The sequence below is a fragment of the Streptomyces sp. NPDC022910 genome, from assembly GCF_055561075.1.
Genome location: NZ_JBVHHL010000034.1, coordinates 1 through 56,758, shown reverse-complemented (window position 1 = coordinate 56,758; position 56,758 = coordinate 1). Strand labels below are relative to the sequence as shown.

Annotated in this window: 47 protein-coding genes, 1 tRNA gene and 3 pseudogenes (1 of these 51 cut by a window edge); 25 read left to right on the top strand and 26 right to left on the bottom strand. The window is 70.6% G+C overall.

What is annotated here, in order from left to right; genetic code table 11:
• On the bottom strand, positions 1-96 hold the start of the coding sequence (locus tag ACZ3TS_RS27765; RefSeq protein ID WP_467623062.1) for an FMN-dependent NADH-azoreductase. Its footprint begins 555 nt before the window's first position; the window shows 96 of its 651 coding nt (coding positions 1-96); the start codon lies at positions 94-96; the stop codon falls past the left edge of the window.
• A gap of 125 nt (positions 97-221) precedes the next feature.
• On the opposite strand from ACZ3TS_RS27765, the gene ACZ3TS_RS27760 reads away from it, so the two are divergent.
• Positions 222-593: a winged helix-turn-helix transcriptional regulator gene (locus ACZ3TS_RS27760; protein ID WP_467623061.1), complete on the top strand. Its 372-nt coding sequence runs from the start codon at positions 222-224 to the stop codon at positions 591-593.
• 601 nt (positions 594-1,194) lie between these two features.
• Here the strand turns inward: ACZ3TS_RS27760 and ACZ3TS_RS27755 are convergent.
• Both ACZ3TS_RS27755 and ACZ3TS_RS27750 read right to left on the bottom strand, forming a co-directional pair.
• Positions 1,195-2,073 (bottom strand): YegS/Rv2252/BmrU family lipid kinase, encoded by an 879-nt coding sequence (locus ACZ3TS_RS27755; RefSeq protein ID WP_467623058.1) that lies wholly within the window; start codon positions 2,071-2,073, stop codon positions 1,195-1,197.
• A 65-nt stretch (positions 2,074-2,138) separates the two neighbouring features.
• A complete protein-coding gene (locus ACZ3TS_RS27750; RefSeq protein ID WP_467623055.1) occupies positions 2,139-3,734 on the bottom strand; it encodes an FAD-binding oxidoreductase in 1,596 nt (531 codons plus the stop codon).
• 74 nt (positions 3,735-3,808) lie between these two features.
• Here ACZ3TS_RS27750 and ACZ3TS_RS27745 point away from each other — a divergent pair, with 74 nt between their 5' ends.
• From ACZ3TS_RS27745 to ACZ3TS_RS27735, 3 genes are all read left to right on the top strand, one after another.
• Positions 3,809-4,408 carry a TetR/AcrR family transcriptional regulator gene (locus tag ACZ3TS_RS27745; RefSeq protein WP_467623052.1) on the top strand — a complete coding sequence of 200 codons (600 nt, stop codon included), beginning with the start codon at positions 3,809-3,811 and terminating at the stop codon, positions 4,406-4,408.
• The gene (locus tag ACZ3TS_RS27740; protein ID WP_467623049.1) at positions 4,405-6,003 is read left to right on the top strand and encodes a glycerol-3-phosphate dehydrogenase/oxidase; all 1,599 of its coding nucleotides are present in this window, start codon (positions 4,405-4,407) and stop codon (positions 6,001-6,003) included. Before ACZ3TS_RS27745 ends, ACZ3TS_RS27740 begins: the two co-directional genes overlap by 4 nt.
• Positions 6,004-6,168: 165 nt before the next feature.
• The gene (locus tag ACZ3TS_RS27735; protein ID WP_467623046.1) at positions 6,169-6,693 is read left to right on the top strand and encodes a hypothetical protein; all 525 of its coding nucleotides are present in this window, start codon (positions 6,169-6,171) and stop codon (positions 6,691-6,693) included.
• 100 nt (positions 6,694-6,793) lie between these two features.
• Here ACZ3TS_RS27735 and ACZ3TS_RS27730 read toward each other — a convergent pair whose 3' ends face one another.
• On the bottom strand, positions 6,794-7,570 hold the full coding sequence (locus ACZ3TS_RS27730) for an alpha/beta fold hydrolase (protein WP_467623119.1): 777 nt from the start codon (positions 7,568-7,570) through the stop codon (positions 6,794-6,796).
• A gap of 480 nt (positions 7,571-8,050) precedes the next feature.
• Between ACZ3TS_RS27730 and ACZ3TS_RS27725 the strand changes: the two genes are divergently transcribed.
• Positions 8,051-10,300 (top strand): FUSC family protein, encoded by a 2,250-nt coding sequence (locus tag ACZ3TS_RS27725; protein ID WP_467623043.1) that lies wholly within the window; start codon positions 8,051-8,053, stop codon positions 10,298-10,300.
• Positions 10,301-10,412: 112 nt separating this feature from the next.
• Positions 10,413-11,570 (top strand): IS30 family transposase, encoded by a 1,158-nt coding sequence (locus ACZ3TS_RS27720; RefSeq protein WP_467623040.1) that lies wholly within the window; start codon positions 10,413-10,415, stop codon positions 11,568-11,570.
• A gap of 114 nt (positions 11,571-11,684) precedes the next feature.
• Here the strand turns inward: ACZ3TS_RS27720 and ACZ3TS_RS27715 are convergent, their stop codons facing one another.
• Positions 11,685-13,322, bottom strand: a complete 1,638-nt coding sequence (locus ACZ3TS_RS27715; protein ID WP_467623037.1) for an APC family permease — start codon at positions 13,320-13,322, stop codon at positions 11,685-11,687.
• Positions 13,323-13,738: 416 nt separating this feature from the next.
• Here ACZ3TS_RS27715 and ACZ3TS_RS27710 point away from each other — a divergent pair, with 416 nt between their 5' ends.
• The 3 genes from ACZ3TS_RS27710 (at position 13,739) to mgrA (ending at position 15,781) form a co-directional block, all read left to right on the top strand.
• Complete coding sequence (locus ACZ3TS_RS27710; protein ID WP_467623034.1) at positions 13,739-14,293, top strand: DoxX family protein; 555 nt, start codon at positions 13,739-13,741, stop codon at positions 14,291-14,293.
• Between the two features lie 175 nt (positions 14,294-14,468).
• The gene (locus ACZ3TS_RS27705; RefSeq protein WP_467623032.1) at positions 14,469-14,741 is read left to right on the top strand and encodes a hypothetical protein; all 273 of its coding nucleotides are present in this window, start codon (positions 14,469-14,471) and stop codon (positions 14,739-14,741) included.
• The gene (gene mgrA / locus ACZ3TS_RS27700) at positions 14,738-15,781 is read left to right on the top strand and encodes an L-glyceraldehyde 3-phosphate reductase (protein WP_467623030.1); all 1,044 of its coding nucleotides are present in this window, start codon (positions 14,738-14,740) and stop codon (positions 15,779-15,781) included. Before ACZ3TS_RS27705 ends, mgrA begins: the two co-directional genes overlap by 4 nt.
• A gap of 317 nt (positions 15,782-16,098) precedes the next feature.
• Here the strand turns inward: mgrA and ACZ3TS_RS27695 are convergent, their stop codons facing one another.
• From ACZ3TS_RS27695 to ACZ3TS_RS27685, 3 genes are all read right to left on the bottom strand, one after another.
• A complete protein-coding gene (locus ACZ3TS_RS27695; protein ID WP_467623028.1) occupies positions 16,099-17,787 on the bottom strand; it encodes a PP2C family protein-serine/threonine phosphatase in 1,689 nt (562 codons plus the stop codon).
• On the bottom strand, positions 17,784-18,329 hold the full coding sequence (locus tag ACZ3TS_RS27690) for an SDR family NAD(P)-dependent oxidoreductase (protein ID WP_467623025.1): 546 nt from the start codon (positions 18,327-18,329) through the stop codon (positions 17,784-17,786). The genes ACZ3TS_RS27695 and ACZ3TS_RS27690 overlap by 4 nt, the downstream gene beginning before the upstream one ends.
• Before the next feature lie 414 nt (positions 18,330-18,743).
• Entirely contained in the window at positions 18,744-18,869 is a 126-nt protein-coding gene (locus ACZ3TS_RS27685) for a hypothetical protein (RefSeq protein WP_467623023.1), read from the bottom strand.
• A 220-nt stretch (positions 18,870-19,089) separates the two neighbouring features.
• Here ACZ3TS_RS27685 and ACZ3TS_RS27680 point away from each other — a divergent pair, with 220 nt between their 5' ends.
• Positions 19,090-19,959 carry a helix-turn-helix domain-containing protein gene (locus tag ACZ3TS_RS27680; protein ID WP_467623020.1) on the top strand — a complete coding sequence of 290 codons (870 nt, stop codon included), beginning with the start codon at positions 19,090-19,092 and terminating at the stop codon, positions 19,957-19,959.
• A 28-nt stretch (positions 19,960-19,987) separates the two neighbouring features.
• Here the strand turns inward: ACZ3TS_RS27680 and ACZ3TS_RS27675 are convergent, their stop codons facing one another.
• The 5 genes from ACZ3TS_RS27675 to ACZ3TS_RS27655 are packed head-to-tail and all read right to left on the bottom strand — an operon-like array spanning position 19,988 to position 26,349.
• Entirely contained in the window at positions 19,988-21,178 is a 1,191-nt protein-coding gene (locus ACZ3TS_RS27675; protein WP_467623017.1) for a thiolase family protein, read from the bottom strand.
• A gap of 18 nt (positions 21,179-21,196) precedes the next feature.
• Positions 21,197-21,826: a CoA transferase subunit B gene (locus ACZ3TS_RS27670; RefSeq protein ID WP_467623016.1), complete on the bottom strand. Its 630-nt coding sequence runs from the start codon at positions 21,824-21,826 to the stop codon at positions 21,197-21,199.
• Between the two features lie 43 nt (positions 21,827-21,869).
• Complete coding sequence (locus ACZ3TS_RS27665; protein WP_467623013.1) at positions 21,870-22,628, bottom strand: CoA transferase subunit A; 759 nt, start codon at positions 22,626-22,628, stop codon at positions 21,870-21,872.
• A gap of 9 nt (positions 22,629-22,637) precedes the next feature.
• The gene (locus ACZ3TS_RS27660) at positions 22,638-24,401 is read right to left on the bottom strand and encodes an FAD-dependent oxidoreductase (protein ID WP_467623010.1); all 1,764 of its coding nucleotides are present in this window, start codon (positions 24,399-24,401) and stop codon (positions 22,638-22,640) included.
• A gap of 16 nt (positions 24,402-24,417) precedes the next feature.
• Positions 24,418-26,349 (bottom strand): maleylacetate reductase and hydroxyquinol 1,2-dioxygenase domain-containing protein, encoded by a 1,932-nt coding sequence (locus tag ACZ3TS_RS27655; protein ID WP_467623009.1) that lies wholly within the window; start codon positions 26,347-26,349, stop codon positions 24,418-24,420.
• Positions 26,350-26,936: 587 nt separating this feature from the next.
• Between ACZ3TS_RS27655 and ACZ3TS_RS27650 the strand changes: the two genes are divergently transcribed.
• Positions 26,937-27,140: an aldo/keto reductase gene (locus ACZ3TS_RS27650; RefSeq protein ID WP_467623006.1), complete on the top strand. Its 204-nt coding sequence runs from the start codon at positions 26,937-26,939 to the stop codon at positions 27,138-27,140.
• Between the two features lie 71 nt (positions 27,141-27,211).
• Positions 27,212-27,925 carry an aldo/keto reductase gene (locus ACZ3TS_RS27645; protein ID WP_467623005.1) on the top strand — a complete coding sequence of 238 codons (714 nt, stop codon included), beginning with the start codon at positions 27,212-27,214 and terminating at the stop codon, positions 27,923-27,925.
• Positions 27,926-28,013: 88 nt separating this feature from the next.
• On the opposite strand, the gene ACZ3TS_RS27640 is transcribed toward ACZ3TS_RS27645, so the two are convergent.
• Both ACZ3TS_RS27640 and ACZ3TS_RS27635 read right to left on the bottom strand, forming a co-directional pair.
• A complete protein-coding gene (locus ACZ3TS_RS27640; RefSeq protein WP_467623116.1) occupies positions 28,014-29,165 on the bottom strand; it encodes a glutathione-independent formaldehyde dehydrogenase in 1,152 nt (383 codons plus the stop codon).
• A 200-nt stretch (positions 29,166-29,365) separates the two neighbouring features.
• Complete coding sequence (locus ACZ3TS_RS27635; protein ID WP_467623003.1) at positions 29,366-30,460, bottom strand: carboxylate-amine ligase; 1,095 nt, start codon at positions 30,458-30,460, stop codon at positions 29,366-29,368.
• A gap of 449 nt (positions 30,461-30,909) precedes the next feature.
• Here ACZ3TS_RS27635 and ACZ3TS_RS27630 point away from each other — a divergent pair, with 449 nt between their 5' ends.
• From ACZ3TS_RS27630 to ACZ3TS_RS27620, 3 genes and pseudogenes are all read left to right on the top strand, one after another.
• Positions 30,910-31,719 (top strand): SDR family oxidoreductase, encoded by an 810-nt coding sequence (locus ACZ3TS_RS27630; RefSeq protein ID WP_467623000.1) that lies wholly within the window; start codon positions 30,910-30,912, stop codon positions 31,717-31,719.
• A 185-nt stretch (positions 31,720-31,904) separates the two neighbouring features.
• Positions 31,905-32,546, top strand: a pseudogene (locus tag ACZ3TS_RS27625) (alpha/beta hydrolase); the annotation flags it as partial.
• Between the two features lie 124 nt (positions 32,547-32,670).
• Complete coding sequence (locus ACZ3TS_RS27620; protein WP_467622997.1) at positions 32,671-33,099, top strand: ATP-binding protein; 429 nt, start codon at positions 32,671-32,673, stop codon at positions 33,097-33,099.
• 95 nt (positions 33,100-33,194) lie between these two features.
• Here ACZ3TS_RS27620 and ACZ3TS_RS27615 read toward each other — a convergent pair.
• Positions 33,195-33,452, bottom strand: a pseudogene (locus ACZ3TS_RS27615) (cysteine hydrolase family protein); the annotation flags it as partial.
• Positions 33,453-33,721: 269 nt separating this feature from the next.
• Here ACZ3TS_RS27615 and ACZ3TS_RS27610 point away from each other — a divergent pair.
• The gene (locus tag ACZ3TS_RS27610) at positions 33,722-34,666 is read left to right on the top strand and encodes a serine hydrolase (protein WP_467622994.1); all 945 of its coding nucleotides are present in this window, start codon (positions 33,722-33,724) and stop codon (positions 34,664-34,666) included.
• Positions 34,667-34,895: 229 nt separating this feature from the next.
• Here ACZ3TS_RS27610 and ACZ3TS_RS27605 read toward each other — a convergent pair whose 3' ends face one another.
• Together ACZ3TS_RS27605 and ACZ3TS_RS27600 are read right to left on the bottom strand one after the other, a co-directional pair.
• Positions 34,896-35,987 (bottom strand): alpha/beta hydrolase, encoded by a 1,092-nt coding sequence (locus ACZ3TS_RS27605; protein ID WP_467622991.1) that lies wholly within the window; start codon positions 35,985-35,987, stop codon positions 34,896-34,898.
• Positions 35,988-36,430: 443 nt separating this feature from the next.
• Positions 36,431-37,315, bottom strand: coding sequence for a helix-turn-helix domain-containing protein (locus ACZ3TS_RS27600; RefSeq protein WP_467622988.1), 885 nt, complete (start codon positions 37,313-37,315; stop codon positions 36,431-36,433).
• A gap of 143 nt (positions 37,316-37,458) precedes the next feature.
• Between ACZ3TS_RS27600 and ACZ3TS_RS27595 the strand changes: the two genes are divergently transcribed.
• Entirely contained in the window at positions 37,459-38,475 is a 1,017-nt protein-coding gene (locus tag ACZ3TS_RS27595) for an aldo/keto reductase (protein WP_467622985.1), read from the top strand.
• A gap of 214 nt (positions 38,476-38,689) precedes the next feature.
• Here ACZ3TS_RS27595 and ACZ3TS_RS27590 read toward each other — a convergent pair whose 3' ends face one another.
• The gene (locus tag ACZ3TS_RS27590; RefSeq protein ID WP_467622983.1) at positions 38,690-39,709 is read right to left on the bottom strand and encodes a cytochrome c oxidase assembly protein; all 1,020 of its coding nucleotides are present in this window, start codon (positions 39,707-39,709) and stop codon (positions 38,690-38,692) included.
• 894 nt (positions 39,710-40,603) lie between these two features.
• Here ACZ3TS_RS27590 and ACZ3TS_RS27585 point away from each other — a divergent pair.
• The 4 genes from ACZ3TS_RS27585 to fdh all read left to right on the top strand — a co-directional run bounded on the left by ACZ3TS_RS27585 (position 40,604) and on the right by fdh (position 46,877).
• Positions 40,604-40,999 (top strand): hypothetical protein, encoded by a 396-nt coding sequence (locus tag ACZ3TS_RS27585; protein ID WP_467622981.1) that lies wholly within the window; start codon positions 40,604-40,606, stop codon positions 40,997-40,999.
• A gap of 138 nt (positions 41,000-41,137) precedes the next feature.
• A complete protein-coding gene (locus ACZ3TS_RS27580; protein WP_467623113.1) occupies positions 41,138-42,160 on the top strand; it encodes a 4Fe-4S dicluster domain-containing protein in 1,023 nt (340 codons plus the stop codon).
• Positions 42,157-43,182, top strand: a complete 1,026-nt coding sequence (gene nrfD / locus ACZ3TS_RS27575; protein WP_467622978.1) for an NrfD/PsrC family molybdoenzyme membrane anchor subunit — start codon at positions 42,157-42,159, stop codon at positions 43,180-43,182. The genes ACZ3TS_RS27580 and nrfD overlap by 4 nt, the downstream gene beginning before the upstream one ends.
• A gap of 434 nt (positions 43,183-43,616) precedes the next feature.
• Complete coding sequence (gene fdh, locus ACZ3TS_RS27570) at positions 43,617-46,877, top strand: formate dehydrogenase (protein ID WP_467622975.1); 3,261 nt, start codon at positions 43,617-43,619, stop codon at positions 46,875-46,877.
• A 24-nt stretch (positions 46,878-46,901) separates the two neighbouring features.
• Here fdh and selD read toward each other — a convergent pair whose 3' ends face one another.
• Positions 46,902-47,924: a selenide, water dikinase SelD gene (gene selD, locus ACZ3TS_RS27565; RefSeq protein ID WP_467622973.1), complete on the bottom strand. Its 1,023-nt coding sequence runs from the start codon at positions 47,922-47,924 to the stop codon at positions 46,902-46,904.
• A 77-nt stretch (positions 47,925-48,001) separates the two neighbouring features.
• Here selD and ACZ3TS_RS27560 point away from each other — a divergent pair.
• Positions 48,002-48,095 (top strand) — tRNA-Sec (locus ACZ3TS_RS27560).
• Positions 48,096-48,129: 34 nt separating this feature from the next.
• Here the strand turns inward: ACZ3TS_RS27560 and ACZ3TS_RS27555 are convergent.
• The 6 genes and pseudogenes from ACZ3TS_RS27555 to ACZ3TS_RS27530 form a co-directional block, all read right to left on the bottom strand.
• Positions 48,130-49,878, bottom strand: a pseudogene (locus tag ACZ3TS_RS27555) (SelB domain-containing protein); the annotation flags it as partial.
• A gap of 5 nt (positions 49,879-49,883) precedes the next feature.
• Positions 49,884-51,266 (bottom strand): L-seryl-tRNA(Sec) selenium transferase, encoded by a 1,383-nt coding sequence (gene selA / locus ACZ3TS_RS27550; RefSeq protein WP_467622970.1) that lies wholly within the window; start codon positions 51,264-51,266, stop codon positions 49,884-49,886.
• Between the two features lie 286 nt (positions 51,267-51,552).
• Positions 51,553-51,714 (bottom strand): ANTAR domain-containing protein, encoded by a 162-nt coding sequence (locus ACZ3TS_RS27545; protein WP_467622967.1) that lies wholly within the window; start codon positions 51,712-51,714, stop codon positions 51,553-51,555.
• Between the two features lie 193 nt (positions 51,715-51,907).
• The gene (locus tag ACZ3TS_RS27540) at positions 51,908-52,531 is read right to left on the bottom strand and encodes a hypothetical protein (RefSeq protein WP_467622965.1); all 624 of its coding nucleotides are present in this window, start codon (positions 52,529-52,531) and stop codon (positions 51,908-51,910) included.
• A 447-nt stretch (positions 52,532-52,978) separates the two neighbouring features.
• Positions 52,979-53,374 (bottom strand): (2Fe-2S) ferredoxin domain-containing protein, encoded by a 396-nt coding sequence (locus ACZ3TS_RS27535; RefSeq protein WP_467622962.1) that lies wholly within the window; start codon positions 53,372-53,374, stop codon positions 52,979-52,981.
• Positions 53,371-55,350 carry a heavy metal translocating P-type ATPase gene (locus tag ACZ3TS_RS27530; RefSeq protein WP_467622960.1) on the bottom strand — a complete coding sequence of 660 codons (1,980 nt, stop codon included), beginning with the start codon at positions 55,348-55,350 and terminating at the stop codon, positions 53,371-53,373. Before ACZ3TS_RS27530 ends, ACZ3TS_RS27535 begins: the two co-directional genes overlap by 4 nt.
• Before the next feature lie 133 nt (positions 55,351-55,483).
• Between ACZ3TS_RS27530 and ACZ3TS_RS27525 the strand changes: the two genes are divergently transcribed.
• The 3 genes from ACZ3TS_RS27525 (at position 55,484) to ACZ3TS_RS27515 (ending at position 56,668) form a co-directional block, all read left to right on the top strand.
• Positions 55,484-55,867: an ArsR/SmtB family transcription factor gene (locus tag ACZ3TS_RS27525; protein ID WP_467622957.1), complete on the top strand. Its 384-nt coding sequence runs from the start codon at positions 55,484-55,486 to the stop codon at positions 55,865-55,867.
• A gap of 336 nt (positions 55,868-56,203) precedes the next feature.
• On the top strand, positions 56,204-56,362 hold the full coding sequence (locus tag ACZ3TS_RS27520; RefSeq protein ID WP_467622955.1) for a hypothetical protein: 159 nt from the start codon (positions 56,204-56,206) through the stop codon (positions 56,360-56,362).
• A 9-nt stretch (positions 56,363-56,371) separates the two neighbouring features.
• Positions 56,372-56,668, top strand: a complete 297-nt coding sequence (locus tag ACZ3TS_RS27515) for a hypothetical protein (protein WP_467622953.1) — start codon at positions 56,372-56,374, stop codon at positions 56,666-56,668.
• Positions 56,669-56,758 lie beyond the last annotated feature (90 nt).

Sequence of the window (56,758 nt, the reverse complement as noted above, 5' to 3'; positions counted from 1 at the left end):
CTCCTGCCAGGTCCTGCGGAAGGTGTCAGCCACGGTGCGGGAGGCGGACACCTCGCTCGGGAAGACGGACGAGTCGATGTGAAGCAGGGTGGCCATGCGTGCCTCCAGAAGAGCGTGCCCAGGAACGGGTGACCCGGGCTGCGATTTCGTACGCAGCTATATCTAACACAGGTACTTACTTTTTTTCACCCCCCTCCTACGCGGGGTAGTACCCTGTGCGCATGGCGACGGAGCAGAGCCACGACGCGGCGGCGTGCAAGCGGGTGGACGATGGCATCACCCGTGTCTTCCAGTTGCTCGGAAAGCGCTGGAGCGGTCCGATCGTGGCTGTGCTGGTGGCGCAGCCCGCACACTTCGCCGACCTGCGCCGGGCCATCCCCGGCATCAGCGAGCGGATGCTCTCCGACCGGCTCGTCGAGCTCGGCGCCGCGGGACTCGTGGTCCGCGAGGTCGACGAAGGGCCGCCGCTACGCGTCTCCTACCGGCTGACGGAGTCGGGAGCCGCGCTGGAGCCCGCGCTCCTGGCGCTCGGCGAGTGGGCGAAGACGCATCTGCCGGAGACCCAGCCCTGCGTGGAGACGGCCGGGAAGTGACGGTCCCGCCGAGCGGGACACGACGATCAGCCCGCAGGCCGGGGCCGTCGTCGCCGGGGCCGCCGACACCGCGGAATCGACTGTCGCCATCGCCGACCTGACCCGTCGTACACATCGAGATCGCGAGCGGTATCGGCTCGGGCCTCATCACCGCGAGCGTTGACGTCGGCGGCAACGTCGGCTGCGCGGAGCGTCAGCCTCCCAGCGGACGGGTCCTGCGCAGCCTCGGCATCCCCGAGACGACCGACGACGACCCGCTGCACGGCACCCGCGAACCGGCCGACGGATCGCCGACAGCGAACCGACCTCCCTGCACGCCGTGCGCCCGGCTGCCACGGAGATCGGCGACGTCGCTGGCCATGCTGGTCCACACGTTCAACCCGCGCACGGCGGTGCTCGCCGGTCCTTCGAGCGAACTCCTCGGCCGGCCGAAGAGCCGGCGGCGGACGATCAGATCGAAGCCGGGCCTCCCGAGCAACAGGGCCCTGCGTCTCGGCCTTGAAGTAGTGACCTTCTTCGAGGCCCGCGAGCGGAGTGGGGTGCTCCGGCCGTCGTCCCAGGAGTTCCTGGGGCGCTCCCGTCCGCGTGGCGCCGTGGAGCGTCAGCACAGCACGGCGAGTGCTCCAGGCAGGACCCTGGCCGTGACGGGGAGGACGGCCTCCACCTCGCCGTCGGCGCCGTAGGGCACGTCCCGGTCGGCCTCGATACGGATCTCTCTGCCCCGGGCGACCCGCACTTCGCGCCGGTGGACGTGCGCGCCCGTCTTGAGCTCGTTCATCAGGGTGAAGAAGAGCCGGCGTGGCGCATGGCGGATCATCACCACCTCGAGGAGGCCGTCGTCTACGCGTGCGTCGGGGGCGATGATGCGGCCGGAGCCGTAGTAGGCGGAGTTGGCCGCCACGACGGTGTAACCGTGGTGCGTGAGTTCTTCGCCGTCGATGGTGACCCGGTAGGTGGCCGGGCGCCAGGTGGCGACGGCGCGCAGTCCGCCCGCGTAGTACGAGGCCGCTCCGCTCAGGAGTTTGGCGTGGTTGGCGTGGCGGTTGGCGAGTGCGTCGACGCCCGCGTACACGCTGCCGAGGACGACGGCGCGGCCGTGGGCGGACTCCACTTCGATGGTGTCGACGTGGCGGGGGCTGTGGTGGATCAGCAGTTGGGCCAGCGCGGCCGGATCGGTGGGCAGGTCCAGTGCCCGGGCGAAATCGTTGCCGCGGCCTGCCGGGATGATGCCGAACAATATATCGGTGCCGCTGAGCGCCCCGCCGACGCCGCCGACGATGCCGTCGCCGCCGACGGCGAGGACGACCCGCTCCCGCTCTCCGGCGTGCCGCGCGAGGTCCTGGGCGTGGGCGAGGCTGTGGCTGTACTCGGTCTCCACCTCGGCCCCGGCGTCCCGCAGCAGCCGGGCCACCTGCAGGAGGGTCGCGACCCCGGTGGATCCGCCGGCGGTGGGGTTGACGATGGCGGTGAACTGTCGCATCGGTGTGCCTCCGAAGGCGCCTGACGGGTCGTGACGGACGGTGGGGGTGAGGGTGACGGATCGGATCAGTCGGCGGGCAGCAAGACGCCTGGGTTGAGCAGCCCGGTGGGGTCGAGGCGTCGTTTGACCGCCTGGAGGGCTTCGACGCCGAGCGGTCCGGCCTCCTGGACGTACCAGTCTCGGTGGTCGGTGCCCACACCGTGGTGGTGGCTGATCGTGCCGCCGGCGGCCATGATCGCCTCGTTGGCGGCGTGCTTGGCGGGCGCCCAGTGGGCCACGGGGTCGTCCCCCTGTGCGGAGACCACGGTGAAGTACAGCGAGGCGCCGTTTTCGTAGACGTGGGAGATGTGGCACATCACCAGCGGTGGAGTGCCGGACCGGGTGAGCGTGGTGGTGAGCGCTTCGCGAACGGAGGCATACAGCTCGGGGAGGCGTGACCAGAAGGCCGCGGTCTCCAGTGTCTCGGCGAACGCGCCCGCGTCCAGCAGCGCGTCCCGCAGATAAGGCGCCGAATAACGGCCGTCGGCCCAGCGCTCTCCCGGTCCCCGACCCACGTATGTGCCGCCGCACTCGCGCAGCACGGCCGCGGCCCGCTCCCGACGGTACGAGGTGTCCTCCTCGGTTCCTTCGTAACCGGCGATCGCCAGGCATCCAGCGGCCTGCTGCGCGTCGAAGGAGCCGATGGCGTCGGGCTGGGCGAGGCCGATCAGCGTCTCGGTCTCGTCCGACAGGCGCAGTACGGTCGGCCGCGGACCGTCCTGGGCCAGGCGCCGCAGCCCCGTCGCGCCGGCCTCGAAGGAGTCGAAGCGCCATCCTTCGTAGAGGCGTGTGCGCGGGACGGGGCGGACCCGTACGGTCACCGAGGTGATGACGCCGAACGCCCCTTCGGAGCCGAGGACGAGCTGACGCAGGTCGGGTCCGGCGGCGGAGCGCGGGGCGCGGCCGACGTCGAGGGTGCCGACGGGGGTGGCGAGGGTGAGGCCGAGCACCATCTCGTCGAACCGGCCGTAGCCGGCGGACGCCTGTCCGCTGGAGCGTGCGGCGGCGAATCCGCCGATGGTGGCCCACTCGTAGGACTGGGGGAAGTGGCCGAGGGTGAAGCCGTGCTCGGCCAGGAGCGATTCGGCCTGCGGGGCCCGCAGCCCCGGTTGCAGGGTGGCGGTGCGGGAGACGGGGTCGAGGGCGAGCAAGCCGTCCATGCGGCGCAGGTCCAGCGCGACGAAGGGTCGCCGCCGCTCGGGGGCGAGGCCGCCGACGACGGAAGTGCCGCCGCCGAACGGGACGAGTGCCAGGTCGTGTTCGGCGCAGACCTTCAGCACCGCCAGGACCTCGTCGTGACTCGCCGGGAGGGCCACGGCCGCGGGCGTGTCACCGACGTCGCCCTCGCGGATGCGCAGCAGATCCGGAGTGGACTTTCCGCGGGTATGCCGGATGCGGGACTCGGCCCCGGTGAGCAGATGGTCCTCACCGCCGACGGTGGCGAGCAGAGCCCGGAGCGCGGCGGCGACCAACGGCGGCTCGGGCAGGGAGATCTCGTCCATGGCGACCGGCTCGGCGCTGCGGGGCTTGACCCCGAGCATGTCGCGCAGCAGCCCGATCACCGTGTCGGGCAGCGGCGTCGCCCTGGTCGGGTCTCCCCAGCCGCTCCACAGCATGTCCATGGCGCTTGTCCTCACCGGTCGTTCCGAAAGAGTGCCGTCTCCTGCGCCCCCACCGGGGCGTTACACTGTGACACATGGCGCCTATTCGTCACAACGCCTCGGACAGTGATCCGGTGCTCGACGCTGTACGCGACTGCGTCCTGGCCGTCGGAGTCCGGCGCACCACCCTCACCGACGTGGCCCGCCGCGCGGGCGTCTCCCGGATGACGCTGTACCGCCGCTGGCCGGATGTACGGTCCCTGGTCGGCGACTTGATGACCCGAGAGTGGATCGAGGCGGCCACCCGCGCGATGCCCGAGCCCGAGCCGGGATCGGACGCACGCACCCTGATCGTGGACGGTCTCGTCAAAGGGGTCGCCGCCTTCCGCAGTCACCTCCTCTTCCGCAAGATCGTCGAAGTCGATCCCGAACTGCTCCTCCCCTACGTACTGGACCGGCGCGGAGCAAGTCAGGAAGCCCTTCTCGAACTGCTCGCCGACGCCCTCGAGGAAGGCCACGCGGACGGGTCCGTACGCCCCGGACACCTCCAACGGCAGGCCAGATCCCTGCTCCTGATCGCCCAGTCCTTCACCCTGTCACTGCGCACCATGACCGACGAGGACGACGGCGAGCTGAGCACCGCGGCCTTCTACGCAGAACTGCGGACCATCCTCGAGAGGACCCTTACGCCATGAGCCCCAGCAGCAACCCGGTCTCCTCCACGCACCCGGCTCCGGGCTCGTCCCTGACCGCCGCCCGCCGTCGGCGTGAACTGGCCCGGAGCACCGACGACAGGTGCGTGGACGTCCTGGTCGTCGGCCTCGGCGCGACCGGCGCCGGAGCCGCCCTGGACGCCGCTGCCCGCGGACTCGACGTCGTCGCCATCGACGCCCACGACCTGGCCTTCGGCACTTCCCGTTGGAGCTCCAAACTCATTCACGGCGGACTGCGCTACCTCGCCTCCGCCCAGTTCGACGTCGCCCATGAAAGCGCGCGCGAACGCGGAGTCCTCATGGAGCGCACCGCTCCGCATCTCGTGCACGCCCAGCCCTTCGTGCTGCCCCTCACGCCGCTCGTCTCCCGCGGTCAGGCCGCCCTGGCCTGGGCCGGCTTCCGCGCAGGCGACACGCTGCGCCTGGCGGCACGCACGGCCCGGACGACGCTGCCCGCACCGCGCAGGCTCTCCGCTGCCGAGACCCGCCACTTCGCCCCCGCACTGCGCAGCGCCGGGCTCCGCGGCGGCCTTATGTCCTGGGACGGCCGCGTGACCGACGACGCCCGCCTGGTCACGGCGATCGCCCGCACGGCCGCGGCCCACGGCGCGCGCATCCTCACCCGCGTGCGCGCCCTGGGACTCACCGCCTCCGGCGCCCGGATACGCGACGAACTCACCGGCGAAGAGGGCGAGATCAAGGCTCGCGCGGTGATCAACGCCTCCGGTGTGTGGGCAGGCAGCCTGGTGGACGGCGTCCGCATACGGCCCTCGCGCGGCACCCACCTCGTTCTGCGCACGGAACACCTCGGCTCCCTGCCGGCCGGCCTGCACATCGCGATCCCCGGCGAGACGAACCGCTTCGTCCTCGTCCTGCCCCAGGGAGACGGCCGGGTCTACGTCGGCCTCACCGACGAGCCCGTCGACGGCGACATCCCCGACATCCCCCAAGTGCCCGAGACCGACATCGGCTTCCTGCTCGACGTGGCGGGCTCCGTCCTTGACGTCCCGGTCCACCGCAAGGACGTGGTGGGCGCCTTCGCAGGGTTGCGCCCCCTGCTGGACACCACGCCCGCGGCGGGCTCCGGCGCGGCGACCAGCACCGCCGACATCTCCCGCAAGCACGCGATTCTCACCTCGCCGGAGGGCGTGACCACCGTGGTCGGCGGGAAGCTCACCACCTATCGGCGTATGGCCGAGGACGCCGTCGACGCCGCGATCGCGACCCACCGCCTTGCTGCCCGGCCCTCCCCCACAACCACCGTCCCCTTGATCGGCGCCGCACCGCCGCACGTACTCGCCGGCCTCCGCGCCCCGCGACGTCTGATCAACCGCTACGGCACCGAGGCGCCGGCCGTCCACGCTCTGGCCACACACGACCCCCGGCTTGCCGAACCGGTCCTGGAAGGCCACCCCGTGACCCGCGCTGAACTGCTGTGGGCCATACGCCATGAAGGAGCACTCGACACGGCGGACCTCCTCGACCGCCGCACCCGCATCGGACTGGTTCCCGCCGACCGCGACACCGCGCTGAACAGCGCACGGGACCTGATCAACGACGCCCCCGACGCCTGCTGACACATCGTCAGGGCGAGTACGAGAAGCCAGAGCCACTGCCGAAGCAGCGCAAGGTTGCCTCAATTGCCCTCTGGCGAACGCGCGTAGACCTCGGGCACCATCTCCATGCACCACCTGCACAGCCGCCCCACAAGACGCACGGCCCGACAGCAGGAAGGTCCCCACATGAAGATCCGCTCCGCCCTCACGGCCCTCGCACTGACCATCACCCCCGGGCTCGCCGTCCTCGGCAGCGCCGGGGACGCACTCGCCGCCCAGGACGGTGCCCAGGCCGTCGCCGTCACCAAGATCTCGCACGCCACCGCGACTTCGATGTTCCGCGAGGTCGGCATCACCTGGTCGTCCTCCGGCAACTGCTCCGACCGCAACAACCCGACCTGTACGTCCTTCGAGCAGCTCAACCTGGCCACCGCCCAGGGCGCCCAGACCCTCAAGCGGGCCTCCGGCTGCGCACTGAACATCACGGGCGGCACCGAGACCGGCCACGCGAGCGGTACCTACTCGCACTGGAACGGCTACAAACTCGACTACGGCAAGAACACCTGTGTCACCAACTACATCAAGGGCAACTTCACCTACATCGGCCTGCGTGGCGACGGCGCGCCCCAGTACCAGTCCGGCTCCGGCAACATCTATGCCGACGAGGGCAACCACTGGGACGTCCTCTACTACAACTGCGGAGGCTGCTGACCCTTCGTCGCCCTCCGGCCGACGCGGTTCTTGCAGTGAGGCGGCGCGCCGGCCGCGCATGGGCCGGCGCGCCGCCGCGGCAGCCGACGGCTGCCGCCCCTTATCGCGTGGCAGAACCGGCCGCGTCGGCGGCCTGAAGGATGAGTTCGGTGACGGCGTCGGGGTGGGAGATCATGGCCATGTGGGAGGAGTCGATCTGCACCGTGTGCGCGCCCGCCCGCTTCGCTTCGAAGCGTTCCTGGTCAGGGTTGATGGCCCTGTCCTGCTTCGCCACGAGGAACCAGGAGGGAATCTGCCGCCAGGCGGCCACTTCGGCGCTCTCGGAGAACGCGGACGTGCTGACGGGCCGTTGGGTCGCCGCCAGCAACTTCGCCGTGCCTACCGGCAGATCGGCGGCGAAGACCTGGTGGAGCTTGTCCGGCCGGATGTAGAGGTCACTCCCGCTGACTCCGGCGCCGGCGCGGTAGGGGATGGACTGGGTGGCGTTGGCGAGTTCGCTGGGGTACTTGGCGGCCAGCGACATGCCGCTCTCGCCCTTGTCCGGCATCTGGGCTGCCACATAGACAAGAGACTTCACCCGCGAGTTGCCGGCGGCGGCCGAGCTGATCACCGCACCGCCGTATGAGTGCCCCACCAGTACGATCGGCCCCTTGAGGTTGTCCAGCACCGAGGCTATGTAGGTGGAGTCGTTGTACAAGCCGCGCAGCGGGTTGGCGGGGGCGATGACGGGGTAGCCACGGCGTTCGAGCCGCTCGACGACCTCGTTCCAGCTGGAGGCGTCCGCGAACGCCCCGTGCACCAGGACGACCGTCGGTTTCGTCGCGGACGTGTCGTCGGCGGCGGTGGCCGGGGCTGCCCAGGTCGCGCACAGTGCCATGGCACAGCCGATCGCTGTGACGTGCGCGCCGCGTATGCGGCCGCGTGTGCCGCGTATCGGAAGTTCAGTCACGCCGTTCTCGCTTTCTGTGAGGCCTACGGCACCGGGCCCGCCACCCCGGCCTGCCACCACACAGGGGTTCGCGGAGTGAGCCGGGAGCGCCGAGTGGCATACATGGGCGTCCTTCCTCGGACGGACGCTTCCTGCACGAGCCTTCCTGCGGACCCCGTGGACCGGCGCGCCGAACTGCGCTGCAGGAGTGGCGCAGTACCGCCGCTTGGGTGGTCGGTCACCAGGGCGGTTTGCGGAAGCCGGCGTCAGCGGTGCGTGGCGGACCGGGGAAGCTGCCCACGGGTTCCGCAGAGGGCCGCTCGATCGCGAGCCCGGGCAGGACCCACGGCGTCCTGGGACGGCGGTCCGGCCGCCTCGTGGGATGCTGGACACGGGATCATGACGGGACGCGGGAGAGTGCAAGGCGGAGTGAGGGCGGCGGGTCGATCGGTGCGGGTGGAATTGTGGGATCGCATCGCGGCTTCGGACCCCGGACTGCTGAGATTGACGGCCGGTCTCAGAACCGTGTCCGCCATCGCGCTCACCCTGGCCGTCCTGGCGCTCGTGCGGGCCGATGTTTCCCATCTGGTGGCGGGGGCCATCGCGGCCATGGTCGCCACCTTCGCCATCCGCGAGAAGGAGCGGTCCCGGCAGGCCGTCACGCTCGCTCTGGGCCTGCCGGTGGCGCTGGTCTCCGTGTCACTCGGCGCCCTGTTGAACTCCCGTCTGGTGGCCGGTGACATCTTCTTCGTCGTGCTCATCTTCTGCGCCGTCTACGGCCGGCGCTTCGGCGACCGAGGCACGGCGCTGGGCCTGATCGGCTTCCAGGTCTACTTCCTCTCGCTCTTCGTCGGCGCGACTGTCTCCGCACTCCCGGGCCTGTACGGTGCGATCACCCTCGCCTTCCTGTGCAGCGCCGTGGCGCGCTTCGCCCTCGTGCCCGGGACCCCCTCGGGCATCCTGGACCGGTTGCGCCGTGCCTTCAGAGCCCGCCTCGCCCAACTGATCTCGGCACAGGTTGCATTGCTCGACGCCCACCCCTACCACCGGGAGAAGGCCCTCGACGACGTCCGCCGCAGGACGGCGGCGCTGCACGAGACCGCCATGATGATCCAGGGCCGGCTGGAGCAAGGGGTCTCCGACGAGTCGGTGGCCCGGCTCCTGCAGCGTCGTGTCGTCGACGCCGAGATCTCAGCCGAACGACTGGGCCTCCTGCTGCTCACCGCGCGCAGCGCCGAACGGGCCGACACGCTCACCCTGCACCTGCCCGGAGTTCCCCTCCCCTCGGGCGGCCCCCTGTCCGAACCCGACGAGACGGCCGTTACGCTGCGCCGCGACCTCGAGGCACTGCGCCTCCTGGTTGTCAGGCCCGTCCCACAGGGCAAGGGGACCGCGCTGGCCCATGTGCGCAACCGCCTCCTCGGCTACCGGGACGAGGGCAACCTGCCGCCCGCGCCGACCGCCGTGCAGGACGTCTTCCGGGGGATCGGTGAGGCATCGCGAGCGGTCCTCGGGCTGCGGATCGCCCTGGACGGGCCCCAGGACGAATCCGACGACACCCCCGCGACCACCCGCTCGCGGGAGGAACTGGACGCGGAGGACGCCGCCATCAGCGGCAGCGAAGAGGCCGGCCGGGCGGAAGAGGAACGCACCGGGCTGGAGCGCTACACCACGCGCGCGGCCGTACAGGTGGCCGTGGGATCAGCCCTCGCCATCGTCGGGGGGGAGCTTCTCTCCCGTCAGCGGTGGTACTGGGCGGTACTGACCTGCTGGATCGTCTTCATCAACACCGCGTCCACCGGCGAGATCCTCGTCAAGGGTTACCGTCGGCTGCTGGGGACCGTCCTCGGCGTGGTGGCAGGCATCGGGCTGGCCGGGCTGGTCGGGCATCACACATGGACGGCGTTCGCGCTGGTGCTGGTCTTCATCTTCGCGATGTTCTACACAGCACCGCTGTCCTACACGCTGATGTCCTTCTTCGTCACCGCGATGCTCGGCCTGCTCTACACACTCCTCCACGCCTACAGCCTCTCCGTGCTGTTCCTGCGCATCCAGGAGACAGCGCTGGGCGCGGCCTGCGGAATCGTTGCGGCAGCGCTGGTCCTGCCGGTCCACACCGATCGCCGTACCAACGAACTCCTCACCACGGTGCTGGCCCGCCTCGCCGAAGTCACCGACGCCGCGGTCGACCAGCTCAGCGGCGGGCGCGCGGTGGACCTCCTCGACAAGGCACGCGATCTGGACCAGGCCCTGGCAGACATGAGTGCCTCCACACAACCGCTGACCCACCCGATCACGCCTCTGCGGGCCCGGCGGGACACCGCCCGCTACATCGTCGCGATGCTGGAGACCTGCGCCTACCACGCGCGCTCACTGGCGGCGACCGCCGAACTGCTGCCCGAGCACCCCTCGATCGCCGCGGATCCCCGACTGCGGGGGGCGGGGCGGCGCATCGTGGGCAACATCGAGGCGATCGCCGCGCATGTCGCGGACGAGCACAGCACCGCCCGGATCGAGACCGGACCCAGCATCGCGTCCATGCTCAGGCCGGGAACCCTCGGCGCACCACGGTACGACCGCGTCACCGACCGGGTGCTGCGGCATCTGCAGCGCCTGGACGAAGCGGTGGCCGGCCTGGCCCGTCCGCTCGACGTCCGGGCTGTCAGACCCGAGAACTGACGCAGCCGAAGATCGCTTGCGGGCCATTGACAGTTCGGGCCATTGACAGCAGGGGTCAACAAGCCCTGGCGGTTTCCATCGGTGGTTGCGACTGCTGGATGGAGTCCGTCTGATGCCGAAGCATCCGCCAAATCGCTTGCCGCTGTCGGTGCCCAAGAGGTACTTCGAACTGCGTAGAGGTGGCCTGAAAGGGGCAGCCGCTGCCCGCCATGTGGGCGTATCCACCAGCGCGGGCTCGGTGTGGTTCATCAAGGCTGGACGCATGCTGCTGCCCGACAGACCCATCGACGCACGCTACCTAAGCCAGGACGACCGGATCACGATTGCCGAGGGCCTGCTCGCCGGTCGCACGGCTTCAGCGATCGCCGGGGAGATTGGCAAACACCGCTCGACCGTCTACCGGGAGATCTCCCGCGGCCGCGGTCCCAACGGCACATACAACCCCTGGTGGTCACACAACCAGGCCATCTGGCGCCGACGCCGTCCCAAGCCGGAGAAAATCCGAGCAAACCCTCAACTACGTGACCTCGTCAACGACAAACTCAAAGAGCGCTGGTCACCGCAGCAGATCACCCGGTACCTGGCCCGCACCCGCCCCGGACAGCCAGCGATGAACGCCTGCCCAGAGACCATCTACCGCGCCCTCTACAACGGACTGCTCGACAAGCGCACCGCCCGGCTGCGAAGCCGACACACTCGCCGCAAGAAGCAGCGCCGCGGCATACCCATCAAGAACGCCATCCCGCGCATGCGACCAGTTCACACACGCCCCCGCGAGGCCGAGGAACGCCGCCAAGCCGGCCACTGGGAAGGAGACCTCATCCTCGGCAGAGCACAAAGCTCTGCGATCGGCACACTGGTCGACCGCGCTACCCGCTACGTCCGCCTCATCCACCTACCCGACGGCTGGAAAGCCCCACAGATACGCGACGCGCTCGTCGAGCAGACCACCGACCTGCCCGCTTCGCTGCGACGCACCCTCACCTGGGACCAAGGCCGCGAACTCTACCTCCACGAGCAGATAGAGGACCTGACAGGATTCCGGATCTACTTCTGCGACCCGCACAGCCCCTGGCAACGCGGCACCAACGAAAACACCAACGGGCTGCTCCGCGAGTACTTCCCTAAAGGCACCGACCTCACCCCCTACACCGCCCGCGACCTCGCGCAAGTCGAACGGCAACTCAACGAACGCCCACGCCACATCCTCGGAGACCGCACCCCTGCCGAGGCCATGAGACGCTGGTCAAGACAACTCGCCTACTGCTGATTCGCAACGATCAGTGGAAACCGCCCCTCGTGCCGAAAGCTCTCCTGCCACGTCAGACGTTCCGTCAGCCACAGCCGGGCGGCTGTGGCTGACGGAACGAAGTGCGCGGTCGGTTCAGTGCGCCGGTGCGTCGGTGACCACGACCTCTTCGATGCTCCGCTCGATCTCCTCGGGCCGGGACGCGGTGGCCTTCGCCCAGTAGTAGACGGCCAGCGAGAAGGCCGCGACGACCAGGATGTCCCACCACAGGTCGATGTGGCCCTGGCCGCCAAAGCCGCCCTGCCAGGAGATCAGGCCCATGCCCACAAGGTAGGCGGGCAGCCACTGGGCGGCCCTCCAGTCCAGCCGGGGCGCGTCCGGCAGGCGCTTGCTGGTGGCGTACCAGGCGTAGCCACCGAGGAGCACATAGCCGAGGACGATCGCCACGCCGAGCCGCCACAGCGTGTCCCAGCCGGCCCAGTAGATGATCAGGTTGGCGACCACGAAGGACAGCGGTGAGATCACCTTGCCGCCGGGCAGGCGGTAGGGGCGCTCGTGGTGCGGGAGCCGGTCGGCGAAGACGCCGTAGGCCAGCGGCGCACCGGCGTACATCAGGACGCTCGCGGAGGTGATGAAGCCGACCAGCTCCTGCCAGCTCGGGAAGGGCAGGAAGCAGATCACGCCGGTCAGGAAGGAGATGACCAGGCCGAACCACGGCACGCCCCGCGCATCGGTCTTCTCGAAGACCTTGGGCGCATAGCCGTTCTTGGCCAGGCCGTAGGAGACACGCGAGGTCGCGGTGGTGTAGATCAGGCCGGTGCCGCCGGGAGAGATCACGGCGTCGATGTACAGCACCACGCTCAGCCAGCCGAGGCCCACCAGCGTCGCCACGCCCGCCCAAGGGCCGCTGATGCCCGGGAAGTCGAGCTTGGCCCAGCCGTGCGCGAAGGAGCTGAGCGGCAGCGCGCCGATGAACACGACCTGGAGGAGTACGTAGATGACCGCCCCGATGGCGACCGAGCCGAGCGTGGCGCGCGGCAGGTCACGCTTCGGGTCGCGGCTCTCACCCGCCAGCTGGATCGCCTGCTCGAAGCCGAGCAGGGCGAAGATGATGCCGCTGGAGCTGATGGCGCTCAGCACGCCCTTGGCTCCGAACGGGGCGAAGCCCTGGGCGGTGAAGTTGTGCGGGTGGAAGTTGCCCACCGCGATGATGAAGATCGCGGCCAGCGGCACGGCGATCTTCCACCAGGTGGCCGCGCTGTTGGTGTGGGCCAGGATCCGCACGCCGAGGAAGTTGACCAGGACGAAGACGGCCATCAGGACGACCGCCACGGCGAAACCGCTGGTCGTCAGCGTGCCGTCGCTGTGCTGGAGTCCCTTCGCCCACTCCCAGTGCCCGGCGTAGCCGATCATCGCCTCGACCTCGATCGGAGCCACGGTCGCCGCCTGCAGCCAGGAGAACCAGCCGAAGGACATGCCCGCCAGGCCACCGAACGCGTAGTGCGGGTAGCGGGCCGTGCCGCCCGCCACCGGGAACATGCCGCCGAGCTCGGCGTGCACCAGCGCCAGCAGGACGATCGCGACCGCGCCGATCAGCCAGGAGATGATCGCTGCGGGTCCGGCCGTCACGACGGCCTTCTCGGCGCCGTAGAGCCAGCCGGAGCCGATGATGGAACCGACCGAGGCCCACATCAGTCCGATCAGACCGACGTCCCGCCGGAGACCGGTGGGGTCCCGGGTGACGTCGGGGGCTGCACGGTCGACACTCACCATGTCAAGGGGCCTCTCACTATCTGAACACGAAATTAACGGTCAACGGCGGCTCAGAGTAGGAATTCAGCCCGCCCGGCAGAAGCCCATTGCCTGAAATTTGACCCTTCCGCGAGGAGTTCTTTTGCTCGGGTTTTGCGCAGGTCAGCTATGGGTGGCGTATGTCACTATTCAGTTCTGAAATATGAGAAGAGGGTAAGACAGGCCGCTGAGTCGGGAGATTTTGACCCCGCGGGGCAGGGTCGAGGACCTCCCCGTGCCGCCGGACCGCCGAAATGCGTGATCAAACCGATTGCGGAAGTATGGGCAGGGGTGGTCTGTGCCCTGCGGCGATGCGCAGGGGCTCGCCGCCGACCGGTGACTCGACGTGTGTTCGAGCTGGGATCAGTGCCCTTCGGCCTTCCCGCCGGAGCATTCAGATGGCGAACCGCAACACGACCGGACCGTCGGCTCCCACGGAACCGGCAGCGCGGTACACCACCGGGCCGCGGTCGTCGGCCCACGACTGGGGACTGCTTCTCATCAGGCTGACCTTCGGACTGCTGATGGCCGGGCACGGCGCGCGGAAACTCTTCGGGATCTTCGATGGCGAGGGCCTGGATGCCACCGCGAAGGTGTTCGCCGCCCTCGGCTACCACCCGGCAAAGTTGTTCGCTGTGATCGGCGGTCTCTCCGAGTTCCTGGGCGGCCTCGGTCTGGCCCTTGGGCTCTTCACCCCACTCGCAGCCGCCGCGCTCATCGGCGTGATGATCAATGCCATGGTGAACGTCACTGGTGCCCACGGCCTGTGGGAGACCGACGGAGGCGTCGAGTACAGCGTCGGCATCTCCGTCGTCGCCCTCGCGATCACCGCCATCGGTCCGGGCCGGCTGGCCCTCGACCGGTTCTTCCCCTGGGGTGGGGGTGGCTGGGCCCACGCCGCCTTCGCCCTCGGACTCGGCGGCATCACCGCCGCGCTCGCGCTCACGCTTTGAACGCCGGCGACCGGTCGACCGGAGCCTTCACCGCTGCCTTCGGGCTCCCTGTCGCTGCGCAAGGGCGGCGCAACACGGGGCAGCCCTGGAAGAACCCGGCGACGGTGCGCCAGACCCTCGACACCGTCTACAGCGCCGACCCTTCGGGCCTGCCGGCAACGACGACCTCGGCACCATGTCGGCCTGGTACGTCTTCTCCTGCCTGGGCCTGTACCCGCGAACTCCCGGAAACGCGCACTGCTCCTCGGCGCCCCGGTCTTCCCACACGCGGTGCTCGATTCGGCCGGGCCGCGCCGACGCGGCGACCACTCCTGATTCAGAAGCGCAACTGCTGAATCCGATGACGAGGAACTGTTGGACTTCAGGATCACGCAGGGGCAGTGTGGACCAGGTCCCCTCGGTCCGACGGGGCGCCCTTTCACTGCACCACCCGGAGATCACCCGATGAACCACGTCGCGGATCCTGAGCGTTACAACGGCACCATGCGCTACCGGCGCACCGGGCGCTCAGGACTCGACCTTCCCGTACTGTCGTTGGGTTACTGGCACAACTTCGGAGACGACAGGCCGTTCGAGACCCAGCGCGAGATCGCCCTGCGTGCCTTCGACCTCGGGATCACCCACCACGACCTCGCCAACAACTACGGCCCTCCCTACGGCTCGGCCGAGATCAACTTCGGGCGCCTGATGAAGCAGGACCTCGCGCCGTACCGGGACGAACTGGTGGTCTCCACCAAGGCCGGCTGGGACATGTGGCCCGGGCCGTACGGCCAGGGCGGCGGCTCCCGCAAATACGTCCTCGCCTCTCTGGACCAGTCACTGCGTCGCATGGGGCTGGAGTACGTCGACATCTTCTACTCCCACCGACTCGACGCCACCACCCCGCTCGAGGAGACCATGGGGGCGCTCGACACCGCCGTCCGCCAGGGCAAGGCTCTCTACGTCGGCATCTCGTCCTACGACGCCGAGCGCACCCGTGAAGCGGCTGCCATCCTCCGCGAACTGGGTACGCCGCTGCTCATCCACCAGCCGTCCTACAACATGCTCAACCGGTGGATCGAGACCGACGGCCTGCTCGACACCGCCGAGCAGGAAGGCTTCGGCGTCATCGGTTTCACCGCCCTCGCCCAGGGGCTGCTGACCGGACGCTACCTCGACGGCATCCCCTCGGATTCGCGGGCGGCACAGGACAAGTCGTTCGACACCACCTGGCTGTCGCAGGACATGCTGCACAGGCTGCGCGCACTCGACGACATCGCGGCCCGCCGCGGCCAGACGCTGGCACAGATGGCCCTCGCCTGGGCCCTGCGGGACGAACGCGTCACCTCGCTCGTCATCGGAGCCTCCCGCACCGAACAGCTGGAGCAGAACGTGGCCGCCCTGGACAACCCGCACTTCAGCAGCGAGGAACTGGCCGAGATCGACAAGTACGCCACCGACGCCGGCGTCGACCTGTGGCAGAGCGCCCGCCTCGGAACCCTTGCCTGACCATCCAGCCTGACCCGGTTCCCGGTCAGTGCGGTGTGGGCGGTCATCGGGGTGGGGATCCCTGATCCGGAACGGTGGCGCGTCCGCACTGACAGGCGAGCATCTGCGCACGCCGGCAGCCCTGGCCGACGGCGATCCGCGGGTGGTGCGCTCGGGGCCGGAAAACGAGATCCTCCACGACGACGAGAGACTGCGCGACCACGCCCGCGCGACACGGGCGGCCATCAAAGGGCACGGCCTGGCTCAGGCCGGCGCGGACCCTGTCATCAGCCGCACCGGAAGTGCGCGCGTCGGATCTTCCGCCGGCGCGGCGGGCGTCAGCCGCGCCGGCGGAGGCGGGTTCTGGCCAGGAGGAGGGTGGCGTCGTCGGGCGCGGCCTGCCTGCACATGGTGGCGACGGCTGCCGAGCACAGGTGGTCCAGCGACAGGCCGGGAGGGGACAGGGCAGCGGCGAGGCGGTCGAGCCCCGCGTCGATGTCCTCAGTGGGGGTTTCGACCAGGCCGTCGGTGAACAGGGCGATCACGGTCTCTTCGGGGATCTTGAGTTCCGCCGACTCGAAGAGCGGCAGACCGAGGCCGATCGGCACGCCTGCAGGGATCTCCGGGTAGGTCGCCTCACCCGCCGGACTGACAAGGAGGGGCGGCGGATGTCCGGCCCGGGCGACCTCCAGACGCTGACCGGCGGGGTCGTAGACGGCATACAGGCAAGTGGCCCCCATCGCCGTGCCCGGGATGTCCCCGTCCTTCTCCGCGAGACCGGTCACGGTGCGGTCGAGGCGGGTCAGGAGCTCGTCGGGGGGCAGGTCCATGTCCGCGAGGGTGTGCAACGCCGTGCGCAGCCGACCCATCGTCGCCGCGGCGTTGATGCCGTGCCCGACCACGTCACCGACGACCAGGGCCACCCGATTGCCGGGCAGCAGGATGACGTCGTACCAGTCACCTCCCACACCGTGTTCAATGTCCGCCGGACGGTAGTGAGAGGCGACCTCGACGGCGCTGCCACCGCTGATCCGTCCGGGGAGGAGGGTGCGCTGGAGGGCGACGGCCGCGCGGCGCTCGCGGGTGTACCGGCTGGCGTTGTCCAGGCTCAGCGCGGCACGGCTGACGAGTTCATCGGCAAGGAGCCGATCGTCCTGCTCGAAGGGGGCGGGGTTCTCGTTCCGGACGAACACCGCGACGCCGAGCGCCGTTCCGCGTGCCTGAATCGGCGCGATGATCAGGCTGTGCATTCCGGTGTACTCGATGACCCGGCCGCGCTGCGGATCCAGGTCCAACCAGGCGGGGAGGTCGAGAACCGGTTCGACGTAGGACTGGCCCGAAAGCAGGACCTGGGTGAACGGCGAGTTCGCAGGGACGAAGACCGGAGCTCCGTCCCCCCACAACGCCTCCGGAATCCCTTCGTGGATCGATGCCGTTCCCGCGCGGCGGAACACCGGGATGCGCCCGGCGTCCACACCCATCCGCGCCAAGGGCTCCTCCCCCAGGGGCACGGACTCCGCCAGATCCACGGTGACGTAGTCGGCAAACCGCGGCACGGCGAAGTCGGCGAGCTCCTGCGCGGTGCGCATGACGTCCAAAGTGGTGCCGATACGGGTGCTGGCCTCGCTCAGCATCACGAGACGTTCGACAGCGGGACGGTCGTCGGTCGCGGCAACGAGCCAGCCGACCCGGCCGTCCTGCCCCGAGAGCCGGGAGACCCGCACGCCCACGTCCAGGCTTCGACCGTCCCGGTGGCGTACCCGTACCGTGCCGCCGCTGCCGCCCGAGACCCGCCATCGGCGTGCCGCATCCCTTCCATCCGTATCAGCGCCCGAAGGGGCCAGGAGCTGTGAGACGGGCCGGCCCAGCACCTCCTCGGCCGGGTAGCCGAGCAGCCGCTGAGCACCGCCCGTCCATCCGGCCACCACGCCGTCCGCATCCACCACCACCGCCGCGTAAGCCGTCTCCAGTGGCGTGCGATTCGTATGGGAGCCGCGGTCGGAAGGAGCTTCCTCAGGACTGCTCATGGACTTCTCCCGGTGACCGGCGGCCGTGTGCCGGTCTGGACCGCGCGCTCGAGGTCCTCGTCCTCGATCCGGACGTCGGTGCGGACCGTGAGGGCTGTATTGCCGGACTGACGGATCTGCTCGTCGACGCGGTCCAGTTCCCGCTGGCGACGTGCGGCGAGGACCGCCTCGGCGCCCTGCGCGGCGAGCGCCTCGGCGGCCGCCTCTCCGATCCCTGACGTCGCGCCCGTGACCAGCGCCGCTCTGCCGTGCAGACGGTCGGCGGGGGTACGCGGGTGCCGCCTGGGGACGGCGGCGGGTGGCGGCCGTGTGCGCTTCCCGTCGGTATGGCCGGAGTGCTGAGGCGCATGATCGGCCTCCTGCGGCTTGCTGTGGTGCTGCGAAACGTTCGTTGGCGACGCTGGTTGGCGACACGCTCCTTGCCCTGCCTTCAGCCTGGTGCAGGGTTGCGAGCAGGGATCGGGCCTCCGCCTCACGGGCTCGGGCGACAACGCCGCGCGGCGGGCGCTGAGGAAGTCGCTCAGCGGCTCGTTGCGGGCCATGGGTTCATCCTCTCTCTCCCTCCCCTAGGCACGCGTTCTGCCCCACTTGACCCTGTCCCTTTCCAGGATGCGTCCTCCGGGGGCGGGCCGGACCTGGCCAGGGACCTGGACGGGACGTGCAGGCGGTTGTGTGGGGGCTGCCCAACCGGGAGGCCCTGGCGCGTGGCCGACAACGCCGGTGACCCGGACCGGCGCCCTGCCGCGCAGTCGCTCCGCTCGTTGCCCCACCCCCGGGGCCTGATGCCGAGCTGTCGGACCGCCGGGGCGTCGTACGCGGGAGCTGATGACGCACCGTGCGGCAAGAACGGGCCGTCGGTGGCGCTCAGGGTGCCGGTGTTCTCGACGACGTCGGCCGCGGCACCTGCGCCGCGCAGGGAGCCTGCCACGGCGCAGGGAACCCTGTCGTCCGGGCTTCTACTCGCGCAGCTCCGGCGGCTCGTTGTCCAGTCCGAGATCGGTGGCGACGTCGTAGGCGACCGCGGCATGCCCCGCCGCGGGGTGGGCTGTGTCGGCGCCGAGATCGAAGGCGGCACCTTCCATCGCCTGCTCCAGCTCTTTCTCCTCCCGACGCGAACAGCCTCGTGGTGTTGACTGCTCCCTCCCTGAGGGGAGGGGGGTCTCTCCCTCAGGGGTGAGCGGGGATTTCTGGCTAGCTCACGCTGCCAGGCGGGGCAGCGCCCGGGCCTTCCCGACCTTCTCGACGCCACGACGACCGTATGGTTAATTATTCAATTAACGGAGGTGACGAGGAGGTCGCGCCATGACGGAGCTCGGTCTGAGCGACACGGTCGGGATTCTGCGGCAGCCCGGCGTGCGGCCGCGGTGCAGCAGTGCGGGACTGGGATGGGAGCGGCTGTACGTCTCGACGCAGGAGGAGCAGCCGTATCGCGCCGAGTTCGATCCGGCCCCCACGCATCTGCTGATCCTGCATCTCAGCGGGCCCGTCACCGTGCGGCGAGGGCGGGGCGCGGGGACACGGTCCGGAAAGATCCCCGCCGGAGGGCTTTTCCTTCAGCCGGCCGGCCGGACCCTGGCCGTCGAGCTCGGAGGGCGGCTCGACACGGTCCACGCCTATCTCGCGGACCAGGCGTTGCGCGAGGCCAATGACGGGCGGCCCGTCGAGCTGTCGGAGGAGCTCGGTACCACGGATCCTCTGGCCGAGCAGCTCCTGCTCGCCCTGGAAGGCACGGTGCGGCGCTGGGAGCCGTCGGCCCGGACGTACGCCGACCATCTGACGGGCATGCTGGCCTCGCAGCTCGTACGGCGACACGGCTCCCGTGCGGACGCCCCGCGCCCCGTCCGGTCAGGGTTGTCCGACCGGCAGCTCGCGGCCGTCCGGGAGCTCATGGAGGAGCGGCTCGCGGAGCCGCTGCCCATCGGGGACCTCGCCGCGGCGGTCGCGCTGAGCCGCAGCCAGTTCACGCGGCAGTTCCGGGCGAGGACGGGACGCTCGCCGCACCAGTACCTGCTCTCCTTGAGGCTGGAGCACGCGTGCCGGCTGCTGCGCACCGGGGCCAGGCCGATCGGGGAGGTGGCCGTCGAGTGCGGGTTCTCCCACCAGGAGCATCTGACGCGGGTGATGCGCGCCCGGCTCGGCACGACCCCGGCCGCCCTGCGTCGCGCGAGCTGAGACCTCCCCGAACGGACCGACCGGCGCGTCAGCGTTCCAGTACCAGCGCCAGCGCCTGCCCCACCCCGATGCACAGCGCCGCCAGCCCGGTGCCGGTGCCCGCGGCGGCCAGCTGGTGGGCGACGGCCCCGGTGATGCGGGCCCCCGACGCGCCCAGCGGGTGACCGATGGCGATCGCGCCGCCGCGGGGGTTGACCACGGACGGGTCCAGCTCCGGCAGCGCGGCCAGGCAGGCAAGCACCTGGGCGGCATAGGCCTCGTTGAGCTCGATCGTGTGCAGGTCACCGGGAGCGACGTCCGCCTTGGTCAGGACCTTACGAATGGCGTCCACCGGGCCGAGTCCGAAGTGCTGCGGCTCGATCCCGGTGACGGCGGCGGCCCGCACGCGTGCCAGCGGTTCGCGGCCGATCGCCGCGAGCCCGTCCTCGTCGGCGAGCAGAAGGGCGGCCGCCCCGTCGTTGAGTGGCGAGGCGTTGCCGGCGGTGACGGTGCCGTCCGCCAGGAAGGCCGGTTTCAGTGTGGCGAGGGCCTCGAGGGAGGTGTTGTCGCGGATGTTCTCGTCGCGAAGCAGTTCGACGCCCTCGGTGGGGACCACCTCTCCGTCGTACAGTCCCTCGCGCCAGGCACGTGCGGCGTTGCGGTGGCTGGCGAGCGCGAACGCGTCCTGGTCAGCCCGGGTGATTGCGTACTTGGCGCCGACGAGCTCCGCGCTTTCGCCGAGCGGGATCGTCCACTCCCCCGGCATCCTCGGATTGACCATGCGCCAGCCGAGCGTGGTCGAGTACAGCTGCTGGTCCCTCGCGGGGAAGGCACGCTCCGGCTTCGGCAGCACCCAGGGGGCACGGCTCATGGACTCGACACCGCCGGCGACCGCGATGGACGCGTCGCCGAGGGCGATGGCACGGGCCGCCTGGATCACGGCCTCCATTCCGGAGCCGCAGAGCCGGTTGACCGTCGCGCCCGGCACGCTGACGGGAAGTCCCGCCAGCAGGACCGCCATGCGGGCCACGTCGCGGTTCTCCTCACCGGCCCCGTTGGTGTTGCCGAACAGCACGTCGTCGATGCGCGCCGGGTCCAGTACCGGGCTCCGGTCGACAAGGGCGCGCAGCACGCCCGCCGCGAGGTCGTCGGGGCGTACGGCGGACAGGGCGCCCCCGTAACGGCCGAAGGGGGTGCGGACGGCGTCTACGACGTATACATCACGCGGTCGCTCGATCATCGGGGGCTCCTTGCGGGACTAGCAGGTGAGGGTGACGGGTGTGCAAGCGGCGACCTGAGAGGCCGTCACACCCGGTGCCATCTCGACGAGTTCCAGGCCCCACGGTGTGACGTCCAGGACGCACAGGTCGGTGATGATCCGGTCCACGCACGCCCGCCCCGTCAGCGGCAGCGTGCACTGCTCGACGATCTTCGGGCTGCCGTCCTTCGCCGTGTGGTCCATCAGGACCACGACCCGGCGGGCGCCGTGGACGAGGTCCATCGCACCGCCCATGCCTTTGATCATCTTGCCGGGAATCGCCCAGTTGGCCAGGTCACCCCGGGCCGACACCTGCAACGCGCCGAGGACGGCGGTGTCGATGTGGCCGCCGCGGATCATGCCGAAGGAGAGCGAGGAGTCGAAGAACGACGCTCCCGGGCGCACGGTGACGGTCTCCTTGCCCGCGTTGACGAGGTCCGCGTCGACCTCGTCGGGCGTCGGGTACGGCCCCACGCCCAGCAGCCCGTTCTCCGAGTGCAGGACGACGTCCACGTCCGGTGGGAGGAAGTCGGCGACCAGCGTGGGCAGTCCGATGCCGAGGTTGACGTAGTCGCCGTCCCGCAGCTCGCGCGCGGCCCGCGCCGCCATCTCGTGTCTGTTCCAGCTCACGGCTTGCGCACCGCCCTCCACGAAGGCGACGAAGGGTGCTGGTTCATCGCTCGCGCACCGTCCTCTTCTCGATTCCCTTGTCGGCCGCCTGTTCGGGGGCGAGCGCCACGACCCGTTGCACGAACACACCCGGCAAGTGGACCTCGTCGGGGTCGAGTTCTCCCGGCTCGACCAGTTCCTCCACCTCGGCGACGGTGATCCGACCGGCCATCGCCGCCAGGGGGTTGAAGTTGCGGGCCGCGCGGTGGAAGACAAGGTTGCCGTGCCGATCCCCTCGGGCTGCCCTGACCAGGGCGAAGTCGGTGGTGATGGCGCGTTCCAGGACGTACTCCGCGTCGTCGAAGACACGCACCTCCTTGGCTGGTGAGGCAACGGAGACCGATCCGTCGCCGGCGTACCGCCACGGCAGTCCGCCCTCCTGGACCTGTGTGCCGACGCCGGCCGGGGTGTAGAAGGCCGGAATGCCGCAGCCGCCGGCGCGCAACCGTTCCGCGAGGGTGCCTTGCGGGATCAACTCGACTTCCAGTTCGCCCGCGAGGTACTGGCGCGCGAACTCCTTGTTGTCGCCGACGTACGAGCCCGTGACCCGGACGATCCGGCCCGCGGCCAGCAGGACGCCGAGGCCGCGGCCGTCCACGCCGCAGTTGTTCGACACCACGTGGAGGTCGCGCGCTCCGGTCGCGTACAGGGCACCGATGAGGACCTCCGGAACTCCGCTCAGCCCGAAGCCGCCGACGGCGAACGACTGTCCGTCCATCGCATCCGCCAGGGCCTCTTCCGCGGTGGCCACTTGCTTGTCCATGGCCTCTCCCTAACGCCCCAACACCTGGCGGAGGGCACCGAGCAGCTCCGCCCGGGCCGATCCCGCGGTCTCGGGCGCGGTGGCGCGGCGCCAGGCGACATGGCCGTCCGGGCGCACCAGCAGCACCCCGTCCTCGGCTATCTCGCTCACGCGGCTCCATTCGCCGTACGCATCACGGGAATCGGCGTCACCGATGCGCACGAACCGCAGCGGTACGCCGAGTTCGTCCCGGCACGCTGCCGCCGCCGCGTCCCACGCGCCGCCCGACAGGCCGGTGAGTACGGTGAAGAGACCGCTGCCGACGACGTCGAGCGTGGAGATCCGCTCGCCGCGGGCATCGACGAGCCAGGCGTGCGGAAGCTTGGCGCCCGGCCGGGTCGTCGGCCGCGCCACCAGCTCACGGTCCTCGACCCAGTCTTCGTCGGTGCCGTCGTCGGGGACAACCGCACCGGAGACATAGCGCTGGTTCATCTCCACGCCGTGCGCGTTGAATTCATAGTTCTTGAGCTGGACCGCCTCCTCGAGCAGGCGCCGTCTCTTGGCACCGTCGGGCGACCCGGCGCGCAGCGCCGCAAGGCCCTCGGCGATGGTCTCCTCGTCGCTTCCGGCGCCGACGCCGAGCACCTCGAAGATGGGACCGAACTGGTCGCGGCTGAGGTTGGCCCGCTCCACGATCTGCCGCCCGACGGGGGCGCGTTCGGCCGTGTAGCTGTCGAGCAGCGCGGGTCCCGCCTCGCCGCGGATCACCATGGCGAGCTTCCATGCGAGGTTGTAGGCGTCCTGGACCGAGGTGTTGGAACCGAGCCCGTTGGACGGCGGATGCCGGTGCACGGCGTCGCCCGCGCAGAACACCCGCCCGGACCCATACGCCTTCGCGTAGCTGTGATTCACGGTCCACAGTGACGTCGATGTGATCTCCACCGGCAGCTCGGGGTCGCCGACGAGGTCGCGGACGATGCGGCGTGCGTGCGCCTCGTCCACCGCGGGCGGCGGCTGCTCGATGTCGTAACCCCACACCAGCAGCCACTCGTTCCACGGGCGGACCATACGGACCAGGCCCATGCCGATACCGCCCGTCTCCGCGCCCGGCCTCAGCACCCAGTACAGGACGCTCGGTCGGTGGGCGCAGTACCTGGCGAGGTCGGCCTTGAAGACGATGTTCATGCTGCCGGCCTTGCCCATGCGCCCGTCGAAGGACAGTCCGAGCTGCTCCGCGACGGTGCTGCGTCCGCCGTCCGCACCGATCAAGTAACGGGCGCGTACGGTGAATTCGTCGCCGCGGACCCGGTCGCGCAGCAGTGCCGTGACGCCGTCCTCGTCCTGGGTGAAGCTGAGGAACTCGGTGTCGAAGCGCACCTTGGCGCCACGCGCGGCCGCCTTGCTCACCAGGATCGGCTCCAGGTAGGTCTGCGGCAGGTCGATCATCTGGCAGGGGCTCTTCGACGCGTACTCGGTGAGCGAGTCCGGGCCCGTGCCCCAGCTGCGGATCCGGCCGATCTCCTCGCCGGTCAGGGAGGTGCACAGGACCGTGTCCCCCATGAGCTGGGACGGACTGCCGAGCGCGAGAGCCTCGCTCTCGACGCCGAGGTCGCGCAGCACCTCCATGGTGCGCTGGTTGGTGATGTGTGCCCGCGGGGTGTTGGCCAGCCAGCCGTACTTCGTCACCAGCAGGGTGCGTATCCCGTACGTGGCCAGCAGCAGGGCGGCCGAGCCTCCGGCGGGGCCGCTGCCGACGACAAGGACGTCGGTGTCGTAGGTGTCCGTGCGATTCATGGGGGGCGCTCCTCGGTCAGCCGGCCAGCGGGGCGATGCGGAAGGTGTAGTCGAGGCGACGCCACTGCCCGTCGACGCGGCGGCCGTCGGGGGTGGGGCCGCTGTGCGGCGTGTAGTCGACGACGAGTGCGTCCTTGACGCCGAAGACGGTGTCGCTGTCCAGGTAGGCGCCGCCCGCCACGAACAGCTGGGTGACGAGCCTGCGGTGACCGGGCGCGTCGATCATGAAATGGAGGTGCGGAGCCCGGTAGGGGTGGCGTCCTACGGCGGCGAGCATCTGCCCGACCGGCCCGTCGTCGGGGATCGGGTATTCGTGCGGCAGGATCGACCAGAAGGTGATCCGGCCCTCGGCGTCGGTGCGCATCCGGGCGCGGAGCACCGGCCCCTCCAGGTCGGGGAGTTGGACGTCGTAGAAGCCGTCCTCGTTGGACTGCCAGACGTCCACGACCGCGTCCTTGACGGGCTCGCCGGCCGTGTCCAGGACCTGCACGTCCGCCCACAACGGGGTGCCGGGCAGACCGCCGGAGATATCGCTCCCATGCGCCGCCTCCGGCGGGCCCTCGACATAGAAGGGGCCGAGCACCGCGGACGGAGTGGTGGTGGGAGTGCGGGAGTTGGTCAGCAGATCCACGGCGCTGGAGACGCCCAGGGTGTCCGAGAGGAGCACGAACTCCTGACGGGTCGGTCCGCAGATCTGCCCGGTGCGCGTGAGAAAGTCGATCGCGTACTGCCACTCGGCATCGGTGAGGTCGTTGGCTGCCACGAAGGCGTGCAGGCGCCGGACGATATCGGTCAGGAGCGCGCGGACACGCGGATCAGGGGCCTGCGCGAAGCTGGCCACGACCTGGTCGGTGAGACGGGTCAACCGGTCGCCGACGGTGGAGCTTCGACCGTTCGGGCGGCGCCCCGTCCAGGCGTCGGACAGCAGGGCCGCGACGCCCTCGGCGGTCACCTCGCGCGGGTTCGGATACGGGGTCGCCGCGGCCAGCTCGGCAGCGCGGGCCAGGCCCGATTCCGGCATGCCGAGGTCACGCAGGGAGGTCGGGCCGCCGAGGGAGGTGACCAGGTCATGGACCCCCGAGGGCGCGTCCGCCGCGCCGAGGGCCTCGGCGATGCGGCGCATCACATCGGGCATCGCGGGCGCGTTGTAGGCCATGGCGTGCGGCAGGACGACGGTGTGCGTCTCGGCGTGAGGCAGGTCGAAGGTGCCGCCGAGCGTGTGGCACAGCTTGTGGTGCAGGCCCATCCCGACCGTGGCCAGGCAGGTGCCGGCGAGCCAGGCCGCGTGCAGCAGGTCGGCACGCGCGCCGGGGTCGGCCGGATCGGTGGCGAGCCGGGGCAGCGCCCGGGCGATCCGGGAGATCGCGTCGAGGGCTTGCTGGTCGGTGACCGGGTTGGCGTCGGCCGAGTACAGCGCCTCCACGGCGTGCGCCAGCGCGTTCACTCCGCTCGTCACGGACATGGCGAGGGGCAGGGTCAAGGTGAAGTCGATGTCGTAGACGACGGTCTCGGGCAGGATCGCCGCGGACGACTGTGTGACCTTGCGTCCGTCGTGGGTCTCGCCGAGTACGGGAGTGACCTCCGAACCGGCGTAGGTGGTCGGCAGGATCACCTGCGGCAGGTCGGTGCGCAGCGCCAGTGCCTTCGACAGTCCGGTGGTCGAGCCGCCGCCGACGGCCACGAGGCAGTCGGCGGTCGCCTCCCGCAGCACGGCGAGCGCCTGCTCGGTCACCTGTACCGGGGTGTGCATCACCGCGCCGTCGAACTCCGCCACCAGCAGTCCGCCCAGCGTCTCGCGGACCCGCGCGGAGGCATCTGCCAGGGCAGGGCTGGACAGCAGCAGCACCCGGGAGCAGCCGAGCCGTTCCACCTCCTCACGGAGACGGCCGACGGTACCGGCACCGAAGACCACCCGTGAGGCACGGGATGAATAGACGAACGTCCGCATTGAGTTCCGCCTCTGCATGTCGGTGAAGACGCGCCGTGCGCTTGGCCACAGAGTCTGCGAGTTGCGTCCATGTGAACGCCTGCACGATCGGCGCGTTGTCGCTGCACGAAACACGCACAGGGGCGGATGCGGCCACCACATCTCCTCGCGGGTGCCCGGACTGCGATGGCGACCGCTCGTTGAGGCCCAGGTCCCCTCAGCGGCTGGGCTGCGTTGCGCCGGTTGCCGAGTCGATCAGCACGGCGGCTGCCTCGCGGGCGGTGTCGGTCAGGAACTTGACGATCGCCTGCTTGTGCTCGATCACGCCCTCGGGACGGCGGGCAGGTCTCCGGCCGTCTCCACGGCCGCATGGTGGAAGGGGCAGCCTTCCCGCGCACCGCGACCACCCCGTGGCTGGTCCTCGACAGCTGGGGCGACGTGCTGGTCACGCCGGATGTACAACGATCGCTTTACCTGGATCGAGCGACGTCGCATCTTGCAAGGTACAGCGATCGCTTTACTTCATCCTCGGGAGGCGTCATGCTCCACACCACCTTCGGTCGCACGACCGGGCTACGAGTGTCCGAAGTGGCGCTCGGCACCGAAACTTGGGCACCCGCTGGGGCACGGAAGCCGAGCCGAAGGAGGCACGCCGGATCTTCGAGCGCTTCGCGGATGCCGGCGGCACCTTCGTCGACACCGCCGAGAGCTACCAGGTCGGGCAGTCCGAGGAGGTCCTCGGCGAGCTTTTGACAGGCGTCCGCTCCCGCTTCGTGCTGGCGACCAAGTTCGCGGGCGGCGTCGACCGGTAGGCCGGAGCCATGGGCACCGGCAACAGCCGCAAGAACATGGTGCGGGCGCGGTCGAGGACAGCCTGCGGCGGTTGGACACCGACCACATCGACCTGCTGTGGGTGCACTTCCCCGACACGGTGACCCCTGTGGAGGAGATCATGCGCGGCTTGGACGACCTGTCCCGCCAAGGCAAGATCCTTTATGCGGGCCTGTCCGACTTCCCGGCCTGGCGCACCGCCCGCGCCGTCACCCTGGCCGAACTGCGCGGGACGGCTCCCGTGATCGGCGTCCAGTTCGAGTACAGCCTGGTCGAGCGCACCGCCGACCGCGAGATCCTGCCCATGGCCGAAGCTCTCGGGCTGGGCGGCGCGCTGTGGTCACCGCTCGGCGGCGGGCTGCTCACCGGCAAGTACCGCACCGGGAGTCAGGGTCGTCTGAGCGACTGGCAGCGCCTGGTCCACACCGAGGACGGGGCGCAGAAAACGGACGTGATCGACGCCCTGCTGGCTGTCGCCGAGGAGGTCGGCGTCCGTCCCGCTCAGATCGCCGTCGCCTGGCTGCGGGAGCGCGCCGCCCGTTCGGCCACCGCGCTCATTCCCGTCATCGGGCCGCGCACCACGGCCCAGCTGGAGGACTACCTCGGCGCCCTGGACGTACAGCTGGAAGAGGAGCAGTACCGGCGCCTGGAGGAGGTCAGCCGTATCTCCCTGGGGCAGCCGCACGACCAGGTCGCCGCTCAGCTCCCCGTTGTCCTCGGCACCGACCCGACCCGCTTCCGCCTGCCGGGACTCCCCGTCGCCTGAAGCCACGCCCGGTACGGTCCCGCGACCAGCCACGGGACCTGCCATGACCGGGTCCGGGCACCCGTGCGCCCGGACCCGTTCCGTCCCTTTACGCCGCGAGTGCGTGAGCGGGGTGCAGAACCACCTTGGTGTAGCCTTCCACCCGCTTGTCGAACTTCTCGTACGCCTGCGGCGCCTGGTCCAGCGGCAGTTCGTGGGAGACGACGAAGCTGGGCTCGGCGCGCCCGGCGATGATCATGTCGCGCAACTGCCGGTTGTATCGCTTGACGTTGCACTGGCCGGTGCCCATCTTCTGGCCCTTCTCGAACATCCTGCCGATGGAGACCAGGAGTTGGCCGTGCTTGGCGTGCTCGTCGGGTCCGCCCGGGTCGGAGGGCACGTACAGACCCGGTACACCGAGCCTGCCGGTGGCCCGCACCGTCTCGACGAGCTCGTTGAGCACGATGGCGGGCTCCTCGTGACTGGCGTCGTGTGCCTGCGCCTGGTAGCCGACCGCATCCACCCCCTTGTCGGTTCCTTCTCCCTCCGTTTGTTCCTTGATCTGCTGGGCCGGGTCGCCCTTGGTGAAGTCGATGGGGATGGCTCCGATCTGCTCCGCCTTGGCGAGCCGCTCGGGCACCCGGTCGACGCAGAACACCTTCGCCGCACCGCGCAGCAGTGCGGAGTAGGCCGCCATCAGACCCACGGGTCCGGCGCCGTAAACAGCCACGCTCTCGCCTGGGGACACCTGGGCGAGCTCGCATCCGTGGTAGCCGGTCGGGAAGATGTCGGCGAGAAGCACGAAATCAGTCTCGAACTGCTCTCCCGGCGGCAGTTTCAGGCAGTTGAAGTCCGCGAAGGGCACGCGCAGCCGCTCCGCCTGGCCACCCTTGTACGGGCCCATCGCCACGTAGCCGTATGCTCCGCCGGCGAATCCGGGATTGACCGTGAGGCAGAAGCCGGTTTCTCCGGCGAGGCAGTTCTTGCAGAATCCGCAGGCGACGTTGAAGGGCATCACTACGCGGTCACCCTTGGACAGGGAGGTCACACCGGGACCGACCTCCTCGACTATGCCGAGGTTCTCGTGTCCGAAGACGATGCCCGGCTCGGCCGCCGTGCGGCCTTCGTACATGTGCAGGTCCGATCCGCAGATCGCGCTCGACGTGACACGGACGAGCACGTCGTTGGGGTGCTGGATCTGTGGATCGTCGACGTCCCTCACAGCCACACTGAAGGGCTTCTCATAGACGACGGCTTTCACCTGGGTCACCTCCGCGTCGAACACTGGATGACGGCGACGGGAGTCCCGCTACCGGGGGACGCACACGGAGACGCGGGCCTTCGGCCTGCGCCGTGGCCCCGGGTGCTCTCGCTTCGCCGCCGGATACTTCCAGGTAACGCCCGTACGGCATGCGCCGCAACCCACGCCGGGGCGACCACGGACCGGTTCGGGGGCGCCCGTCAGGCCATGGCAGCGACATCGGCGATCATGTCGGTGACGGCCTGGAGACCGCCGTTCGACAGAGCTTGCCGTTGCCGCTCCGCACCCGTGCCCTCCTGCAGCAGACGGTGCACCAGTGCGGTCACCTCGCGGGTGTCACCGGCAGCGTCCAGCGCCGACCCGACGTGGTCCAGGAGCCCCTGCACCGCCTCGCCCGCCGGGCAACGCCTGCCATCGAGGGCGAGCAGCTCTCCGCTCAGCCCGTAACGCGCCGCCTGCCACATCGACGCCTTCACCAGCTCCGGCTCCCACTCAGGCACCGGACTTCCCGCCTCCGCTTCACGCATGGCGGTGTCGGCCAAAGCGCGCATCAGTCCGGCGAACATCACCGCGTCGTCCGTGCGCAGCTGCACGTCCAGGCAGCGCACCTCGACTGTGGGATACCGCTCGGAAAGGCGGGCCTGCCAGTACAACTGACCGGTATCACTGATCACACCCGTCGCCAGCAGCCGCCGCACCCGCAGGTCGTAGTCCACCTCATCGGCGAAGTACGGTGGGACGCCGCTGACCGGCCACCTGTCGAAGACGACGGTGCGCCAGCTCGCGAACCCTGTGTCGTGCCCCTCCCACAGGGGCGAGTTGGCCGACATGGCCGTCAGCGTCGGCAGCCACAGCCGGAGCCGGTTCAGCACCTCGACACCCACCTGTCGACTGGGCACGGCCACATGCACGTGCATGCCGTTGACCATCTGCTCCGCCACCAGCTGCGGCGCCTGCCGCTGCATGGCCCGGTAGCGCTCCTTGTCGGTCACGGGCACCGGCAGACCCTCCGCCAGCGGCGGTGTCCCACTGGCCAGCATCCTGCAGCCGTGCGCCCGGGCCGCCCCGGCCACGGCGTGCCGCAGACGCAGCAGGTGGCCGCCGACCTCCTCCAGCGTGACGCACACGGGAGTGGCCACCTCGACCTGGGCGCGCAGCAGTTCCGCCTGCACCTCCTCGGCGGCAACATACGGCGCCAGGCCGACCGCGGCCCGCACTTTCTCCCCCTTCGCCGCCAGACGACCCGTGTCCTGATCGATCAGCAGGTACTCCTCTTCGACACCGACCGTCGCCATCGCCGACCTTCCCGTCCCTGCCGCCGCGCACCGCCCCGGCCGGGCGCTTCTGGCCCGGCGCCGCGGGCATCCACCCCCGGCCCGTCCGCTTCATGGTGCGCCTGGCAAGTTCCGCGACCGGGCCCACTCAAACCTGGCCCTCTGAGTGCCGAGCAGGACCGAACGGGCCCGGTCGCGATCATCCCGCCCCCGGCGCCGGGGGCGGTGCCGTCGGCCCATCGCCCCGTGGTGCCGTCCATGACACGGCAGACGCGGCTCGGGCCGCTGTTCCGACCGGGTGCGCGACCGCGCGCGGTACGCGATCGGCGAGGGGCGGGATGCAGCGCACCGCTGCGGGAGGTGCGTGCTGGGTACCGCTCCGGCCCGCACGAAGGGCCACCGGTTTGCCCAGCACGTCCCCGGGTACTGCGGTGCTTCGTCCGAGAGCATTCGCCCACCGGGAGCCCGTCATGTCCGTCCCCACCTCTTCCGCGTCCCAGGTGGCCGTGATCACCGGCGCCGACTCCGGCATCGGCCGCGCCACCGCCGTCCGCCTGGCCGAAGCGGGAATGGACATCGGCATCACCTGGCACAGCGATCACAAGGGCGCCGAAAGGACCGCCGAGGAGGTCCGCGGCACGGGACGCCGTGCCGCCGTGGCCCAGATGGACCTCACCCGTCTGCCCGCCGCCGCGGACACGGTCGACGACCTGTGCGAGGAGCTCGGCCGCCTCGACGTCCTGGTCAACAACGCCGGTACGGGCACGATGACGCCCTTCCTCGCCCTGGAGCCGGACGACGTGCGCCAGGTCCTCGACGTCGACCTCCTCGGCCCGTTCCTGTGCGGGCAGCGCGCTGCACGGCACATGATCCGGCAGGGCGACGGCGGCCGGATCGTCAACGTGACCTCCGTACACGAACACCAGCCGCGTGTGGGGGCCGCCCCGTACTGCGCGGCCAAGGGCGGCCTCGGGCTCCTCACTCAGGTCATGGCCCTTGAGCTGGCCGAACACGGCATCACCGTCAACGCCGTGGCGCCCGGCGAGATCGCCACCCCCATGACCGGCCAGGAGGACACCGACGTGCACACCGAGCACCGGCCCGGCATTCCTCTCGGGCGCCCGGGCGACGCCCGCGAGGTCGCGGCTGTGATCGCCTTTCTCGCCGGCCGCGACGCCTCCTACGTCACCGGTGCGTCCTGGAGCGTGGACGGCGGCATGCTCCGGATGGGCCCGATGGCCGGTTCACACCTGACCGGCGACGAATGGCGACGCCCCTGAGGCGTGAAGTGGGGCAAACCCCCGTGACAACACGGACGTTGTCCGGATGTGACGGCCGAACGTGATCCGCCAGGCTCCTTGTGCATGAAGCTGACCAGCAGCACAAGAGCCGCCTGGACGGTCGCCTCGGCCGTCCTCCTCGGTCTCGTCGTACCCATGACCACATCCCCGTCCGCGGCCTGACCGCGGCCGAGGTGCGGCCGCTGTTCCTGCGCCTGGCCCCCCGGCTCGACCGCGCACCCCCCTGGCCGGGCGCCAACCCCGAGGAGATGAACGGCAATGTGCTGCGCCAGACCATGCTGGCAGCCTCTACGCTCCCAGCCGCTTTCCCGCCCTGGCCGAACTGACGCTGGCCGCCCGGCAGGGCACCGTGCCACCAGCGCCGGCGGCGCCGCCGGAACCGGTGCTGCAGAACGTCACCGCGGTCGGCGCCGCCACCCTGTGCAACGACATCACATGGCCCCGGGTCGGCGGCCGAGTACCAAAAGGGCGCGACCGAGAGCCGGAAGAAACATCCGCTCACCGCGGGCATGCCCCGAAACGCGCTGGTCTGCGCCGCCTGGCCGTACCCGCCGAGGCAAGCCCCGGTGCGGATCACCGGCCACGGACCTTCCAACATCCTGCTCGTACAGAACGAACGGGACGTCGCCACCCCGCTGAACGGCGCCCTCGAACTCCGGGACGCCCTCGGCGAGCGCGCAGTGATCGTGACCGTCGACTCCACCGGCCAACCCCATCTGGCCAACGGGAACGCATGCGGCGACCACACCGTCCCCCACTTCCTGGCGACCGGGGAGCGGTCTGCCGAGGTCGTCCACTGCGAGTAGGAGATTCCTTACGGGTCATCGATCACCGCGCCTGTGCGGTCGGCGTACAAGAGGATTCCAGGTCGCGTCAACACCTGCTGCGCGGGTACCCGCGACGATGCGCGGTCGAGCAGGGAGGCACACGGTGAGCGCATCGTCGGTCAGGGCAGTGGGGTGGGCGCGCTCCCTTCCGCTGAACGGCGGGGTGAAGGCGGCGCGTGACTGGGCTCGCGGACACCTGGAGTCGCTGGGCTGGGCCGACAGTGCGCCCGAGACGGTGGACGCGGTTCTGCTGACCATCACGGAACTGGTGACCAACGCCCAGATACATGCGCACAGTTCCGCGCAGGTGGTGCTGACCTGGGACACCCGCTGTCTGCACGTCGCCGTCCACGATGCCTCCACCGACCTGCCCACGCCTCGCCCGCCCAGCGCTCAGCGCGCCGGCGGGCGGGGCATGCTGCTCGTCGACGCACTGGCCGACGAATGGCAGGCCCGACTCTGCCCCGACGGCAAGATCGTCCACGCATGCTTCAGGCCGCCTGCTCCCACCGGGCGGACCGACGCCTCCTGACCGGGACACCACGCGATCACGACCGCCAAGTCCCCGCCAGAGCCGGTCGATGGCGTAGGCGCCGCAGCATCCGGGCGTCCTCGAATCCCACTGTGGAGCACCGGCTCGCCCGGCCGCGGGCCGTCCAGCTCCTGAAGCGGGCGGACGTGGCCCGATGCCGGGTCGAAGACACCTCCTGAGCCCGGCTCGGTGTGCAACACCCAGACGATCAGGTCGCCGGCGGCGCGGGCCGGCGCGACCAGCCGGTCGACGGTCTCGGCGATCTTCGGGTCGGAGATGCGGTCCCACAGGGGGTGGACGCGAAACGACTCCTGGACATCCACGACGATCAGTGCGCGATTCCTGACATCGATTGTGACCGCGTCGGACGTCTCGTCCCCAGGCCCGATCAGGGCCCGTGGTGGAACGATCCGGTCACACGCCGGGAGTGGCGGGTGGCGACCGTGCACGGCACGCACGAGGGGGTCACTGTGACGGCGCCCACACCCGGGCCTGTGGTTCTGGCCACACTCCTGGACTGACAGCGGCCTGTGGTGACGACCGTCACCGCGAAAGGCGGGCATTTTGTCTAAGTTCGCAGTTCCGTGTCCCCTTCACACGAACTGCGGAGACCAGCCTCACGATGCCCTACCGACCGTTCCCCCTGCTGCACCCGCAGAGCACGGCAGGACGCCGGGCCAAACGCGCCGTCGCCTGCGCCGGCGTGCTCCTGACCTCGGTGACGGCGCTCTTCTCGGCCGGCGCCCTCGACCCGTCGCCGGCGACGGCGGCCTCGTCACCGGCGAACGTTCCCCCGTCAGCAGTGACCGCGGCTACGTCACCGGCGCGGGACACCGCTACAGCGGCGTCCGTCGCACCGGTCCAGCCACAGAACAAGGCGCGGGTGACGGCCGCGGTACTCGACCTGGACGGCACGGGCCGCGAACCCATGGTGTACGGCAACGACACCCCCTACGACACCGCGAGCATCGTGAAGGTCCACATTCTCGCGACAGTGCTGCTCCAGGCTCAGGACGCGGGACGAGCGCTGACCGCGCAGGAGCGCGCCCTCGCGGAGACGATGATCGAGCACAGTGACAACGCGTCGGCGAACGCCCTGTGGCGGGAGATCGGCCAGGCGCCCGGGCTGGAGGCCGCGAACAGGCGACTGGGGCTGACCTCGACGAAGCCCGGCACGGGCTTCCTCTGGGGGCTTACGCAGACGACGGCGACTGACCAGATACGGCTGCTCCGCGCAGTGTTCGCGACCGGCCCCGCCCCGAAAGCGGGCTCCACGGCACTGAACGAAGCGTCCCGGTCCTACATCAGGACGCTGATGACCCGTATCGCGAGCGACCAGTCATGGGGCGTCTCGGCGGCCACCGGTTCCGGCTGGGCATTGAAGAACGGCTGGCTGCAGCGCAGTACGACCGGACTGTGGGACATCAACAGCATCGGACAGGTCTCGATGAACGGACGCCGCTACCTGGTCGCGGTCCTCTCGGACGGCAACACGTCGATGAAGGACGGCATCGCGGTCGTGGAACGCACCGCCCGGGCAGCCGTGTCGTCGGCATCCGCCCACTGACGGGGCATCGGCGGAGCGCCTGCCGAGACAAGGCGTCGCCCGCGATCACCCGCGATGCCGGCGCCCCTTGCGCCCACCACTGCCGACCGGCCGGGCGACGAAACCCAGCAGGCAGTGCACCAGCATGCGCGGCGGAGAGCAGGCGGTCGACGGGCGAGCCCGGCAGACTCGCCCGCCGGTCCCTGCAGGCCCGTGCTGCACAGCAGCCGAGCTGACGCGGATCGGCGCGTCAGCTGTGGAGGGCCTGCCGAAGGGCCGCGATGGCCTGGGCTACCGCGGACTTGGCGGCCTCGCTGTCGGCGAGTCCGTTGAGCATCACGAAGTCGTGGATCATGCGCGGGTAGTTGGTGTACGTGACGGGAACACCAGCGGTGCGCAGCTTGTCGGCGTACTGACGGCCTTCGTCATGCAGTACGTCGCTGTCGGTGATGACCAAGGCCTTCGGCAGGCCGCTCAGTTGGGCGGTGGTGGCGCGCAGCGGGGAGGCGGTGGGCTGGTTGCGCACGGTGGTGTCGGGGGCGTACTGGTTCCAGAACCACATCATGCCCGCGGCGGTGAGCCAGCAGCCGGTGGCGAACCGCTTGTAGGAAGCGGTGGTGAACGAGGCGTCGGTGACCGGGTAGAACAGCACCTGCTGGGCCAGCTCCGGACCACCGCGCTCCTTGGCCATCAGGGTGATGGCAGCGGTCATGTTGCCGCCGACGCTGTCACCGGCCACGGCCAGCCGGGAGCCGTCGACGTCGATCTCGTCGCCGTGCTGGGCGACCCACTGGGTGGCGGCGTAAGCCTGCTCGTTGGCGACGGGGTACTTGGCCTCGGGTGAGGGGGTGTAGTTGACGAAGATCACCGCCGCCTTGGCGCCGTTGGCTATCTGCCGGACGAGGCGGTCGTGGGTGGAGGCGTCACCGAGCACCCAGCCGCCGCCGTGGAAGTACATCACCGCGGGCAGCTTGCCGGTCATGCCCTGCGGCCGGACGATGCGGATCGAGACCGAGCCGGTGGGCCCGCCAGGGATGGTGCGCGTGGTGATGTCGGCGGGGAGCTTCGCCACCGGGTAGGCGGCCTGGAGGTCCAAGAGCGACTTACGGGCCGCGGCGGGCGTCAGGTCCTGGATCGGCGGGCCGTCCGCCGCGGCCAACTTGTCGAGGAACGCCTGGGCGGTCGGCTCGAGGTCGACCCGGGGATCACCGCAGGTCGCCTTGGGGGCGGCGGCAGCGGGGGTGGCCAGGGCCGGGACGGCGGCGAGCGTGGCGGTGGCGAGCAGCGCCGTGAGGCCGGACAGGGACTTGCGCAGCGAGCGGGAGCGTCGGGTGGCGCTCATGGATGTCCTCCTTTCGAGGGGCACTTCTCCACGAGCGTTCCAGCGCTTCCCGTCGACCGGCCCGCCGGACTGGGCTGAAAGGGTGGTGCGGCACGTCCGCACGGGTGGTCGGCACACCCTGCGGTTTGCGGACGTCAGACGTCCCATGCGATCCCGCGTGTGCATGCCCGACGTGTCACCGGACACGGGCGTCCCGGGTTGCCGGAAACGCGGTGGCCCAGGGCGCACCCCCGGTCGGCTCCGCTGGTGCCGACCCGGCACCTGAACACTCCTGCGGCCCCTGGAGGCGACCCGATCGGCCCCTGGCAGTACCTCTTCGCACGCGCCGCGGACGCGGGCCTGATCCACGACGAAGTCGGTGCGGTCCGAACTCCGCGGCACGCCTGGACATCGGGCTGACGCGCATCCTCGACCGGGGCGGTGACACGGCGCCACCGCTCGCGTCAGGGCCGCGGCGTACCCGGCTGTGGCGTCGAGCTCCTTTTCCCTTGGGACGCGGCCCAACTGGCGAGCAGTGCGATGCGTTCCGCGGAAGGGGACCCCGGTTCGGCGGTGAAGACGCCCAGGGTCTGTTCCGGGTCGTCGACGGGGGTGAATGCCTCGTAGCCCAGGACGAGGTCGCCGACGACGGGATGGTGGAAGCGCTTGGTGCCATGGGTGCGCTGGAACACGTCGTGGTCGGCCCACCAGCGACGGAAGTCCGCGTCATGGACGGAGAGTTCACCGACCAGCTCGGCCAGGGCCGGGTCGTGCGGATGGCGTCCGGCGTACAGGCGCAGGGAGGCGACGATGCCGCGGGCGGCGTCTTCCCAGTCGGCGTACAGCGAACGGAAGTGGTCGTGGAGGAAGACCAGGCGGGCCATGTTGCGGCCGCGGACGGGCAGGGCCTCGAAGTCCGTGTACAGCGCTCGGGCGAGGTGATTACTGGCCAGGACATCCATGCGCCGGCCGTACACGAGGGCCGGGACGTCGGTCAGGCTGTTCAGCAGCAGCCGCAGGCCGGGGCGTACGCGCTGCGGCGGCAGGGGGCGCGGACGAGTGCGGGCGGGCTTGGCGATCCGGAACAGGTGTGCACGCTCCAGGTCGTTCAGCCGCAGGGCGCGGGCGATCGCGTCCAGGACCGATGCGGAGACGTTCAGGTGGCGGCCGCGTTCGAGACGGACGTAGTAGTCCACGCTGACACCGGCCAGCTGTGCGACCTCCTCGCGCCGCAGGCCCGGAACCCGGCGGGCACCGGGCTGCGGTACCAGTCCCGCCTCCTCCGGGGTGATCTTCGCGCGGCGCGAGCGCAGGAAGTCCCGCAGCTCGGTGTTCGGTTCCTGGGCCATATCCCCACGGTAGACCGAGGTGGTACGGGGATGGCCGTGCCAAAGGGGGTCTGCTGGACCCCCGGTCCGGGTGGGTCTCCCACCCGGGCAGTGTGCGGTGTTTGCCTGTTGCGAGAGAGCCATCGAGCACCAGGAGGCACCCCATGAAGCGCAGGATCCTCGGCGGCACCGGCATGTCGGTGAGCGAGTACGCGCTCGGCGCGATGATGTTCGGAGCGATGGGCAACACCGACCACGACGAGTCGGTCCGCATGATCCACACGGCGCTCGATGCCGGGATCAACCTCATCGACACCGCTGATGTGTACTCCGGCGGTGAGTCGGAGGTGATCGTCGGCAAAGCGATCAAGGGCCGCCGCGATGACGTCGTGCTGGCCACCAAGTTCGGGCTGGCGATGGGTGACGACCCCAATCAGCGCGGCGGCTCGGCTCGCTGGATCCGCCGTGCGGTGGAGAACAGCCTGCGCCGCCTCGGTACGGACTGCATCGACCTGTACCAGATGCACCGTCCTGATCCCCGCACCGACGTCGACGAGACCCTCGGCGCGCTGTCGGATCTGGTCCGGGCCGGGAAGATCCGTGCCATCGGGGGTTCGTTCTTCTCCCCGGAGGAGATCGTGGAGGCCCAGTGGGCGGCCGAGCGCCGCGGGCATCACCGCTTCCGCACCGAGCAGCCGCCGTACTCGATCCTGACCCGCGGTGTGGAGAGCCGCGTGCTGCCCACCGCCCAGCGCTACGGCATGGGCGTGCTGGCCTTCGGCCCGCTCAACTCCGGGTGGCTCTCCGGCCGTGCCGATCCCACTGCCGGGCACCGCAACGCCGGCGCCGGGGCGAAGATGTTCGACCTGTCCCGGCCGGGTGTACGGGCCAAGGCCGACGCCGTGCAGAAGCTCACCGCGCTGGCCGCCGAGGCGGGTCTGCCGCTGCCGCACCTGGCCACCGCCTTCGTCCGCGCCCACCCGGCCGTCACCGCGGTACTCATCGGTCCCCGCCGCCCCGAGCACCTCGCCCACCTGCTCGCCGGTGCCGACCTCGAGCTCGGCGACGATGTTCTCGACCGCATCGACGACATCGTCCCGCCGGGCGTCGACGTCAACCCCGACGACTTCTACATCGACCCCACCCCGCCCCTCACCGACAAGCGCCTGCGCCGCCGCTGAGCGTCCCCGTACGGGACCGACCCGCTTGAGCGCTCGGTCCCGTGGCCCACTGACGGTGTCAGTCGTCGTGGTCAGCGGTGGGCGCGACATCCGCCTTGGTGGTCTGCGAGGGCGGCAGGTTCGTCGTGGTCAGAGTGAACTGGAAGAGGCCCAGCCGGCCACGGGTTCTGCGACGCCCTCGGTGTACGGCTGACCTTGACTCTGCTCGCCCGGATCAGTCGCCCCGTCGCTGGCGTCGGATCCTCGCGGCCACCTCGTTCTGTTCGGTCTCCCACCAGGGGCGTACGAAATCGGGAGAGGATGTGCCGCTCCCCTGGTCCGCAGCCGGCGCGGTGACGGGAGCCAGTTCCTCGTCGAGTCGGCGGTCGAGGGCGGCGGTCTGGACGCGTTCGGTGCGCGCCCACTGCACCAGGATCGCCAGCAGGAAGGGCAGTGCCACCAGTTCGGCGATGCTGACCATCGCGCCGCCGCCGATCTGCTGGTCGTGGTGGACGTCCGGCGCCCACGACGGAGCGTGGTGCACGTACCAGGCGCCCGCGATCAGCGTGCCGTGCGTCATCACCACGACGCCGGGAACCGCGTCCACGATGCCGTCCAGGAACACCAGCGCCGCCCGTACCGGGTGGGTGCACCAGGAGGGCAGTGTCTGCTCGCGGGTGAGCACCGGCACGACGAACAGACAACCCGCGGCCAACAGGTGCAGATACATCAGCTCGTGCAACCACCCCACGCGCAGAGCGGTGGCGAAGTACGGCGTGAAGTAGACGGTCAGTTCGGTGGTGAGCACCAGGGCCGTGCTGACCAAGGGAAACGTCAGCACACGCACCACTCGCCCGGTCATGACGCGCCGGGCCCGCACCGCGGTGGCCTTCGGCAGTGCCTCGACGGCGAGCCGCAAGGGATCGCCGAGGGCCAGCCCGAGGGGCGCCACCAGGTCGAGCAGGATGTTCTGCACGGCGGCCGGCCAGAACAGCACGTGGTCGTACACGGCCAGCCCGGACATCGTGGCGGCCACCAGCGCACCGAGTCCGAGCAGCGCGAAGACGGCAAGACGGGCGAACGGCCAGGGAGTGCCCCGTCGGCGCAGCCGCGTGACGCCCCAACCGTAGAGCGCGCCCAGGAGGACGACCAGCAGCAGGGCGGGGACGTCCAGTTGCCATGAGGACAGCAGACGCCCCGCGGTCAGCGCCCCCGGCTGCCCGGCCGACAGATCGGTCACCGCGTAACCAACCATGCAGATCGCCCTCCTTCGGCTCACATGGGCGAGCCGGCTCGGTTCCCCAGCGGAACGGTAGCCTCCGGCCACTCTCGACCGGCAGCGGGGTGCCCGACGGCATGGCGAGCCCCGAACGGTCATACGAGGCGGCCCCCGGCTGATTTGCGTCCCCTGAGAGCGGAACCCGAGGAGTCCTGTCCGTCACAGCCGTAGTCACACCCAGGGAGTGCTTCGTATGCAGTCGGTGACCAAAGGACTGGTGGCGGGGCAGCAGGCACCGTCGCACTGAATCTGGCCACCTATGGCGACATGCTGCTTCGCGGGCGGCCGTCCAGTGACACGCCGACCGAAGTCGCGGACCGTCTCGTCGACCGCGCCGATATCGATCCGGGGGACGCGAGGCGAAGTCCCACCGTGAGCAGGCTACCGGTGCGCTCTTGGGGTACGTCACCGGCCTCGGAGTCGGAGCGGTGTACGGACTGCTGCGGCGTCGCGGCGGCTCGCCGCCGGCCTGGGTGGCCGGACCGCTGCTCGGCGCGGCGGCCATGGCAGGCAGCGACCTCCCGGCCGCCTCGCTCGGAGTGAGACCCGGCCGCCTGGGATCTGACGTCCTGGGCGTCCGACGTGGTACCGCATCTGGTCTATGGCCTCACCACCGCCACGGTGTTCGAAGCGCTGCGCTGATCACAGGCTGAACGGCGGTGTGCCCCGACGACGCCGTCCAGATCCGCACTCGTCGACCAGGGCTGCCACAGGGCCCAAGAGCGGCGCCGACCGCCCGTTCGTGCGAGGGTCCCAGCATGGGCTCGACCACCGGTGCCCTGACTGAGCCTCGGAGCCGAAGCGCCGAGCGCCGGTGTCGGACCCACCGATGAAGAAGCAGAGCCCCATGCCCTCGCCCTGGGAGCCCCGATGAGAAAGCCGAAGAGAGGTGGGCCGCACGCCGAGACGTCTCCCCTGGAGTTGTGCGACCTGTGCGCGGCGGCCTTCCCCGAGGAAGACGCAGTGCGGGGATACGTTCCGGACTCCTCCTCCGCACACCCCACCAACGACTGGTACGACGGCCTTCGTCTCATCACTGCGTGCAGCGACACACATTTCGGGGTCATCCGCGAGGCGTACCGGCGTCGCCCGTTCATCGATGAGGAGCTCTGGGCCGCGAAGATCACCCGGGCCCTGACCTCCGGTCCGCAGGCGCTCACCATCGTGCAGCTCGGCTGCAGGACGGGACTGCACGAGCCGGAGATCCGGCGCGCCATCGCATGGCACAACCAGCAGAGGCGGCGACGGCAACGGAGGGATTTCTGAGCGTCAGACCGCTGCGCACATGGACGTCCGCACACGCCGGTCCCTCCGTGGCGGTTTCGGGCGAGCGCCGTCCGGGGACTCGTGCCAGGCTCGATTGGGCGAGGAGGTTCGGACATGACGCATGGCAGCGCCACCGAAATGGACGGTGCAGGCGAGGACGCCCTGCGCGGCCACCAGCTTTTCGGTCCGCAGCCCAACGTGGCACAGGCGGCCGGCTACACCGACGCCCCGCCACGCATGGGCTTCTTCACGGACACCTCCGTGTGCATCGGCTGCAAGGCGTGCGAGGTGGCGTGCAAGGAGTGGAACGCCGTGCCGGAGGACGGCCTCGAACTGACCGGCATGTCCTACGACAACACCCAGGGGCTCGGCTCCGACACCTGGCGGCATGTGGCGTTCATCGAGCAACGAAAGCCACTCGGCGGCCAGGAGCCCGGTGTCGGCCACCGCGACGTCGACATCTTCGACGCCGCCCGAGGCCTCGGCACCTCCCCTTCCTCCACGGGCCCCGGAGCCACGGTCCCCACGCCCGATTCCGCACCCCCCGGCGCGTCGAGCGGGGCAGTCTCGCCCGTGTCGCCGGACGGTCGTACCGAGCTGCGCTGGCTGATGTCCTCGGACGTCTGCAAGCACTGCACGCACGCGGCATGCCTCGACGTGTGCCCCACCGGATCGCTGTTCAGGACCGAGTTCGGCACGGTGGTCGTCCAGGAGGACATCTGCAACGGCTGCGGCTACTGCGTGCCCGCCTGCCCGTACGGCGTCATCGACCAGCGCCGCGGCGACGGGCGCGCTTGGAAGTGCACGCTCTGCTACGACCGGCTCGGCGTCGGGATGGAACCGGCCTGCGCGAAGTCCTGTCCCACCGACTCCATTCAGTTCGGGCCGCTCGACGAGTTGCGCGAACGCGCCACCGCCCGCGTGGCCCAGCTGCACGCGGCCGGCATCGCCGATGCCCGCCTGTACGGCGAGAGTCCCGATGACGGGGTCGGCGGTGACGGCGCGTTCTTCCTGTTGCTGGACGAGCCCGAGGTCTACGGTCTGCCGCCGGACCCGGTCGTGACCACCCGGGATCTGCCCGCCATGTGGCGGCACGCGGCGGCCGCTGCGGCGTCGCTCGCCGCGATGGCCGCCGTCTGCTTCGTCAGGAGGCCGCGATGACCGGATCGGACGTCACCCGCAGCGGCGTGGAAGGAGCCCCTCCCGGACGCGACGCTCTCACCGGCGCGCACACCGGTCGCCGCCGACGACGACGCGGCCGCGGCCGCGGTGAACAGCCCATGGTGCCCGACGCGCAGTTCTCCTCCTATTACGGCAAACCGATCCTGAACAAGCCGACATGGGAGGCCCTCGACATCGCGGGCTACCTGTACCTCGGCGGTCTCGCCGGCGCGTCCTCGCTGCTGGCCGCCGGAGGGCACGCGACCGGACGGCCGGCCCTGGCCCGGACGGCGAAGCTGGGCGCGGCCGGCGCGATCTCCTTGTCCCTGGCCGCGCTGGTGCACGACCTCGGCCGACCGGCCCGCTTCCTCAACATGCTCCGTGTCTTCAAGCCCACCTCCCCGATGAGCGTGGGCTCGTGGGTGCTGGCCGGGTACGCGCCGCTCGCCATGGCCGCCGCGGCCACCGACGTAGCGGGCCGGTACCGCATCGTGGGCGCCGCCTCCACAGCGGCAGCCGCGGTCCTCGGCCCAGCGGTCGCCACGTACACGGCCGTACTCCTCTCCGACACGGCGGTGCCTTCCTGGCACGAGGGCTACCGCGAGATGCCGTTCGTCTTCGCGGGGTCCGCCGCGAGCGCGGCAGCCGGACTGGCCCTCGCATGCTCGCCATCCGAGCAGGCGCAACCGGCACAGCGCTTGGCGGTCCTGGGTGCCTCCTTGGAACTGGGCGCCTTCCAGCTCATGAAGCGGCGCATGGGCCTTGCGGCCGAACCCTACGAGCAGGGCAAGCCCCATATGCTGCTGCGCTCGGCGGAGGCACTCACGGCCGGCGGCGCCGCTCTGGCGGCGTTCGCCGGCCGACGAGGAAGCCGGCGACTTGCCGCGGCGGCAGCCGCGGCCCTGCTGGCCGGCTCGGCGGCCCTGCGCTTCGCGGTGTTCCACGCCGGAGTCGCATCGGCCGAGGACCCCAAGTACACCGTGGTACCGCAGCGGGAGCGGCTGGAGGCTCTCGCTCGCTGACGGCACGCCTCGGTGGCTGCTCGCTCAGCGCGGGACCTGGACCTGGATGCCTGGATGTCGTCGTGCGCCTGTAAGCAACCCTCGATCCCGGCCCGGACGACACCGCCCGGGTGGTGTCGTCCGGGCCGCATGGCGGTGAGCGTTTCCTCCGCGTCGAAGACCAGCAGGGGTGATCGGTTCCCACGAAGCACCCGGATGGCAGGCATCCGACCACTCCCGTCGCGCTGTTCGGCACCGAGGTCACCCGGACACTACAGGCGACGAGGCAGTCGTTTGGTGCTGCGCGCGGCGGGTACTCAGCAGCAGCCGAGCCGCAAGGAGATGCCCGCGCCGCCACATGGCCTTCCAGGATGCCGTGTTCGCCCGGCTGCGGGAGAATCTGCGGCAGGAGTACCACGGGACGGCAGGCAGCGAGCACCGAGAGGGCGGAGGACATGGGCGTACGCACATGGATCGACTCCTGGCCGGTCTACCGCCAGCTCAAGGGGACGGATCCACTGGGCCGCGGGGCCGCGGCCAAGAGCGGTGCCAGCGCCCGGCTCACCGCTCGGACCGCCACCGCGGACCGCGTGGTCAAGTCGGTCTGCCCGTACTGCGCCGTGGGCTGCGGCCAGAACGTGTACGTCCAGGACGACCGGGTCACACAGATCGAGGGCGACCCCGACTCCCCCATCTCCCGCGGCCGTCTGTGTCCCAAGGGCGCGGCGAGTCTGCAGTTGACCACGGGCGACGCTCGCGAGCACCACGTCCTGTACCGGCGCCCGCACGGCACCGAATGGGAGCGTCTCGACCTCGACACGGCCATGGACATGATTGCCGACCGGGTGATCGAGGCACGCCGGGCCGGCTGGCAGTGGGAGGTCGACGAGACCCGCACCCGGCGCACCCTCGGCATCGCCAGCCTGGGCGGGGCCACGCTCGACAACGAAGAGAACTACCTGATCAAGAAGCTGTTCACCGCCCTTGGCGCCATTCAGATCGAGAACCAGGCGCGCGTTTGACACTCCTCCACCGTTCCCAGTCTGGGAACCTCGTTCGGACGCGGCGGCGCGACCACCTTCCAGCAGGACTTGCAGAACTCCGACTGCATCCTCATCCAGGGTTCGAACATGGCCGAGTGCCACCCGGTCGGGTTCCAGTGGGTGATGGAGGCCAAGGCCCGCGGAGCGAAGGTGATCCATGTCGATCCGCGGTTCACCCGCACCAGTGCGCTGGCCGACGTGCATGTGCCGCTGCGGGCAGGCTCGGACATCGCCTTCCTCGGCGGGATCATCAACTACGTCCTGCAGAACGACAAGTACTTCCGCGACTACGTGGTGGCCTACACGAACGCGCCCGTCGTGCTGAGGGAGGACTTCCGCGACACCGAGGACCTCGACGGCTTCTTCTCGGGCTTCGACCCCGACAGCCACAGCTACGACAACAGCAGCTGGCAGTACGAGGGGACGGAGGTGCACGCGGCCTCGGGAGAACGCGACCAGGAGTACGACAAGCGCACCGGCGGCGGCAGGTCTGTCGCGGAGGCCGCACGCGGCGAGGCCCACGGCGCGGGCGGCGCCGCCATCGGTGAGGGCGAACCTGAGCGCGACGAGACGCTGTCCCATCCGCGCTGTGTCTTCCAGGTCCTCAAGCGGCACTACGCCCGCTACACCCCCGAGATGGTCGAGCAGATCTGCGGTGTGCCGCAGGACCTGTTCGGCCAGGTGTGCGAACTGGTCACGGAGAACTCCGGACGCGAGCGGACCACTGCCATCGCCTACGCGGTCGGCTGGACGCAGCACACCGTGGGCGTCCAGTACATTCGCGGGGCCGCCGTCCTGCAGAGCCTGCTCGGCAACATCGGTCGGCCCGGCGGCGGCATCCTCGCCCTGCGTGGGCACGCCTCCATCCAGGGCTCGACGGACATCCCCACGCTGTTCAACCTGCTCCCCGGCTACATTCCCATGCCGCACGCGCACCACAACCAGGACCTCGACGCCTTCGTGCGGGCCGAGGCGGCCCGCAAGGGATACTGGGGCAACATGCGCTCCTACCTGGTGAGCCTGCTCAAGGCGTACTGGGGCAGTGCCGCGACCCCCGACAACGACTTCTGCTTCGACTACCTGCCGCGCCTGACGGGCAGCCACTCCACCTACGAGACGGTCATGTCCCAGCTGTCGGGCACCTGCAAGGGCTACTTCCTGATGGGAGAGAACCCGGCGGTCGGCTCGGCCAACGCCAAGATGCAGCGCCTGGGCATGGCCAACCTGGACTGGCTCGTCGTACGGGACTTCTCGCTGATCGAGTCGGCCACCTGGTGGAAGGACGGCCCGGAGATCGAGACCGGAGAGCTGCGCACCGAGGACATCCGTACCGAGGTGTTCTTCCTGCCGGCCGCCGCGCACACCGAGAAGGACGGCAGCTTCACCAACACCCAGCGGTTGCTGCAGTGGCACCACCAGGCCGTCGAGCCGCCCGGCGACGCCCGCAGCGACCTGTGGTTCACGTTCCACCTCGGGCGCATCATCCGGGAGAAGCTCGCCGGGTCCACCGACCCGATGGACCGGCCCGTGCTCGACCTGACCTGGAACTACGTCACCAAGGGCGAGCACGCCGAACCGGAGGCGGAAGCGGTCCTCGCCGAGATCAACGGACACGACGCCGAGGGCAACCCGCTGGCGTCGTACGAACAACTCAAGCCCGACGGCTCCACCGCCTGCGGTTGCTGGATCTACTGCGGGGTCTACGCCGACGGCGTCAACCAGGCGGCGCGCCGCAAGCCGGGCAAGGACCAGAACTGGGTCGCGGGCGAGTGGGCCTGGGCGTGGCCCGCCAACCGCCGCATCCTGTACAACCGCGCATCGGCCGACCCGGACGGCAGGCCCTGGAGCGAACGCAAGGCGCTGGTGTGGTGGGACCAGGACCAGGCGGGATGGGTCGGCCACGACGTCCCCGACTTCGCCAAGGACAAGTCCCCCGACCACCGGCCGCCCAAGGACGCGACCGGCCCCGCGGCGCTGTCGGGCACCGACCCGTTCATCATGCAGGCCGACGGCAAGGCCTGGCTGTACGTTCCGTCCGGGCTCACCGACGGGCCGCTGCCGACCCACTACGAGCCGCAGGAATCGCCCTTCCCGAACCTGCTGTACGGCCAGCAACGTAATCCGGTACGGCAGTTGCTGCCCTCGCACCCGGACAACCGCTACCAGCCCAGCGGCGACGAACCCGGATCGGAGGTGTTCCCCTACGTCGCCACCACCTACCGGCTCACCGAACACCACACGGCAGGCGGTATGTCCCGCTGGCAGCCCTACCTGGCGGAGCTGCAGCCGGAGTTCTTCTGCGAGGTGTCACCGGAACTCGCCGCCGAGCGCGGGCTGGAGCACACCGGCTGGGCGACGATCGTCAGCGCCCGCAACGTCATCGAGGCTCGCGTCCTGGTCACCGACCGGGTGCCGCCCCTGACGGTCCACGGGCGTACGCTGCACCAGGTAGGGCTGCCCTACCACTGGGGGCCGAACGGCTACAGCACGGGCGACGCGGCCAACGAACTGCTGCACATGTCCCTCGACCCCAACACCCATATCCAGGAGTCCAAGGCCTTCGCGTGCGACATCCGGCCGGGACGCCGTCCCAGGGGTCCGGCCGCGGTCGAGTTGGTGCGCACCTACCGGGCGCGGGCAGGCATCGACGAACACACCGGCACCGAGCTCTGACCGCGAAGGGCCGGTTCCCGTCCACTACTTGAGCACGAGCGAGTGCGGACCACGCGGGACGAGCTCCCCGACCACCGGCGCCCCGGGCACCTCCCCCGCCACGAGCAGCCCGCCCGAGGTCTGCGCGTCGGCCAGGAGCAGACGGGTGTCGGAGTCCGTGTCCCCGAAGTCCGTGAACGGCGCCACCCACTCGAGGTTCCGCCTGGTGCCGCCGCTCACGTATCCGTCCCGCACCGCCTCTCGGGCCCCCTCCAGGAACGGCACGGCGGCGGTGTCGACGACCGCGGTCACGCCCGAAGCCCGCGCCAGCTTGTGCAGGTGGCCGAGGAACCCGAAGCCGGTCACGTCGGTGGCGCAGGTCGCTCCGGCGTCCAGGGCAGCGGCTGCGGCATCCCGGTTGAGGGTCACCATCGTATCGACCGCCTGCTCGAACCGCCGGCCCGTGGCCTTGTGCCGGTTGTTGAGCACGCCCAGACCGAGGGGCTTGGTCAGCGACAGCGGCATCCCGGGCCGGCCTGCGTCATTGCGCAACAGCCGTGCCGGGTCCGCCAGGCCTGTGACGGCCATGCCGTACTTGGGCTCCGGGTCATCCACACTGTGCCCGCCGCCGATGTGACAGCCCGCCTCGGCAGCGACGTCCAGCCCGCCGCGCAGCACCTCGCGGGCCAGGTCGAAGGGCAGCACGTCGCGGGGCCATGCCAGGAGGTTGACGGCGAGGACCGGGCGGCCGCCCATCGCATACACGTCGGACAGGGCGTTGGCCGCGGCGATGCGCCCCCAGTCGTAGGGGTCGTCGACGACGGGAGTGAAGAAATCGGCCGTGGACACCACGGCCTGCGCGGCGGCGCCTGCCCGGGCGGGCAACGCGACGACGGCAGCGTCGTCCCCGGTGGCCAGTCCGACGAGGAGCGGCGTCTCGCTCGCGGTCGGCGCTGCCGACAGCCCACCGAGCACATCCTCCAGCTCACCGGGCGGGATCTTGCAGGCGCAGCCGCCGCCGTGGGCGAACTGCGTGAGCCGTACGGGCGTTTCGCGGGTCGTGGTCATACCGGTCCTCCTGTGGGGGTGCGGCAGTGTGGTCGGTGGGGGTGGTGGCGAGCCGTTCCGATACCCTGGCGGGCGGTGGAGGCGTGTGGGTGCCTGGTGGCCCTCCCGGTCTTCAAAACCGAGGTGCCCGAGGATCTCGGGCAGGCGGGTTCGATTCCCGTCCGCCTCCGCTGCCCGCGCCGGATCGGAAGCGCCGACGCCGGTCGTCGACTCTCTCCGTGTAGCCCTGGGCGTCCAGGAACTCCAGCAGTGGCACGGCCACCCTGCGTGTGGTGTCCAGGGCCCGGCGGGCCTCGCTGAGGGTGAACGGCTGGGGCAGTCGGCGCAGGACGGCGGCGGCCTGGTCCCCCGCGCCCGGAAGCAGCACGATGCCGTCGGTCACCGCCAGCAACGCTCCGGCGCAGACCGCGGCGGCCACCGCCTTGCGGGTGAGCCCCAGTTCCCTCAGCCGGTCTGCCTCCGGCGCGCGGAACGGTGCCCGCGCCAGCTCGCGCCGCACGGCGTCGACGGCCGCCTGGACGGGCGGCGGCAGGGTGGGCTCGATGCTGCCGGGCGCGTACAACCGGCCTTGCTTACACAGCAGCTCACACGTGCCCGGCGTCTGGGCGAGCGCGTCGACCAGGGCCCGGTCGGGCAGGCCGAGCAGGCGGCGGGCCGCCTCGGACGGCAGGCCCGGCTCCAGCGGCTGCCGCTGTGCGTACCGCTCCACCTCGGCGGCCAGTCGCTCGCGCAGGCCCGCCCAGTGGACCTCATCCGCGAGCCAGTCCCCGGCCACAGGCACGGCGGGGGGCGCCACCCCCATCGCCAGCAACTCCGACCGGCGGACGAGTTTGCGTCGCCGCAGCTCCGCGGCACCGTCGGGACGACCGGTCATGGCGGCGAGCTCCGCGGCCCTGGCGCGCCCCGCGCCACGGCGGGCCAGTCGCGGCGGGCGCACGTCCAGCACGGTCACGCCGCAGGGCACACGCCGACCACCCGGCTCCCGCAGCACGGCCCGGTCTCCGATCCGCAGGGGCAGCGCTCGGCTCAGTGCCAGTCGGGCGGTGTCTTCGCCCAGCGGACGCACCGTTGCCGCGACGGCGGACGTACCGATGTGCAGGCTGACCGTCCTGGGCAGGTCGTCGGCCCGATCGCCGGCGATTCGTGCGTCGATCAGTTCGGTGAGCAGCCAGCGGTCCGGTGTCAGCAGCACCTGCCCCCGCCGCAGAACACCGTCCAGGGGGCCGTGCACGTTGACCGCCACGCGCGCCACACCGCTGACGGTGGACCGTTCCTCGTGCAGGCACTGCAGACCGCGCACCCTCAGGACAGCCGAACCGTCGCCCGTCACCAGCCGGTCACCGGCGCGCAGTGTGCCCGCTCCCAGCGTGCCGGTCACCACGGTGCCGTGGCCGCGTACCGTGAAGGCGCGGTCCAGCCACAGCCGCACGTCCGCGTCGGGGGGCGGGTCCGGCAGCGAACGTGCCAGCCCGGCCAGTTCCGCGCGCAGGTCGTCCAGTCCGGCGCCGCTCACCGCGCTCACCGCGACGGACGGCACCGCACCCAGCGAGGTGGCGGCGATACGCTCGACGGCGTCGGCACGCACCGGTTCGGGGTCCGCAAGGTCACTGCGGGTCACCGCCAGCACGGCGTGCCGCACCCCGAGCGCGTCGAGGATCGCCAGGTGCTCCTGCGACTGTGGCTGCCAGCCCTGGTCGGCGGCCACCACGAACAGCACCGCGGGCACGGGGCCGACCCCGGCCAACATGGTCGCGACGAACCTCTCGTGGCCGGGTACGTCCACGAAGGCGATGTGTTCCTCGTCGGGGCGAAGGCGGGTCCACACGAACCCGAGATCGAGGGTCAGCCCCCTGCGCCGCTCCTCCTCCAGGCGGTCGGGTTCCATCCCGGTGAGCGCCCGCACGAGGGCGGACTTGCCGTGGTCGACGTGTCCGGCGGTGGCCAGAACCCGCATCACGCCTACCTCCCCGCGGCCGACCGCACGGCCTCGGCCAGCCGCTCGTCGTCCTCGGGCGGCACCGCCCTGAGGTCCAGCAGGCACCGCCCCGCCTCCAGGCGCCCGACCACCGGGCTGGAGCCCGTGCGCAGCACACCGGCGTACGACTCCGGCACGGACAGCGCGGCACTCGGCAGCGTCACACCGGGTGCACCGCCGCCGCCCACCGTCGCGGCGCTCTCCACCGCCCGTACGTCGATGCCGTCGGCGCTCAGGGCTGCGGCGAGCCGGTCGGCGCGGTCCCTGAGCCCTCCCGGGTCGGCGGCCAGCGCGGCCGCGGTCGGGGTTTGCGGACCGGTGAGCGTCGCCTCGAGCGCGGCCAGGGTCAGCTTGTCCACGCGCAGGGCACGTGCCAGCGGATGGCGCGACACGGTGCGCACCAACTCCTCTTCGCCCAGGAGCAGTCCGCACTGAGGTCCGCCGAGCAGTTTGTCGCCGCTCGCGGTGACGAGTGCGGCACCGGCCCGCAGCTGGGTCTCGGCGTCGGGCTCCTCGGGCAGCTGCGGATGGGGGGCGAGCAGCCCGGATCCGATGTCGACGACCACCGGGACGCCCAGCGCCGCCAGCTCGCCGGCAACGACGGCTCGGGTGAACCCGGTGATGCGGAAGTTGGAGGGGTGCACCTTCAGCACGAAACCCGTCTCCGGGCCGATCGCGGCCGCGTAGTCGGCAGCCGTCGTGCGGTTGGTGGTGCCGACCTCGCGGAGGCGGGCCCCGGTGGAAACCAGGAGGTCCGGCAGCCGGAAGCCGTCCCCGATCTCCACCATCTCCCCCCGGCTGATGACGATGTCCTTGCCGGCGGCGAGCGCGGTGGCCACCAGGACGAGTGCGGCGGCACCGTTGTTGACGACATGCGCTGCGGCGGCGGACGGCACCCGTTCGCACAGCGCCTTCAGTGCGGTGCGCCCGCGGCGGGCCCGTACGCCGGTCCGCAGGTCCAGCTCGACGTCCGTGGGCCCCGCAGCCTCCCGCACCGCCTGCCGGGCCGCCTGAGACAGCGACGCCCGACCCAGGTTGGTGTGCAGCACCACGCCCGTGGCATTGATCACCGGCCGAAGCCCGCCGACCGTACGGGGCAACAGGGCGACCGCCGCATCCTCCACCTGTTCCGGCGGGATACTGCCGTCGCGTACCTGCTCCTGCGCCTGCCGTACCGCAGCCTTCACCACACGCGAGCCCAGTCGGCCCATCGCCTCCGACAGACGCGGATCACGCAGCACGGCGTCGGTGCGAGGAATCCGCCGACGCACGTCGGCGGCGTCGCGGCCCCGGGACGATCCACCGACGTGGGACGCAGCCGCGGTGGACGTGTCGCCGGTCCTCTCCTGCGTGACCCGCTGCTCCATGCAGCCCCTCCCTGTCCGGCCCGGCCTCCGGCTGTTCGAGGAGAACCCATCGTCTCTCAGTGCCCGCGGCCGACCGTTCAACACGCCGGAACGACGGCGGCTGCGCGTTCAGCGGCTTCCGCGGGCGAGGGAGGGATGCCCGCGCTGCCCGCCGCTCGCCCTGGTGCGGCCGCCTGCGGCGGGGTGCCCGGTGGCTGCACCTGCGAGTCGCGCCGGAAGACGTCCGCCAGTCTGCGTTCGGTGACCTCGGTGGTGGAGCAGCACCTGTAGCGGTCGATGGCCCGCCTCAACTCATCCAGTTCTCCTGGGGCAGGTCACCGCCCTCGGCGAGGTCCAGGATGTGTTCGGCGACGAGCCGGAGCTTGGTGTTGGTGCGCTGCGAGACGTCCCGCAGGACCCGCCAGGCTTCCTCGGGCGGGATCTGGCCCAGGACGACCACGGCACCCATGGGCCTGGTCGACGAGGCCGTGCGCGGTCACGGCGTGCTGCAGGTGCCCGTTCTCCGCCCGCAGCCGCTCACACTCCTCGGGCAGGTCGGTGGCAGAGAGGTGCTGCGTCGGCCGACGCCTGAATCTTGTGAAGAGGGTGATGGGTCTCCTGGTTGCGCGGGAAGGGGATGGTGCGCAGCGTGCCTCGATTTCTCACCTCCGCCTTCTCTCGGAAGCATTCTGAGCACGACCCAAGTTCTTGTCACGCCTCAATTCATTGCCGGCGAGGGCCACCGTGGTGGTGACGCGCACGACGCAAGGCCTCCGGGGGGTCGAGCCGAAACCGAACCGCACGGGGGGATCGACCGGAGTGAGCAAGCCGAGGTCCTGGCCCTCGTAGGAGGCGTCGGCGGCGATGACGGGATACAGGCCCTTCGCCCCGTACCACTCGTAGCGGCCGGCGCCCGCGCTGCCGCAGGTCCGCACCCCCCGCAGCACTCGAGCGGGAAAGGACACCAGCCACGCCCAGGCCGGACGGGCGGCAAGCGGAGCGGGCACGGCTGTGAGAAGGAGTCCCACGAGGCCTATGCGGCCGGTGGTGAAGCGTAGGTCCAGGGAGGACGCCGCGACCGTCCACTTCGTCCCTGTCACATCCACCCCGACAGGTACCACCCGTACTTCGTCGAAGGTGTACGTGTCGGCGAGGAAGGCAGCTGTCCGCGACGAAGGGGCCAGCAGGACACGGTGACCGTCCCGGCGCTCGAGCATCACGTCGCTGAACGGGCCGAACGGCGATCGCGCCCAGTGCCCCACCACCACACGGGTACCGGACGACATGCCGATCCCCGCGATCCAGCCCTCGAAACACAGGCGAGTGCGTGCGGCGGACCGTCTGCTCAGCGTGCCCCGAAGGCGACCGTCGCCCATGGCGCACCGACTACCCGGCCACCGGTCGCGAAACCCTGGCTAGCTCCTCGGGCCGAGGCCCGAGGATTCTGGCCCTCCGTTCAGGGTACTGTGCCGCAACGCGGCATGTGCGGGTGCGGATTCCGTGGCTTCCTGCTTCGCCGCTCGATGCAGGAAGGGGTTCCGGTCCTACCTGCGCTCCACAGGCCGCCACCACCAGTCCGGCGGCCGTTTTGATATTGTCTGCGGCTTTGTGACCCCGGTCGTGGACCGTGCCGCACGCAGCACACGCCCAGGTGGGCAGGTGCAGGGGGTTGGGCCCGCGGCGGCATCTTCGGCCCGCAGGCCGACGGCGGGGGAAACGCAGTCCCGCGCCGCTCAGCCCTCGACGGCCCGCCGTATACGGCGAGATGGACCGAACTCGTACAGGTCGAGGATTATCGGCGGATCGGCGAGACCCGGTCCGCCCGCCCGGACCCATGCGGCGATGTCCGCCGTCGCATCAGTGTCGTTGACCAGCCGGAGCCAGACCGGGCGGCCGCCCGCGGCCCGCCCGGCCGAGGACGGTTGTACGACGATGACATTGGCCTGCTCGCACGCGTCGAGGCAGTTCACCGCGCGCACCTGGGCGACGTCCACCAACTCCGCTTTCAATGATGCGAGTTGAGCGGGGTGGTCGACGCCGGGAATCTTGGCCGTGCCACAGCAGCAGCCGCGGCAGACGGTGACCGTGCACCGGGGCGCCGTCTGGACGGGAGCCTTGCGGCGGCTCATTGGGCGGCCCGCTTCCAGGCCGCCTCGCGCAGCAGCCGCAGACCGTTGAGGCCGACGATGACGGTGGAGCCCTCATGGCCCGCGACGCCGAGCGGCAGCGGCAGGTTGCCCACGAGGTCCCAGACGACCAGGCCCGCGATGAAGACCGCGGCGATGACAAGGTTCTGGACGACGAGCCTCCCGGCACGCCGGGACAGGGAGATCACGGCGGGGACGGTGGCGAGCTCGTCGCGGACGATCACCGCGTCCGCGGTCTCCAGAGCCAGGTCGGAACCCGCGCGACCCATCGCGACGCCCGTGTGGGCGGCGGCGAGGGCAGGGGCGTCGTTGACGCCGTCACCGACCACCATCACCCTGCTGCCCCGGCTCTCCAGATCTCTGACCGCGCTCACCTTGTCCTCGGGCAACAGCCCGGCCCGTACGTCCTCGATACCGACCTCGGTGGCGAGACGGGCCGCGGCGCGCGGGTTGTCCCCGGTCACCAGCACGGGCGCGCTCCCGGTGAGCGACGTCAGCGCGGCGACGGTCCCGGTGGCGTCGGGGCGCAGCCGGTCGGCGATGCCGAGTACGCCCACCGGCACGCCGTCCACCGTCACCAGCACCGCCGTCCGTCCGCCGTCCTCCAACTCCGCGGCAAGGACCACCGCACGAGTGGAAGCGGGGTCGGCGGCCCGGTGGAGCAGCCTGGCCGGGGCTCCGACCGCGATCACGCACCCGTCGACGGTGGCCCTCACCCCGACGCCCGGTGTGGATTCGAAGTCTCGCGCCACCGGCAGGGCGAGCCCCTTTTCGCGCGCGGCGTCCACGACGGCTCGGGCCAGCGGATGCTCGCTCGGGTGCTCCGCCGCGGCTGCGAGCATCAGCAACTGCTCCTCGCCCGGCCCGAATCGGGTCAGCGGCCGCACATCGATGACGCGCGGGGTGCCCTCGGTCAGCGTGCCGGTCTTGTCGAGTGCCACCGCGTCGACCTGGCCCAGCCGCTCCATGACCACGGCCGACTTGACCAACACCCCGTGCCGTCCGGCGTTCGCGATGGCGGACAGCAGCGGCGGCATGGTGGCCAGGACGACGGCGCACGGCGATGCCACGATCATGAAGGTCATCGCGCGCAGCAGAGCGTCGGTGAGGTTCACTCCGAAGGCCGGCGGTACGAGGAACACGGCGAGCGTCGCCGCCACCATGCCGAGTGAGTAGCGCTGTTCGACCTTCTCGATGAACAGCTGGGTGGGCGCCTTGGTCTCGGACGCCTCCTCCACCAGGCGCACGATCCGGGCGATCACCGTGTCGGACGCGTCGCGCTCGACCCGTACGCGCAGGGCGCCGGTTCCGTTGAGGGTGCCGGCGAAGACCTCGTCGCCCTTCTCCTTGACCACGGGCAGCGGCTCACCGGTGATGGTCGCCTGGTCGACCTCGCCTGCCCCGTCGAGCACCTGTCCGTCGGCGCCGATGCGCTCGCCCGGCCGTACGAGGATGGTGTCTCCCACGGCCAGATCCACCACGGCCACGGTCGTCTCGCCGCCGTCGGCGTCGACGCGGGCGGCGGTGGCCGGTGCCAGGTCGAGCAGACCGCGCACCGAGTCGGCGGTCCGCGCCGTGGCGAGCGCCTCCAGGGCGCCCGAGGTCGCGAAGATGACGATCAGCAGCGCACCGTCCATCATCTGCCCGATCGCCGCCGCTCCGAGCGCAGCCACGACCATCAGCAGGTCGACGTCCAGGGTTTTTTCCTTGAGCGCCCGCAGGCCCGCCCAGCCGGGTTCCCAGCCACCGGTCGCATACGTCAGCGCGTACAACGGACCCCACACCCACACCGGGGCGCCGGTCAGCTGCAGCGGGAGCGCCAGCAGGAAGAGGACGGTGGCCGCGGCCGCCCAGCGCGCCTCTGAAAGCGCCAAGACCCGGGTGCGGCGCCGAGGAGCACCGCCCTCGTGCGGAAGGGCGGCCCGGTCGGCCGGGGCCGGGGCGAGTGTGGAGGTCATCGGAAACGGAAGTCCTTCACGATGGCATGACGGGGGGCGGGCAGCCGGGTATGCCGCTGCCTCCCCCCACCGTACAGGACCAGATGAACACTCTTTCATGCGTTCATGGATGCGGCTCCGTAGGATGAGGGGCATGGGTCATGGAGCTGACACAAAGACCACCGCCACCGCGCGCGAGCGCCTTGAAACCGTGGGTGCCGCCGACGTGGCCGCCACGCTCCAGGCCCTGGCGACCCCCTCCCGGCTGCGCATCCTGACCCGGCTCCAGGAAGGCCCGTGCGCGGCCACGGAACTCGCCGACGCCGTGGGAATGGAGCAGTCCGCCTGCTCCCACCAGCTGCGCCTGCTGCGCAACCTCGGCCTTGTCACCGGAGAGCGCCGAGGCCGCTCGGTCATCTACGCCCTCTACGACAACCACGTCGCCGAACTCCTGGAGCAGGCCCTGTACCACGTGGAGCACCTGCGCCTGGGCCTGCGCGACATCCCGGCCCCGGCCGCCGCGGCCGGGGCACAATGACACATCCCTCGGCCTGCGGCACGGTCGCCGCCGCCGTACCTCCCCACGGGGCGCCACCTACTCAAAAGCCTCGGAATATTACGCAAGTTGGCCCGTGCCAAATCGGGGGCCCGCGTCGAGCCCCCGCCACGCTGGTGGGGCGCGGGAGGCCGGTATGGCCCGTCGGCGCACGAGATCGGTACCGGCAGCGAACGGGGCCGACAGGGTGTCCGGTTGCTCACGGCACCATCGCGTGCGCCCCTGGGCAATACGACATCCTCGGACGTATCGCCCTCGACGGGTGCGAGATCCAGTTCGACGGTCCGGCCCGGCCGCACCGTCGAACTGATCGAAGCCATGGTTATCGTCGCCGAAGGCCGCTGGGCCGGCCTGGACACCAGCGTCACCTTCGGCCCGAGCGGCCGGCGCATCACGAGCCCCGTCCTGCACGACGTCACCGGTCCGGTCGGACACGCGCGGGAGGTTGTCCCCCTTGGCCCGCTGCCGGGCCGTTGAATCTGGTCCATGACAGAGAAGACCGGTGGGCTTCAAGGACAGTCGGTTCGCCCGGGGAAGTACGCACGCGTCGAGCGGGAAAGGCGGTTCCTGCTGGCCGAGCCGCCGGCAGCGTCATCGATCACGATGACCCGCGTGATCACCGACCGGTATCTCGTGGGGACACGTCTGCGACTGCGCCATGCGGAACGCGCTGACGGCAGCCGCGAACTCAAACTCACGCAGAAAGTACCCATCCCTCAGCCGGGCGCAGTACAGGGCCTGATCACGAACACGTACCTGTCACAGGCCGAGTACGACCTGTGAATCGCCCCGGGTTTGATGGAGACATCGAAGACCCGGAAGGATGCCGATCATGGCTGCTCCCCGTAAGTACCCTGACGAACTGCGCGAGCG

Coding starts and splice junctions, on each gene's coding strand:
- ACZ3TS_RS27580 (WP_467623113.1), top strand. CDS start 41,138: ATGGACGGTGCAGGCGAGGACGCCCTGCGCGGCCACCAGCTTTTCGGT.
- ACZ3TS_RS27660 (WP_467623010.1), bottom strand. CDS start 24,401: ATGAATCGCACGGACACCTACGACACCGACGTCCTTGTCGTCGGCAGC.
- ACZ3TS_RS27720 (WP_467623040.1), top strand. CDS start 10,413: ATGCCGAAGCATCCGCCAAATCGCTTGCCGCTGTCGGTGCCCAAGAGG.
- ACZ3TS_RS27525 (WP_467622957.1), top strand. CDS start 55,484: ATGGGTCATGGAGCTGACACAAAGACCACCGCCACCGCGCGCGAGCGC.
- ACZ3TS_RS27540 (WP_467622965.1), bottom strand. CDS start 52,531: ATGTCGTCCGGTACCCGTGTGGTGGTGGGGCACTGGGCGCGATCGCCG.
- ACZ3TS_RS27695 (WP_467623028.1), bottom strand. CDS start 17,787: ATGAGCAGTCCTGAGGAAGCTCCTTCCGACCGCGGCTCCCATACGAAT.
- selD (WP_467622973.1), bottom strand. CDS start 47,924: ATGACCACGACCCGCGAAACGCCCGTACGGCTCACGCAGTTCGCCCAC.
- ACZ3TS_RS27690 (WP_467623025.1), bottom strand. CDS start 18,329: ATGGCCCGCAACGAGCCGCTGAGCGACTTCCTCAGCGCCCGCCGCGCG.
- ACZ3TS_RS27740 (WP_467623049.1), top strand. CDS start 4,405: ATGAGCCCCAGCAGCAACCCGGTCTCCTCCACGCACCCGGCTCCGGGC.
- ACZ3TS_RS27760 (WP_467623061.1), top strand. CDS start 222: ATGGCGACGGAGCAGAGCCACGACGCGGCGGCGTGCAAGCGGGTGGAC.
- ACZ3TS_RS27745 (WP_467623052.1), top strand. CDS start 3,809: ATGGCGCCTATTCGTCACAACGCCTCGGACAGTGATCCGGTGCTCGAC.
- ACZ3TS_RS27685 (WP_467623023.1), bottom strand. CDS start 18,869: ATGGAAGGTGCCGCCTTCGATCTCGGCGCCGACACAGCCCACCCCGCG.
- ACZ3TS_RS27520 (WP_467622955.1), top strand. CDS start 56,204: ATGGTTATCGTCGCCGAAGGCCGCTGGGCCGGCCTGGACACCAGCGTC.
- ACZ3TS_RS27600 (WP_467622988.1), bottom strand. CDS start 37,315: ATGGCCCAGGAACCGAACACCGAGCTGCGGGACTTCCTGCGCTCGCGC.
- ACZ3TS_RS27590 (WP_467622983.1), bottom strand. CDS start 39,709: ATGGTTGGTTACGCGGTGACCGATCTGTCGGCCGGGCAGCCGGGGGCG.
- mgrA (WP_467623030.1), top strand. CDS start 14,738: ATGAACCACGTCGCGGATCCTGAGCGTTACAACGGCACCATGCGCTAC.
- ACZ3TS_RS27605 (WP_467622991.1), bottom strand. CDS start 35,987: ATGAGCGCCACCCGACGCTCCCGCTCGCTGCGCAAGTCCCTGTCCGGC.
- ACZ3TS_RS27735 (WP_467623046.1), top strand. CDS start 6,169: ATGAAGATCCGCTCCGCCCTCACGGCCCTCGCACTGACCATCACCCCC.
- ACZ3TS_RS27655 (WP_467623009.1), bottom strand. CDS start 26,349: ATGCGGACGTTCGTCTATTCATCCCGTGCCTCACGGGTGGTCTTCGGT.
- ACZ3TS_RS27630 (WP_467623000.1), top strand. CDS start 30,910: ATGTCCGTCCCCACCTCTTCCGCGTCCCAGGTGGCCGTGATCACCGGC.
- ACZ3TS_RS27680 (WP_467623020.1), top strand. CDS start 19,090: ATGACGGAGCTCGGTCTGAGCGACACGGTCGGGATTCTGCGGCAGCCC.
- ACZ3TS_RS27515 (WP_467622953.1), top strand. CDS start 56,372: ATGACAGAGAAGACCGGTGGGCTTCAAGGACAGTCGGTTCGCCCGGGG.
- nrfD (WP_467622978.1), top strand. CDS start 42,157: ATGACCGGATCGGACGTCACCCGCAGCGGCGTGGAAGGAGCCCCTCCC.
- ACZ3TS_RS27635 (WP_467623003.1), bottom strand. CDS start 30,460: ATGGCGACGGTCGGTGTCGAAGAGGAGTACCTGCTGATCGATCAGGAC.
- ACZ3TS_RS27585 (WP_467622981.1), top strand. CDS start 40,604: ATGAGAAAGCCGAAGAGAGGTGGGCCGCACGCCGAGACGTCTCCCCTG.
- ACZ3TS_RS27755 (WP_467623058.1), bottom strand. CDS start 2,073: ATGCGACAGTTCACCGCCATCGTCAACCCCACCGCCGGCGGATCCACC.
- ACZ3TS_RS27665 (WP_467623013.1), bottom strand. CDS start 22,628: ATGGACAAGCAAGTGGCCACCGCGGAAGAGGCCCTGGCGGATGCGATG.
- ACZ3TS_RS27535 (WP_467622962.1), bottom strand. CDS start 53,374: ATGAGCCGCCGCAAGGCTCCCGTCCAGACGGCGCCCCGGTGCACGGTC.
- ACZ3TS_RS27675 (WP_467623017.1), bottom strand. CDS start 21,178: ATGATCGAGCGACCGCGTGATGTATACGTCGTAGACGCCGTCCGCACC.
- ACZ3TS_RS27710 (WP_467623034.1), top strand. CDS start 13,739: ATGGCGAACCGCAACACGACCGGACCGTCGGCTCCCACGGAACCGGCA.
- ACZ3TS_RS27530 (WP_467622960.1), bottom strand. CDS start 55,350: ATGACCTCCACACTCGCCCCGGCCCCGGCCGACCGGGCCGCCCTTCCG.
- ACZ3TS_RS27730 (WP_467623119.1), bottom strand. CDS start 7,570: ATGGCACTGTGCGCGACCTGGGCAGCCCCGGCCACCGCCGCCGACGAC.
- ACZ3TS_RS27750 (WP_467623055.1), bottom strand. CDS start 3,734: ATGGACATGCTGTGGAGCGGCTGGGGAGACCCGACCAGGGCGACGCCG.
- ACZ3TS_RS27715 (WP_467623037.1), bottom strand. CDS start 13,322: ATGGTGAGTGTCGACCGTGCAGCCCCCGACGTCACCCGGGACCCCACC.
- selA (WP_467622970.1), bottom strand. CDS start 51,266: ATGGAGCAGCGGGTCACGCAGGAGAGGACCGGCGACACGTCCACCGCG.
- ACZ3TS_RS27545 (WP_467622967.1), bottom strand. CDS start 51,714: ATGGGTGCCGTGGTCGTCCTGGGCCAGATCCCGCCCGAGGAAGCCTGG.
- ACZ3TS_RS27705 (WP_467623032.1), top strand. CDS start 14,469: ATGTCGGCCTGGTACGTCTTCTCCTGCCTGGGCCTGTACCCGCGAACT.
- ACZ3TS_RS27610 (WP_467622994.1), top strand. CDS start 33,722: ATGCCCTACCGACCGTTCCCCCTGCTGCACCCGCAGAGCACGGCAGGA.
- ACZ3TS_RS27595 (WP_467622985.1), top strand. CDS start 37,459: ATGAAGCGCAGGATCCTCGGCGGCACCGGCATGTCGGTGAGCGAGTAC.